Genomic DNA, 56239 nt, shown 5'->3' with positions numbered 1-56239 from the left:
GCCGCGCCGGTTGCGGCCCGGAAGCCTTCAGCACATTTAGCCCTTACGGGTGAACAGATCGGCGATCCGCTGACGCGGCCCCTGACGCGACGGCCGGCGGCGGGCACCGACGGGGGCACTCGGCACGGCGGGGAGGGCGGGGAGGGGGACGGCGGGGAGGGGGGACGGCGGGGACGTCGGGCGGCAGCGCGCCCGGCGCCCGGTCCGGCACCCGGCCCGGCGCCCGCCGGGCACCCGGCCGAACTCCCGCCGCGCATCCCCGTCCGGCACCGCGGGGCGGCACCGCGGGCCGGGCTGTCAGTGGGGGCGGCTACCGTGAGCGGCATGGCTGCCCGCACCGCTCGTTCATCCGCCAAGGACCGGCCGTCCTACCGCTGTACCGAGTGCGGCTGGACCACCGCGAAGTGGCTCGGGCGGTGTCCCGAGTGCCAGGCGTGGGGCACCGTCGAGGAGATGGGCGCGCCCGCCGTGCGGACCACCGCGGCCGGCCGGGTCTCGACCGCCGCCGTGCCCATCGCGCAGGTCGACGGCCGGACGGCGACCGCGCGCAGCACCGGCGTGGACGAACTGGACCGCGTCCTCGGCGGCGGGCTCGTGCCCGGCGCCGTGGTGCTGCTCGCCGGTGAGCCCGGCGTCGGCAAGTCGACGCTGCTCCTGGACGTCGCGGCGAAGGCGGCCAGCGACGAGCACCGCACCCTGTACGTGACGGGTGAGGAGTCGGCGAGCCAGGTACGGCTGCGCGCCGACCGGATCCACGCGCTCAGCGACCACCTCTACCTCGCCGCGGAGACCGACTTGTCGGCGGTCCTCGGGCACCTCGACGCGGTGAAGCCCTCCCTGCTCATCCTGGACTCCGTACAGACCATCGCCTCCCCCGAGATCGACGGCGCGCCCGGCGGCATGGCCCAGGTGCGCGAGGTCGCCGGTGCCCTGATCCGCGCCTCCAAGGAGCGCGGCATGTCCACCCTCCTCGTCGGACACGTGACCAAGGACGGCGCCATCGCCGGCCCCCGCCTCCTGGAACACCTCGTCGATGTGGTGCTGAGCTTCGAGGGCGACCGGCACGCCCGGCTGCGGCTCGTGCGCGGGGTGAAGAACCGGTACGGGACCACCGACGAGGTCGGCTGCTTCGAGTTGCACGACGAAGGGATCACCGGGCTCGCCGACCCGAGCGGGCTGTTCCTGACCCGGCGCGCCGAGGCCGTACCGGGGACGTGTCTAACCGTGACCCTGGAGGGCAAGCGCCCGCTGGTCGCGGAGGTGCAGGCGCTCACCGTGGACTCGCAGATCCCCTCTCCCCGGCGCACCACATCGGGCCTGGAAACCTCCCGCGTCTCGATGATGCTGGCGGTGCTGGAGCAGCGCGGCCGGATCACCGCCCTCGGCAAGCGCGACATCTACAGCGCCACCGTCGGCGGGGTGAAGCTGACCGAGCCCGCCGCCGACCTGGCGATCGCGCTCGCGCTGGCCTCCGCCGCCAGCGACGTACCGCTCCCGAAGAACCTCGTGGCCATCGGCGAGGTCGGCCTGGCCGGCGAGGTGCGGCGGGTGACCGGCGTACAGCGGCGGCTCGCCGAGGCGCACCGGCTGGGCTTCACGCACGCCCTGGTGCCTGCCGATCCGGGCAAGGTGCCCGCCGGGATGAAGGTCGTCGAGGTCGCCGACATGGGCGACGCGCTGCGCGTGCTGCCGCGCGGGCGCTCCCGTACGCCGGCCAAGGAGCGGGCCGCGGGCGAGTAGCGGGCGGCGGGCGCGTACCGGGACCGATGGCTGGTCGGGTGCCCCCCGACCGGCCACAGCGGGGCGTACCTGGCCAAGCCACGGCGGGGCCGCGGCGCGCGCCGGTAGACTTCTGGCTGGTCCGCCCGGCCGTACGCGCGTCTTCGTGCCCGCAGCGCCGGACGGCGCAACCCGCGACCGGAGGAGTGCAGTGGCAGCCAAGGACGGGGCAGCAGCATCCGGCAAGTCGGGCGCGAGCGCCAGGCAGGAGGCCATGGTGCGCGCTTCGCTGAGCGCGGTCGCGCCTGGTCAGCCCCTGCGTGACGGTCTGGAACGGATCGTCCGGGGCAACACCGGCGGGCTCATCGTCCTCGGCATGGACAAGAGCGTCGAAGCGATGTGCACCGGCGGCTTCGTCCTGAACGTGGAGTTCACCGCGACCCGCCTGCGCGAGCTGTGCAAGCTCGACGGCGCGCTCATCCTCGACAAGGACCTGACCAAGATCCTGCGGGCCGGCGTGCAGCTGGTCCCGGACGCGTCGATCCCGACGGAGGAGACCGGCACCCGCCACCGTACGGCCGACCGCGTCTCCAAGCAGTGCGGCTTCCCCGTCGTCTCGGTGTCGCAGTCGATGCGGCTGATCGCGCTGTACGTGGACGGTGAGCGGCGGGTCCTGGAGGAGTCCGGGGCGATCCTCTCGCGGGCGAACCAGGCGCTGGCCACGCTGGAGCGCTACAAACTGCGCCTGGACGAGGTCGCGGGCACTCTTTCGGCGCTGGAGATCGAGGACCTGGTCACGGTCCGCGACGTCACGGCGGTCGCGCAGCGGCTGGAAATGGTCCGCCGGATCGCGACGGAGATCGCCGAGTACGTCGTCGAACTCGGCACGGACGGGCGACTCCTGTCGCTCCAGCTGGACGAGCTGACGGTCGGGATCGAGCAGGAGCGGGAGCTGGTGATCCGGGACTACGTACCGGAGCCGACGGCGAAGCGTTCCCGCACGGTGGACGAGGCCCTTTCCGAGCTGGACGCGCTCACGCATCCGGAGCTGCTGGAACTGGCGATCGTGGCGAAGGCGCTGGGGTACACCGGCTCGCCCGAAACCCTGGATTCCGCGGTGTCGCCGCGGGGCTACCGGCTGCTGGCGAAGGTGCCGAGGCTGCCGGGCGCGATCATCGAGCGGCTCGTGGAGCACTTCGGCGGCCTGCAGAAGCTGCTCGCCGCCAGCGTCGACGACCTCCAGACGGTGGACGGCGTGGGCGAGGCCCGCGCCCGCAGCGTCCGCGAGGGCCTGTCGCGCCTGGCGGAGTCCTCGATCCTGGAACGCTACGTCTGACACCGAGGGCTGCCCCCGCCGCCGGGCCCGGGCCCCGCGGCGGGGCTGGTCCTGTCCTGCTTCTGGTTCTGCTTCTAGTCCTGCTTCAGGACGAACGAGGTGCGGGCCACCGGCATGCCCGGGGACTTGACCTCGACCACGTACGTGTCGGGCCCCGCGGAGCCGGCCGGAGGCGCCTGGCACTGGTCGGCCGCGCTGAACTTGCGGTCCCATTCGAGCGACTGCTTCGTCTCGCTCTGCGCGGGGAGCCGGAAGAACGCGTTGCCCGCGCCCGTCGGGCAGTCCGCCGAGGACCATACCGGCTTGCCACTCGTCGCCTGAAGGATGGTCAGGACCGCCTGCCGGGGGCCGAGGTCGACCTTGCAGGTGGTGCCGGCGATGTTGCGGGCGACGAGTTCGAGGCGGGGCTTCTCGTTCGCCTCGTACTCGTTCTTCACGCTCTTGACCTCCCACTGCAACGCGGTCGGCGCGCACGTGGGCAGCTCCGAGTCCGCGGGGACCGGGACCGGGGCGCCGCCCCTGCCGCTGCCGCCGGCGCCGCCCGCGCCCGAGGAGCCGCTGCCGCTGCCCGGTTCACCGTTCTTGCCGGCGCCCGCCGAGCCCGCGCCCTCGGACCCGGTGCCGCCGCCGCCCGACCCCGTGCGCCCGCCCGGGGCCTGACTGATCGCCGGCCCCGTGCCGCCGGGCCCGGGGGTGATCGAGGTGACGGGATGCGGGTGGCCCTGGCCCTTCCCGTTCGTACTCGACTTCCCCCCGCCGGAACTGACGGTCCATACGGCGAGGAGCGCGAGGAGCGCGACGACGGACGCCAGCACAGCCCTCCGTCGCCAGTAGATGGAGGAGGGGAGCGGCCCGACCGGATTGCGCAGAGATCCCACGGAGGGAACTTTACGAGAGTCGGGGGCCCGATCAGCGCCCCACATGCCGCGATGCGCGCTCGATTTGCCGATGATCATCCTGCGGGCGCAATCCGGGGCACCCGGAACCAGCCACGCGCCGGGCGCGGGACCGCCCGCCCATTGAGTACCGTCGGTGACCATGGACAGCTCCGGCCTCTACCGCGACATCACCGGCTTCGCCCACGCCACGCCCGTCTGGGTGCAGTCGGCGTTCGAGGTGTGGACGCAGTACGGGCTCCTGGTCTTCGGCGTGCTCTTCGCGGCCGTGTGGTGGCGCGCGCGCACCCGGCCCGGCTCGCGGGCGGTCGCACTGGCCGTCGCGGCTCCTGTGGCCACCGCCCTCGCGTACGTCCTCTCCGAGGCCGTGAAGTCCGCCGTGGACGAGGAACGGCCGTGCCGCGCCGTCGCCGAGGCCGCGGCCCCCCTGGTCCCGTGCCCGGTGCCCGGGGACTGGTCATTCCCCAGCAACCACTCGGTCATCGCGGGCGCCGCCGCCGTCGGACTGGCCCTGGCCGTGGGCCGGCTCGCGCTGCTGACCGTCCCGCTGGCGCTGCTGATGGCCTTCTCCCGCGTCTTCGTCGGCGTCCACTACCCGCACGACGTGGCCATCGGCCTGCTGCTCGGCGGCTTGCCGGCCGCCTTCGTCGTGCCGTTGCTCGCCGGCCCCCTCGGCACGGTCGTCGCCGCCATGCGGGCGAGCGGAGTCCGCGCCGTCGTCTGGTTCACCGGTCCGGGCCGGGCGCGGTAGGCGCCAAACGTGCCAGGATGCCGTCTGTCATGACTGCATCCCCCCTTTCCTCCCCCGACGTCTCCCGCGCGCTGCACTCCCCCGTCATCGCGTGGTTCGACGAGCACGCCCGCGACCTGCCCTGGCGCCGCCCCGAAGCCGGCCCCTGGGGGGTCATGGTCAGTGAGTTCATGCTCCAGCAGACACCCGTCAGCCGGGTCCTGCCGGTGTACGGGCAGTGGCTCGCCCGATGGCCCCGGCCCGCCGCCCTGGCCGCCGAGGCCCCGGGCGAGGCCGTACGCGCCTGGGGGCGGCTCGGCTACCCCCGGCGGGCGCTGCGGCTGCACGGCGCCGCCGTCGCGATAACGGAACGCCACGGGGGCGACGTCCCGCGGGACCACGCCCAGCTGCTCGCGCTGCCCGGCATCGGCGAGTACACCGCGGCCGCCGTGGCCTCCTTCGCCTACGGCCAGCGGCACGCCGTGCTGGACACCAACGTCCGGCGGGTCTTCGCGCGCACCGCCACCGGGGTCGAGTACCCGCCGAACGCCACCACGGCCGCCGAGCGGCGCCTGGCCCGGGCCCTGCTGCCCGAGGACGAGGCGACCGCCTCCCGCTGGGCGGCGGCCTCCATGGAGCTGGGCGCACTGGTGTGCACCGCCAGGAACCCGGACTGCGCCCGCTGTCCCGTGGCCGGGCTGTGCGCGTGGCGCCTGGCCGGGAAGCCGCCGCACGACGGGCCGCCGCGGCGCGGGCAGACGTACGCCGGTACCGACCGGCAGGTGCGCGGCAGGCTGCTGGCCGTGCTCCGGGAGGCGGTGGGCCCGGTTCCCGGAGCCCTGCTCGACACCGTCTGGGAAGAGCCGGTGCAGCGCGCCCGAGCGCTCGACGGGCTGGTCTCCGACGGACTGGTCGAACCGCTGGCGGGAGGGCTCTACCGGCTTCCGCAGACGTGAGCGGCGCGGGACCGGAGGCCGTCCCGCACCGCCGGCGAAGTTGACTCCCCGATTCCGTTTCCATCCGGGAAACCGCAGCTCACGGGGGTTGTTACACAACCTATGGGTGTCCGTGCGCCCACCGAAGGCTGGCCCGCACAGGCCCGTGACAACCCCTCCGTACCTTCGGATCCGTAAGCCGGTGGTTCAGCGGTGGGACGGAACGGAGGCGGTCTGAGATGGCGCACGGCGAGGTACTCGAATTCGAGGAGTACGTACGCACCCGGCAGGACGCGCTGCTGCGCAGCGCCCGGCGCCTCGTCCCCGACCCCACCGACGCCCAGGACCTGCTGCAGACCGCGCTCGTGCGCACCTACGGCCGCTGGGACGGCATCGCCGACAAGTCACTCGCCGACGCCTACCTGCGCCGGGTCATGATCAACACGCGGACCGAGTGGTGGCGCGCCCGCAAGCTCGAAGAGGTCCCCACCGAGCAGCTCCCGGACGCCTCCGTCGAGGACGGCTCCGACCAGCGCGCCGACCGCGCCCTGCTCATGGACATCCTCAAAGTGCTCGCCCCCAAGCAGCGCAGCGTGGTCGTGCTGCGACACTGGGAGCAGATGAGCACGGAGGAGACCGCCGAGGCCCTCGGGATGTCGGCGGGTACGGTGAAGAGCACGCTGCACCGCGCGCTGGCCCGGCTCCGGCAGGAGCTGGAGAGCCGGGACCTGGACATGCGGGCGCTGGAACGCGGTGACCACACCATGCGGTACGAGGGGCGTGAGCGGTGCGCGGCCTGAACGGCCCAGGACTGACCGGCAGGAGTTCGCTGGTCCTTGTGTCGGCGGGGACGGTCGTCCTCGTCGGCACAGCCGTGTTCGCGGTCGGTTGCGCCACGGGCGGCACCGGCCTGCGCGACGGCGGCCCCGCCCGTTCCGAATCCGTGGCCAAGGCCGCCCCGTCCTCGCCCTCGCCCGACGCCTCCTCGGCCTCCGCCGCAGCGCCCGTGAAAAAGGTCGACCCGGTGGCGCTGCTCAAGGCGGACCCCAAGGTCAGCCCCGACATCAAGCGGGACCTCAAGCCCTGCACGGGCAAGGAATACCCGGTCGACGTGAGCTACGGCAAGGTCACCGGCGGCTCCGTCGTCGACATCGTCGTCAACGTCCTGTCCTGCGCCGACGCCCTCGGCCGCGGCTCGTACGTGTACCGGGCCGAAGGAGCGACGTACGAGAATGTGTTCTCGGACGAGCAGCCGCCCGTCTACGCCGAGATCGAACGCGGCGACCTGGTGATCACGAAGCAGATCTACGGAAAGAGCGACGTGCTCGCCTATCCGTCGGGCGAGGACGTGATCACCTACCGCTGGAGCGGGGAGAAGTTCACCGAGCAGGACCGCGTGCACTCCGACTACAGCAACGTGGTCGACGGCGGAGCCCAGCCCGCCCCGTCCACGACCCGGAAGAACTGAGCACCGAAGAACCGAGGCGAGGCGTGCGCATGGCCGAGACCCATGTCCTGTTCGTGGAGGACGACGACGTCATCCGTGAAGCGACGACCCTGGCGCTGGAACGCGACGGGTTCGTGGTCACCGCCATGCCCGACGGCCTTTCCGGTCTGGAGTCCTTCCGCGCGGACCGGCCCGACATCGCCCTGCTCGACGTGATGGTCCCCGGCATGGACGGCGTGAGCCTGTGCCGCCGCATCCGCGACGAGTCGACCGTTCCCGTGATCATGCTGTCGGCGCGCGCCGATTCCATCGACGTGGTGCTGGGCCTGGAGGCCGGGGCCGACGACTACGTCACCAAGCCTTTCGACGGATCGGTCCTCGTGGCCCGGATCCGCGCGGTGCTGCGCCGCTTCGGCCACGCCGGAGGCCCGCAGAACGGCGGCCCGGGCGCCGCCGGCGACGACCAGGACGGCGAACGCGGGGTGCTGTCCTTCGGCGACCTGGAGGTCGACACCGAGGGCATGGAGGTGCGCCGGGCGGGCGCGGCCGTGGCGCTGACGCCGACCGAGATGCGGCTGCTCCTGGAGTTCTCCTCAGCGCCCGGCACCGTCCTGTCGCGCGACCGGCTGCTGGAGCGGGTCTGGGACTACGACTGGGGCGGCGACACCCGCGTCGTCGACGTCCACGTGCAGCGGCTGCGGACCAAGATCGGACAGGACCGGATCGAGACGGTCCGGGGCTTCGGATACAAGCTCAAGGCATGACCGGCTTCACCTTCCGCACCGGGATCCGCTGGAAGATCACGCTCGCCATCGCGGCCGTCGGCGCCCTCACCGCCGTGGCCCTGAGCCTGGTGGTGCACAGCGCTGCCCGGGTGTCGATGCTGGAGAGCGCCCGCGACTCGGAGCTGGAGCGCGTGCAGTACATCGCCCGCAACGCCGATGCCGGGCGCAAGCCCTTCATGGGTGCCAAGCTCAACGACCCGGAGCTCCCCGCCGAGCTGCGGGAGAAGGCCCGTTCGGGACGGCGGGGGACGTACGTGCAGGAGAACCCGAGGGGGCTCCCGGAGGTGTGGGCCGCCGTTCCCCTCGGCAACGGGCAGGTGCTCTCGCTGCACCACCAGTTCCGGGAGAGCGCCAACATGGTGCGCGACCTGGACCGGGCGCTGGTGGTCGGCTCCCTCGCGGTGGTCGTCGGCGGTTCGGCGCTGGGCGTGCTCATCGGCGGCCAGATCTCGCGCCGGCTGCGCAAGGCGGCGGCGGCCGCGCAGCGGGTCGCGCACGGGGATCCCGAGGTGCGGGTCCGTGACGAGGTCGGGGGCGTCGTGCGCGACGAGACGGACGACCTGGCGCGGGCCGTGGACGCCATGGCCGACGCCCTCCAGCAGCGGCTGGAGGCCGAGCGGCGGGTGACCGCGGACATCGCCCACGAGCTGCGGACCCCGGTGACGGGCCTGCTGACGGCGGCGGAGCTGCTGCCCCCGGGCCGGCCGACCGAGCTGGTCCGCGACCGGGCTCAGGCACTGCGGGCGCTGGTCGAGGACGTGCTGGAGGTGGCCCGGTTGGACAGTGCGTCCGAGCGGGCGGAGCTCCAGGACGTGGCGCTGGGCGAGTTCGTGAGCCGGCGGGTGACGGCCCTGATGCCGGAGGCTTCCGTACGGGTCGTGGCGGACGAGATCGTCAGCACCGACCCGCGACGGCTGGAGCGGATCCTGGGCAACCTGCTGGCCAATGCCGCGCGGTACGGGCGGCCGCCGGTCCAGGTCGACGTCGAGGGCCGGGTCGTGCGGATCCGGGACCACGGGGCGGGCTTCCCGGAGGCACTGCTGCGCGAGGGGCCGAGCCGCTTCCGCACGGGGTCGACGGACCGCGCCGGCGTGGGACACGGGCTGGGGCTGACCATCGCCGAGGGCCAGGCGCGGGTTCTGGGCGCCCGGCTGACCTTCCGCAACGTGGCGGCGCCGGGCGGCTCGGAGCGCGAGGGGGCGGCAGCGGGTGCGGTGGCGGTGCTGTGGCTGCCCGAACACGCGCCGACGGCGACGGGAAGCTTCCCGGTCGTCAAGCTGCCGCAGGGCTAAGGCCCGTCCTGTCGATCAGGCCGGACCCGTCTAGTCGATCAGGCCGGGCCCGTCCGCGCGGAGCCGGATCGGTACCGGCCGTACGGCCGGCGGGTCCGTGACCTAGCATCCGTGCATGACCGACGGCACGAATCCCCAGAGCACCCCGCAGCCCGAGCCCGCCCCGGGGAGCGGTGGCTACGGGTTCCCGCCGGGCCCGCCCGCCCAGGGCGGCTACGGCTTCCCGCCCGGAACGCCGGCGCAGGGCGGCTACGGCTTCCCGCCCGGGCCGGCCCCGCAGGACGGTTACGGCTTCCCGCACGGAACGCCCCCGCAGGACGCCGGCGGCTACGGCTATCCGCAGCCGGGGCAGCAGCCGAACCCGTACCAGGTGGATCCGGGGGCGCAGCAGGCCCCCTGGTCCCCCGCCCAGCCCGGCACACCCGGTGGCGACCAGCCGGACTGGGAGGCCATGGCCGACCGCTCCGCCGCCGAGCGGCGCCGCAAGCGGCTGTGGATGCTCGGCGGCGGGGTGAGCGTACTGGCGCTGCTGGCCGCGGGTGGAACGTTCTTCCTGCTGGGCGGCAACGGCGACGGCACGGACGACCAGGCCGACGGCAATCCCCCGGCCTCCGCCTCGCCCGGCCCCTCCGGATCGAAGTCCCCGGCGCCGTACTCCCCCACGGTCGAGGGCGATGCGACGCTGCTGCGCGACAGCAACGGCAGGATCGGCATCCGGCTGGGCCCCGACACCCAGGTCGGCCCGGTGGGCAAGCGGTTCCAGATCGTCTCGAAGGGAACCGCGAACTCCTACGGACAGGCCGCGGAACCGGCCGTGGACGTGTCCAAGAGCTTCACCGTGACGGCCCGCGTCTACAGCTCCAACGCCAAGGGCTCGCGGATCGCGGTGAGCCAGGGCGACGGGGAGTCGTTCTCGTTCGAACTCGGCATAGACATGGTCAACGGCAAGCAGGCCTGGATCTTCCGCGTGCAGACCGGGGACAAGGGCGCCGCCGCGACGACCCAGACCGTCGTCGCCGAGGGGCTCAACATGGTCAAGACCGCCACGGTGCTGATGGCCACCTACGACGCCGAGAAGAAGACGATCGCCCTCTACGTGGAGGGCAAGAAGGCCGGCGAGGCCGCGGTGCCGGGCATCTGGCAGGCCCCGGGCCCGCTCCAGCTGGGGCGCTCGCGGCACCACAACATCTGGAGCGGCGCCTGGCAGGGCGCCATGCACAACATCCGGGTCTACGAATCGGCGTTCTCCCAGGAGCAGGCCACCGCGTACAAGGAGGGCAAGCTCGGCGCGGCGCCGAAGCCGTCCCATTCCTGGCTGCTCACCTGACACGGCGAAGGCCCGATCTCGCTGATCCGTGATCGCTGATCGGGCCTTGCGGCGGCACAGGGGCGGGGCCGGGTCAGACGGTGACGCCGGCCTTGCGCAGGAAGGCCACCGGGTTGACGGCGGAGCCGTAGTTCGGGGTGGTGCGGATCTCGAAGTGCAGGTGCGGGCCGCTGGAGTTGCCGGTGTTGCCGGACAGCGCGATCCGCTGGTTGACGGAGACCTTCTGGCCGATCCGGACCTGGATCTTCGAGAGGTGCGCGTACTGCGAGTACGTGTTGTTCGCGTGGCGGATCACTATGGCGTTGCCGTAGGCCGGGCCGTCGCCGCCGCCGTTCGGGCCCGCCTTGACCACGGTGCCGCCGGCCGCGGCCTTGACCGGGGTGCCGACCGGGACGGCGAAGTCCTGGCCGGAGTGCTTGTGCGACCACATGTTGCCGCCCTTGCCGAAGGTGGCGGACAGCGTGTACTTCGAGACCGGCTTGGTCCAGCCGGGGCGCTTCGCGGACGCGGCGCCGGCGGCCTGGGCGGTCGCCTGGCGGGCCACGAGCTCCGCGGTGCCGGTGAGGGCGCTCTGCGTCGTGTCGGCGAAGGCGGCGGTCGTCCCGGCCCCGAGAGCAAGGACGGCACCGAATGCGGTTACGCCGACGGCAAGACGGGTACGACGGGTGTTGACGCGCTTCGCGGACATGAAGCAGACCTCCGGGGCCGGGGACAGGGCGGTTCACGCCCGCCTCGGGCATGAAGTGACCCGGCACGATCGAGCACGTGCCGGGCTGGCTCATCTTTGGTAACCCGAGTCCCCGCCGTTTCTCAAACCTCTCCTTTACTACGTCGGCTCGTAGCCGAGGTGGGGAGAAATGTCCTGTTGACGGCTCTCTCCCGGGGTGGAAGTGGTACGCAGGGCCCCTCTTCGCCTACGAAACCACCTAGTACGTCCGTTTTGTCCTGTGCGGCTTGTCACCGGCCGCGGCCATCGGCAACCCGTCGGAGGACCTTCGGCGGACACCCGAAACCGCGCTCCGGCACCCCGGCGGGGGCGCCCGCGCCCGCCCCGCCGGCACGACGGAGACGGAGCGGAACAGGGGCAGGCAAAAGGGGCGGCCCCGGGACTTCTCAGTCCCGGGGCCGCCCCTTCGTACTGCTGCCTACCGCCTCGCGGCGGTCACGCGCCCTTCGACAGGTCCGGGCCGGAGCCCGTGGCCTCGATCGGGGGGAGGTCCGGCAGCGCCGACTTCTCCTCGCCGCGGAAGGTGAACTTGGCGTCCTCGCCCTCACCCTCCTTGCCGACGACCACGATCTGACCGGGGCGCAGCTCGCCGAAGAGGATCTTCTCCGAGAGCAGGTCCTCGATCTCGCGCTGGATGGTCCGGCGCAGCGGGCGGGCGCCCATGATCGGGTCGTAGCCGCGCTTGGCGAGCAGGAGCTTCGCGTCGCCGCTCAGCTCGATGCCCATGTCGCGGTCCTTCAGGCGCTCGTCGACCTTGGCGATCATGAGGTCGACGATCTGGATGATGTCTTCCTCGGTCAGCTGGTGGAAGACGACCGTGTCGTCGACACGGTTGAGGAACTCGGGCCGGAAGTGCTGCTTGAGCTCTTCGTTGACCTTCGCCTTCATCCGGTCGTATCCGGTCTTCGTGTCGCCCTGGGCCGCGAAGCCCAGGTTGAAGCCCTTCGAGATGTCCCGGGTGCCCAGGTTGGTCGTCATGATGATGACCGTGTTCTTGAAGTCCACGACCCGGCCCTGGGAGTCGGTCAGGCGACCGTCCTCCAGGATCTGGAGAAGGGAATTGAAGATATCCGGGTGGGCCTTCTCGACCTCGTCGAAGAGAACGACGGAGAACGGCTTGCGGCGCACCTTCTCGGTGAGCTGGCCGCCCTCTTCGTAGCCCACGTAGCCGGGGGGCGAACCGAAGAGACGCGAAACCGTGTGCTTCTCGCTGAACTCCGACATGTCGAGGGAGATCAGCGCGTCCTCGTCGCCGAAGAGGAATTCGGCGAGCGTCTTGGACAGCTCGGTCTTACCGACACCGGACGGGCCGGCGAAGATGAACGAGCCACCCGGGCGCTTCGGGTCCTTCAGACCCGCACGGGTACGGCGGATCGCCTGGGAGAGCGCCTTGATGGCGTCCTTCTGGCCGATGACCCGGCGGTGGAGCTCGTCTTCCATGCGGAGCAGCCGCGAGGACTCCTCCTCGGTGAGCTTGAAGACGGGAATGCCGGTCGCGGTCGCGAGGACCTCGGCGATGAGCTCGCCGTCGACCTCGGCGACGACGTCCATGTCGCCGGCCTTCCATTCCTTCTCGCGCTTGGCCTTCGCCGCCAGCAGCTGCTTCTCCTTGTCGCGGAGAGAGGCCGCCTTCTCGAAGTCCTGGGAGTCGATGGCCGACTCCTTGTCGCGGCGCACGCCCGCGATCTTCTCGTCGAACTCGCGGAGGTCCGGCGGCGCGGTCATCCGGCGGATGCGCATCCGGGAACCGGCCTCGTCGATCAGGTCGATCGCCTTGTCCGGCAGGAAGCGGTCCGAGATGTACCGGTCCGCCAGCGTCGCCGCCTGGACGAGGGCCTCGTCCGTGATGGAGACGCGGTGGTGGGCCTCGTAGCGGTCGCGCAGGCCCTTGAGGATCTCGATCGTGTGGGGGAGGGAAGGCTCCGCCACCTGGATCGGCTGGAAACGGCGCTCGAGGGCCGCGTCCTTCTCGAGGTGCTTGCGGTACTCGTCCAGCGTCGTGGCACCGATGGTCTGGAGCTCACCACGGGCCAGCATGGGCTTCAGGATGCTGGCGGCGTCGATCGCGCCCTCGGCGGCGCCCGCACCCACGAGGGTGTGGAGCTCGTCGATGAACAGGATGATGTCGCCGCGGGTGCGGATCTCCTTGAGCACCTTCTTCAGGCGCTCCTCGAAGTCACCGCGGTAGCGGGAACCGGCGACCAGGGCACCCAGGTCCAGGGTGTAGAGGTGCTTGTCCTTGAGGGTCTCGGGCACCTCGCCCTTGACGATCGCCTGGGCCAGGCCCTCGACGACGGCGGTCTTGCCGACGCCGGGCTCGCCGATGAGGACGGGGTTGTTCTTGGTACGGCGGGACAGCACCTGCATGACCCGCTCGATCTCCTTCTCGCGCCCGATGACCGGGTCGAGCTTGGATTCGCGAGCGGCCTGGGTGAGGTTGCGGCCGAACTGGTCCAGGACGAGCGAGGTCGAGGGCGTGCCCTCGGCCGGGCCGCCGGCCGTGGCCGACTCCTTGCCGCCGCCGGTGTAGCCGGAGAGCAGCTGGATGACCTGCTGCCGGACTCGGTTGAGATCGGCGCCCAGCTTCACGAGGACCTGGGCGGCGACGCCCTCGCCCTCGCGGATCAGGCCGAGCAGGATGTGCTCGGTGCCGATGTAGTTGTGGCCGAGCTGGAGGGCCTCTCGGAGCGAAAGCTCCAGGACCTTCTTCGCCCGCGGGGTGAAGGGGATGTGGCCGGACGGGGCCTGCTGCCCCTGACCGATGATCTCCTCAACCTGCTGGCGAACAGCCTCGAGCGAAATCCCGAGGCTCTCCAGGGCCTTAGCGGCGACACCCTCACCCTCGTGGATCAAGCCCAGGAGGATGTGCTCGGTGCCGATGTAGTTGTGGTTGAGCATCCGGGCTTCTTCCTGAGCCAGGACGACAACCCGCCGCGCGCGGTCGGTGAACCTCTCGAACATCGTTTATCGCTCCTCAGAGCGGTCGGGCAGTTCGGGGTCGGTCCCCGCCCTGTCCTACCGCATGCTAGTCCCGCGGGGCGGGACAGCTGATTCCAACTGCCGACATCCGTCCGCGGCTCACCCCCACGTCGGTGAGGAAAAACCGGCTTGTAGAGCCGACACCTGCTCCAACTCGATGGTGCGAGACGATGTTCCCGCAGGCCAGGCAGATACCCGTCATGCGTGTACGCCGATGGCGAACGGAAGCCGCTCAAATCAGCGTGTCGCCCCGATCCACTAGGAATGTCTTACCCGTGGGGACTGACACTCCATGCCGACGGGACCGGTCCCCTCAGCTGAGGGCGAACACGTTTCCGTCCCGAATGCAGGGTGGAGCCCCCGCGGATGTTTACGTTCCGTATTCGTTCACGTGCAGTGTGTGACGCAGGCCGTAACCCCGATGCCGTTTCCGCAGTTGCTCCGGGCATGGCCCTCACCACCGCAGGCGTCCCGTCACCCCGCGTCCCGGTCGAGGGCCCGGACGCCTCCTGGTACGAGCGGGTGCTCGGCTGGAGCGTCGTGGCCGGATCGCCCGCCCGGCTGGTGACGGGGTCCCGGTTCGACGTACTGGAGCTGCCGTCCGATGCGGGGGCGGAGCTCCTGCGCAGGCCGGTCGCCACGGGCCCGGTGGCGCTCGCGGGGCGGCGGATGCGCTTCCTGGTGGCCGCGGGCGGCGCGGAGGAGCTGGAGGGGCTCCTCGACTGGCTGGAATGGGGCGGGGTGGCCCTGGATCTCACCGCCCTGGGTGAAGGCGGCCGGATCACCGCCCCGGTTCCCCCGGGGCAGCCCCCTGGCCCTCGGGGAGCCGCCGTGTGGCTGCGACCCCCCGAGCAGGGGTGTGAGGCTCTGCTGCCGGCCCTGCCGGGTCACGGACAGGGTGCCGGGCCCGCCCGCGGACCCGATCTCGTACGGCTGGTGGCCGCCGCGGCGACGGAATGCCACCGCGCGCGCCTGCGGCGCCGTACGAGCCGCTCCCGTCAGCCCTTGGTCTTCTCGTAGGCCTCGCGGATCTCGGCCGGCACACGACCGCGGTCGTTCACGTTGTAGCCGTTCTCCTTGGCCCACGCGCGGATCTCGGCGGTGTCCGGGTTGCCGGTCGCGGCGGAGGCGCGGCCGCCCTTGGTGCGGGCACCGGTGGCACGGCCACCGGTGCGGCGGCCGCCCTTGGTGTACGGGTCGAGCAGACCGCGGAGCTTTTCAGCGTTGGCGGTGGTGAGGTCGATCTCGTAGGTCTTGCCGTCCAGAGCGAACGTCACCGTCTCGTCCGCCTCGCCACCGTCGAGGTCGTCGACAAGAAGGACCTGAACCTTCTGTGCCACCGGGATTTCCTTTCATCGAAAAGCAGTACGCGGAAAGGAAACCGCTTTTGCCTGGAAAACACAAACCCCCGGGGAGAGGTTCGAGACCGCAACAGGGCGGGAAACGTGCGCGATTCGGACATAGGCCACAGGCGCGCGGAGACCCGAAAAGCCACGGTGATCGATCAGAGGTGCAGAAGCATCCGACTGTTACCCAAGGTGTTCGGCTTCACTCGTTCGAGACCGAGGAACTCCGCGACGCCCTCGTCATAGGAACGCAGGAGCTCGATGTAGACATCGGTCTCCACCGGCGTCTCGCCGATCTCGACGAAGCCGTGCTTCGCGAAGAAGTCCACTTCGAAGGTCAGGCAGAAAACCCGGCTGACCCCGAGCGTGCGGGCGGTGCGCAACAACTGCTCCAACACCAGGTGGCCCACTCCGGCGCCCTTCAAGGTGCGGTCGACGGCAAGAGTGCGGACTTCGGCGAGGTCTTCCCACATCACGTGGAGAGCGCCACAGCCGACCACCGAGCCGTCCGAGTCGCGTTCCGCGACCCAGAACTCCTGGATGTCCTCGTAAAGGACGACGGGGGCTTTGTCGAGCAGGATCCGCTGCTGCACGTACTGGTCGAGCAGGCGGCGCAGCGCGGGAACATCAGCGGTGCGGGCACGGCGGATCGTCACTGTTTCTGCATGTGCAGCGGAAAACTCTCCCATGCCCCGGACGCTATCGCCCCCTCCCCTACGGACGCTCGGCGGAGTCCTCTTCGGCTCCGGGTGGCGCGGGGGTTCGCGGCGCGGCCGCTCCGGGCGGCCCGGCGGCCGGGCCGGGGGCGGTTCCGGGGGCTGTTCCGGGGGTGGTTCCGGGGTCGTTCGCGGGGGCGTTCGCGGGGGCCGGCTCCGGGGCGGACTCGTCGTCGTGCTGGACGATCCGTACGGCGTCCCTGAGTGCTTCCCGCTGTTCCGCCGACATCATGCCGAAGAACGCGACGAGGGCGGCCGCGGGGTTGTCGCTCGTCGACCAGGCTTCGTTCATCAGTGCGGCCGAGTAGGCGGCGCGGGTGGAGACCGCCGTATATCGATAGGCGCGGCCTTCGGCTTCCCGGCGGACCCAGCCCTTCTGATGGAGATTGTCCATGACGGTCATGACCGTGGTGTACGCGATGGACCGTTCCTGCTGGAGGTCTTCCAGCACTTCCCGGACGGTGACCGGGCGGTTCCACTGCCACACCCGTGTCATGACGGCGTCTTCGAGTTCTCCCAAGGGGCGAGGCACAACAGCACGATAGTGCGGATTGTGGGTAATTGCCCGACTATTCGCTCGGCAACGCGCAACAAAATCGGGCGCCCGGCCCGATTCCGAAGGGCCCCGCGCCCGGTGTGCCCGCGGACGCTACTTCTGCGGCTGCCGGGCGGCTTCGGCCCGGGCGATCACGGCATCGACCGCCGCGTCCTCCTTGGCCTTGTTGGCGCCGCCCTGGGACTTCACGATCGTCACGACGAGGGCGATGAAGAACGCGGCCATCACGATGGGGGGCACGAGCGCGGAGACGTAGTCCATGCCCTCAGCGTAGCTACCCGGCGGCCCGCCCGGCCGCGGGGGGCGGACCGGGCTTGCGGCGCGGCGGGAAGACCTCGCCGGGGGTCGGGACCGGCCTGGCCGGCTGCCCGGGCTTGGCCGGCTGCCCGGGCTCCGGCGTGGGCGCCGGGGCGGGCTCGGGGGCCGGTGAGGGCTCCGGCCGCTCCTCACGGCCGCCGGCCAGGGCCAGCAGCCGGGTCCGGGGGGCGGGGGTGGTGGACAGCCGCCGGCGTACGGAGCGCTCCGCGAGTGCCTGGGCGCGGTCCAGCAGGGCGGCTGCGACCGGGCCGGCCCGCAGGGCGCGCAGGGCCGCGAGGTCGTCGGGCGTCGGCTCGTACCCGGCGGCCAGGGCGTCCTGGAGCAGTTCCAGGTACCCGGTGAGGCTGCCGGGCAGGGCGCCGCGGTAGCGGGCCAGGTCCTCCAGGAGGAAGGCTCTGAGCCGGGCCGCCTCCCGGACCGCCTCGTCCACCGACTGCGCGAGGCGCAGGCAGCCTTGGACCTCCGCGGCCGTGAGGGGCGCCGGGGAGGACTGGAGGGCGTGGGCGAGCGAACGCCTGAGCACGTGCAGCTCGGCGGCGCTGAACGCCATGCCGCCGCGGGATCCGTAGGGCGTGGGCATGCGCCGAAGATACGCGCTAATCGGACAAAAACCCCCGAGGTCGACCGGTCTCGGCGTGCCGGGCCGGGAGCGGGCATGGGCCGCTGCGGCGTGGGGCGGTGCGGGGTGGGGCGGTGCGGCGCGGGGCGGCGCGGGGCGGCGCGGGGCGGCGCGGGGCGGGGCGGCGCGACGCGGGGCGGCGCGACGCGGGGCGGGGCGGTGCGGGGCGGTGCGGGTAGCTGAGACCGGTGCGGCCCCCCGAAGCGACCCCGCCCGGGGCTGTTTGGCCCGGGACGGTCCGACCGGGGCAGCTCAGCCCGGTGCGGCCCGGCGCAGGGCAGCACGGCCCAGGGTGGCTCAACCCTCTGCGGCCCGGCGCGGGGCTGACCGGCCCCGTGCGGCCCCGGGCATGCCGGCCCGGGGTGGCTCGCCCCGGTACGGCCCCGGGCGGGCCGGCCCAGGGCGACTCAGAGCCCGGGGCTGCCCATCCCAGGGCGACTCAGAGCCCGGGGCTGCCCATCCCAGGGCGACTCAACCCGGTGCGGCCCGGCGCGGGGCGGTCCGGCACGAGTAGCTCAGCCTGGTGTGGCCCAGCCCGGGGCGGCCCGGCGCGAGGCCGGCCAGCCCGGGGCGGGGGCTCAGCCGGTTTCTTTGATCGCGCGCAGGAAATCGGACCAGGCGGCCTGGGTGGTCGCCAGGACGAGGTGCGCCGGGTCGGCGCGGTCGGCGACCCGGACGAGGGACCCGGGGGCGGTGGCGACGTAGACGCAGGCGTCTCCCTCGCTGCAGAACGAGGACTTCTGCCACACGGGCTGAGCGGTCATGGTGTCTCTCCTCCGGCTGATTCCCGTGGAGGGACCGTATCGCCGGGACGGGCCGCAACCGGCCGGTTCGGCCGAATTCGGCGTTTCGCCGTGTCTCCCGGCCGGTTTGCGGGGGCCCCGGGCGGGGGTGCGGGGCGCCTACAGGCGGGCGGCGAAGGCGGCGGCCGCCGCCCGGACGTCCTCCGGGGTCCAGGACAGGCCCGGTTCGGTGACCTCCACCTCCGTCATCGCCAGATCCGGCGGCCCGGCCGGGGCCCAGCGGCGGAAGAGGACCGTGCCCGTCTCCTCCGCCTGCCGCAGACCCGCGTCCGTCAGACGGTCCGCGTCGTACGGGAGCCACGCCTGGAACTGGTGGGTGTGCGGCTCCCGCGGATGGATCCGGAACCAGGGCAGTCCCGCCTGCGCGAACCCCTCCCGCAGCGCCGAGGCCACCTCCCGCGCCTGCGCCACGTACGCCGGGAGTTTCGGCAGCTCCCGTTCCAGCCCGGTCAGCGCCGCGAGGGCCTGGGGGAACTGCCGGAAGATCTGGCCCCCGTAGCGGTGGCGCCACACCCTGGTCTCCTCCACGAAGTCCTGCGGCCCCGCCAGGGCCGCCCCGCTCAGGCCGCCGAGCGATTTGTAGAAGGAGACGTACACGGAGTCGGCCAGGGCCGCGATGTCCGCGAGGGCCCGCCCGAAGTGGACGGTGGACTCCCACAGCCGGGCCCCGTCGAAGTGGACCACCGCCTCGCGCGCGCGGGCCGCCTCGACGAGCGCCCCGAGCTCCTCCCAGGTGGGCAGGAGGAAGCCCGCGTCGCGCAGCGGGAGCTCCAGCATCAGCGTCCCGAAGGGCTCCCGGACGCCGGCGACCTCGGCCGGCGACGGCTGGCGGGGCTCGGTGGTCGGGTGGACCGCGCGGAGCCCGGAGACGGCCGAGAGCGCGTCCCCCTCCCAGCGCTCGGGGTGGCTCATCGGGTGGAGCGCCACGGCCCGGTTCCCGGTCCGGCCGGCCCAGCAGCGCAGCGCCACCTGCTGCGCCATCGTCCCGCTCGGGAAGAACGCCGCGTCCTCGGTGCCGAGCAGCTGCGCGACCCGGCGCTCCAGGGCGGCGACGACGCCGTCCCCGTAGACGTCGGCCGGCTCGTCCAGGTCGTACGGGGCATCGGCGAGCGGCGCGAGCAGCTCTCCCACCGTGGCTTCCTGCAGGCAGGGGGACAGCTTGCGGCGCGCCCCGCGCCAGGCCGCGACCAGGCGCTTCGTGCGCGCGGCGTCCTCGTCGCCCGTGTCGTCGCAGCTGCCGCAGGCCGGCGCGTGGGCCGCCCCGTCCCCCGTCTCGTGGGCCGTGCCGCCGGCGCCGTGGTCGTCGTCCTGACCGCCCCCGTGCCCGCCGCTGTCGTCGCTCATGGTTCCGATCCTCGCCCCATCGCCGCCGGACCGGCCATCGGCCCCAGGAGCTAGCATGGCGGCGTATCGTCCGGTACCCCCCGCGGACTGGAACGGAAGGCCCTCCCCGCGTGAATCCTTCACAGCAGCCACGCCCTGCGCGGCTCGCGATCGGCGTCGTCGGAGCCGGCCGGGTCGGCCCCGCGCTGGCCCGCGCGCTCCAGCAGGCCGGGCACCGGCCCGTCGCCGTCTCCGGAGTGTCCGACGCCTCCGTGCGCCGGGCCGCGCGGATGTTGCCCGACGTCCCCCTCGTCCCGCCGGAGCAGGTCTTCGAGAACGCCGACCTGGTCCTGCTCACCGTGCCGGACGACGCGCTGCCCTCCTTGGTCGAGGGTCTTGCCGAGACCGGCGCGATCCGGCCCGGCCAGCTCCTCGTGCACACCTCCGGCCGCTACGGGACCGCCGTGCTCGACCCGGCGCGCCGCGCGGGCGCCCTGCCGCTGGCCCTGCACCCCGCGATGACCTTCACCGGCACCGAGGTCGACGTGCAGCGGCTCGCCGGCTGCTCCTTCGGCGTCACCGCCCCCGAGGAACTGCGCCTCGCCGCCGAGGCCCTGGTCATCGAGATGGGCGGGGAGCCGGAGTGGATCGCGGAGGAGAACCGTCCGCTCTACCACGCGGCCCTGGCCCTGGGCGCGAACCACCTGGTCACCCTGGTCGCCCAGTCCATGGAGCTGCTGGGCAGGGCCGGGGTCGAGCACCCCGACCGGATGCTCGGCCCGCTGCTCGGCGCCGCCCTCGACAACGCCCTGCGCTCCGGGGACGCCGCGCTGACCGGCCCGGTCGCCCGCGGGGACGCCGGAACCGTCGCCGCGCACGTCTCGGAGCTGCGCCGGCACGCGCCGGGCGCGGTCGCCGGATACCTGGCGATGGCCCGCACCACCGCCGACCGGGCCCTGGCCCACGGCCTGCTCAAGCCGGAACTCGCCGAGGACCTGCTCGGCGTGCTCGCCGACGGCGCCCCCGGCGCCGCGGGGGCGCCGGGCGCCACCGGCTCCGAGGACGGTGCTCCGTGACCGGACTGCTGCTGCACACCGCCGCGGAGCTGCACGCGCTCGCGCGCACCGGCCGCCGGGCCGTGGTCATGACCATGGGCGCCCTGCACGAGGGCCACGCCACGTTGATCCGTACCGCCCGCGAACTGGCCGGCCCCGGGGGCCAGGTCGTCGTCACCGTTTTCGTCAATCCGCTCCAGTTCGGGGCGAACGAGGACCTCGACCGCTACCCGCGCACCCTGGACGCCGACGTACGGATCGCCGCGCGAGCGGGCGCCGATGCGGTGTTCGCCCCCGCGGTCGAGGAGGTCTACCCCGGCGGCGACCCGCAGGTGCGGATCAGCGCCGGCCCGATGGGCGGGCGCTACGAAGGGGCCACGCGGCCCGGGCACTTCGACGGGATGCTGACCGTCGTCGCCAAGCTGCTCCACCTCACCCGCCCTGACCTGGCCCTCTTCGGCCAGAAGGACGCCCAGCAACTGGCCCTGATCCGGCGGATGGTGACCGACCTCAACTTCCCCGTCGAGGTGGTCGGCGTACCGACCGTCCGCGAGGAGGACGGACTCGCGCTGTCCTCCCGCAACCGCTACCTCTCCGCCGCCGAGCGGCGCACCGCACTGGCCCTGTCCCGTGCCCTGTTCGCCGGGCGCGACCGGCTCGCCGCCCAGGCGGCGCTGCGCGCCCGCGCCGAAGCCGCCCCGGCCAGCGACGAGCGGGCCAGTGCGCTGGCGAAGCTCGGGGAGGTCCGCGCCTCCGCGGACGCGCACGCCGTCTCGGCGGCGGGCGCCGGGCTGCCGGACGCCGTACGGGCCGCGGCCCGCCACGTCCTGGAGGAGGCGGGCCGCCACGATCCGCCGCTGGCCCTGGACTACCTGGCGCTGGTGGATCCGGAAGACTTCACCGAGGCGGCCGCCGGGTTCACCGGCCGGGCCGTGCTGGCCGTCGCCGCCAAGGTGGGCACGACGCGGCTGATCGACAACATCCCACTGGAATTCGGAGCACACGCGTGAGCACCCCAGGCAGAGGCATCCAGCCGGGCGGCACCGGCATACGGCTGCACGCGCCGGCCCCCGGCTGGTCCCTCGACGCCGACGTCGTGGTCGTCGGCTCCGGCGTCGCGGGCCTGACCGCCGCCCTGCGCTGCGCGGCCGCCGGACGGCGCACGGTCGTGGTCACCAAGGCGCGGCTCGACGACGGCTCCACCCGCTGGGCCCAGGGCGGCATCGCCGCGGCCCTCGGCGAGGGTGACACCCCCGAGCAGCACCTCGACGACACCCTGGTCGCGGGCGCGGGCCTGTGCGACGAGGAGGCCGTACGACTGCTGGTGACCGAAGGGCCCGGCGCGGTACGGCGTTTGATGGAGACCGGCGCCGTCTTCGACACCTCCTCGGAGACCGGTGAGATAGAGCTGACGCGCGAGGGCGGCCATCACCGGCGCCGGATCGCCCACGCGGGCGGCGACGCCACCGGCGCCGAGATCTCGCGGGCGCTGGTCGAGGCCGTGCAGGCCGCCGGCATCGAGACCGTGGAGAACGCGCTCGTGCTGGACCTGCTCCAGGACGCGCGGGGCCGTACGGCCGGCGTCACGCTGCACGTCATGGGCGAGGGCCAGCACGACGGCGTCGGCGCGGTCCACGCGCCCGCCGTGATCCTCGCGACCGGCGGCATGGGGCAGGTCTTCTCCGCCACCACCAACCCGTCGGTGTCGACGGGTGACGGCGTGGCGCTCGCGCTGCGCGCCGGGGCCGAGGTCTCGGACCTGGAGTTCGTGCAGTTCCACCCGACGGTGCTGTTCCTCGGGGCGGACGCCGAGGGGCAGCAGCCGCTGGTGTCCGAGGCGGTGCGCGGCGAGGGCGCGTACCTCGTCGACGCGGACGGCGTCCGTTTCATGACGGGGCAGCACGAGCTCGCCGAGCTGGCGCCGCGCGACATCGTCGCCAAGGGCATCATGCGGCGCATGCAGGAGCAGGGTGCGCAGCACATGTTCCTCGACGCCCGGCACTTCGGCGCGCAGATGTGGGAGCAGCGCTTCCCCACCATCCTCGCCGCCTGCCGAAGCCACGGCATCGACCCGGTGACCGAGCCGATCCCCGTCGCGCCCGCCGCGCACTACGCCTCCGGCGGCGTCCGGACCGACCTGCACGGGCGCACCACCGTGCCGGGCCTGTACGCCTGCGGCGAGGTCGCCTGCACCGGGGTGCACGGGGCGAACCGGCTGGCCTCCAACTCCCTGCTGGAGGGTCTGGTCTTCGCCGAGCGCATCGCCGACGACATCACCGCGCAGGCCCGCTCCGGCAACGGCCCCGGCGTCCCCGTCCCGGCGACCGGGCCGCTGCAGCCCGCCGCAGCGCGGTACGAGGTCCAGCGGATCATGACGGACGGCGCGGGCGTGCTGCGCTCCGCCGCGTCGCTGCGCACGGCGGCCGAGGCCCTCGAAGGGCTGTACGCGACCGCTCTGAACGACCTCGAAGCGCACGGCAAGACCGCCGAGCCGGGTGTGGACACCTGGGAGGCCACGAACCTGCTGTGCGTGGCCCGGGTGCTGGTCGCCGCCGCGTTGCGGCGCGAGGAGACCCGCGGCTGCCACTGGCGCGAGGACCACCCGGACCGGGACGACGCCGCCTGGCGCCGTCACCTGGTCGTGCGGCTCTCGGCCACCGAGAAGCGGGCCCTGGTCGTCCTCCCCACCGATTCCGCGGACTTCCCGTCCGTGCGCCTACCCCTCAGTACCCCCCAGAGCCTGGAGCAGTGACCGTGAGCACCCCCGAACTTCCCCTGATCGACCAGAACGACGGCGGCTGCGGCGACGACTGCGCCTGCGGTGACGGCGAGGAGACCGGCCTGGACCCGGCGCTGGCCCAGCTGCTCGCGGACGCGGGCCTGGACCCCGTCGAGGTCGAGGACATCGCCCACATGGCGCTCTCGGAGGACCTCGACGGCGGGGTCGACGTCACCACCGTCGCCACCGTCCCCGAGGACGCCGAGGCCGTCGCCGATTTCGTCGCCCGCGAGGACGGCGTCGTGTCCGGGCTGCGCATCGCCGAAGCCGTGTTCTCCATGGTCTGCACCGAAGCCTTCGAGGTGGAGCGGCACGCGGAGGACGGCGACGGCGTCCGGGCCGGGCAGGTGCTGCTGTCGGTGCGCTCGCGCACCCGCGACCTGCTGACGGCGGAGCGCAGCGCGCTGAACATCCTGTGCCGGCTGTCGGGCATCGCGACCGCCACCCGCCGCTGGGCGGACGTCCTGGAGGGCACCGGGGCGAAGGTCCGCGACACCCGCAAGACCACGCCGGGCCTGCGCGCGCTGGAGAAGTACGCGGTGCGCTGCGGCGGCGGCGTCAACCACCGCATGTCGCTGTCGGACGCGGCGCTGGTCAAGGACAACCACGTGGTGGCGGCGGGCGGTGTCGCGCAGGCGTTCAAGGCCGTACGGGAGTCCTTCCCCGACGTGCCCGTGGAGGTCGAGGTCGACACCCTGGAGCAGGTCGCCGAGGTCGTGGAGGCGGGAGCCGACCTGATCCTGCTGGACAACTTCACGGTCGCGCAGACCGCCGAGGCCGTGGCCCTGGTGGCCGGCCGCGCGGTGCTGGAGTCCTCGGGCCGCCTGACCCTGGACACCGCCCGGGCGTACGCGGAGACCGGGGTGGACTTCCTGGCCGTCGGCGCCCTGACCCACTCCTCGCCCATCCTGGACATCGGTCTCGATCTGCGCGAGGCGGTGTAACCGGTGCTCCTCACCATCGACGTGGGCAACACCCAAACGGTCCTTGGCCTCTTCGACGGTGACGAGATCGTCGAGCACTGGCGCATCTCGACCGACCCGCGGCGCACGGCCGACGAGATGGCCGTGCTGATGCAGGGGCTGATGGGCATGCACCCGATGCTCGGCAACGAGCTGGGCGACGGCATCCACGGCATCGCGATCTGCTCGACGGTGCCGTCGGTGCTGCACGAGCTGCGCGAGGTGACGCGGCGCTACTACGGCGACGTGCCGGCGGTGCTGGTGGAGCCCGGCATCAAGACGGGCGTGCCGATCCTCATGGACAACCCGAAGGAGGTCGGCGCGGACCGCATCATCAACGCGGTCGCGGCGGTCGAGCTCTACGGCGGTCCGGCGATCGTGGTCGACTTCGGCACGGCGACCACCTTCGACGCGGTGTCCGCGAAGGGCGAGTACGTGGGCGGGGTGATCTCCCCGGGCATCGAGATCTCGATGGAGGCCCTCGGTGTACGGGGCGCCCAGCTGCGGAAGATCGAGCTGGCCCGCCCGCGCAACGTGATCGGGAAGTCCACGGTCGAGGCGATGCAGTCGGGCGTGGTCTACGGCTTCGCGGGCCAGGTCGACGGGGTCGTGGCCCGGATGGCCAAGGAGCTGGCCGGCCCGAACGGCGACCCGGACGATGTCCGGGTCATCGCCACCGGTGGCCTCGCGCCGATGGTCCTCGGGGAGTCCTCGGTGATCGACGAGCACGAGCCGTGGCTGACGCTGATCGGCCTGCGCCTGGTCTACGAACGCAACGCGCCGAACTTCGAGTGACGGGCTCCCCGCGGCGCGCGCCCGTGGGTCATCCGCGGCCCGTGTGCCGCGGGGCGGCCGGGGCGGGCAGGCGCCGAAGGGCGGCGCGCCACGGGTGCCGGGCGGTGCGGCCCTGCACGACCGCCCGGAACTGCTCGTAGGACCGGGCCGCGCGCAGCACGGCGAGGTCGTCCCGGCCCGGCGGCGGAGGCATCGGGGCGCCCTGCTGTGAGGCCCGGTAGGTGTCGATGAGGTACTGCTCGATCGCGGTCATGTATCCACCCTCGCTCCGTCGGTAGCGCGACGCGCGTCGATTGACGCCCGCCGTCAATCGATGCCGTCGCGGCCCTCCGTACAGGGCGTTCGCCGGACCGCTGCCGGGCCCCCGTCCGGCCCCGCCGGTGCGCCCGCCCCGAGGGCCCGCACGGCGGGCACACCGGCAGAATGGGGCGATGAGCGTCACCATCGACATCGCCGGGCTCCCTGCCGAGCGGATCTCCTTCGCGCCCTCGCCGCTGGCCGAGCTCTGCATGGCCCTGCACGCGCTCTCCCAGCCCGCCCACCACCCCGGGCTGGCCTCCTGGACGACCGCCACCTCCGCGGCGCTCGACCCCTCCCTCGCCGACCGGCTGCTGGAGGGCGACTTCATGTGGCGGAGTTCGTTCTCCGACGTGTTCATGCCCTTCGCCGGGATCCCCGGCGGAGCCGGGCTGCCCGCCGCGACCCTGGCCGAGGAACTCGACGTACTGGACCGGCTGGACGACGAGCTGTTCGTGACGGCGGCCCTGGAGCACTGCTGGCTCGCCCAGTACAACGAGGGCGGCATCCCCTCGCCGTTGAAGGATCCGGCGGCGAAGGCCAAGGCTCTGGAGACGGCTGCCGCCCGCGGTCCGCGCCAGCTGGCCTTCTCCGTCCGGCTGCTGGAGGACCCGGCCGGTGTCCGCGCCTGGATGCGCCGGCTCCTGGAGGACTGCGACGAGGCCTTCTTCGCCGAGGCCTGGAAGCGCTTGGAGCCCGCACAGAGCGCCGACGCCCGGCACAAGACCGAGGTGCTGCGGCGCAAGGGTCTCCCGGCCGCGCTGCAGGAGGTCTCCCCGGCGCTCAGCGTCGACGAGGGGCTGACGACGGTCACGGTGGACAAGATGGTCCACGGGTCGGCCACCGCCACCGATCCCCGGCTGGGCCCCGGCCTGGTCTTCGTCCCGACCCACTTCGGCCGGCCGCACCTGCTCGTCCTGCACGCCCCGAGCTGGCGACCGGTGGTCCACTACCCGCTCGGCTCCCCCCAACTGACCGTCGCTGCGGGATCGGTGGAGCTGATCCAGCGGCGGATGGAGGCGCTGGCGCACCCGATGCGGATGCTGCTGTGCCGCAGCCTCGCCCGCGCCCCGTACACGACGAGCGAACTGGCGACCGTACACGGCATCACCGCTCCGGAGGTGTCCCGGCACCTGGCCGCACTGAAGAAGGCCGGCCTGACACACACCCGGCGTCAAGGCCGGTACGTCCAGCACCAGTTGGACCTGTCCGTGGTGGCGCGCCTGGGCTCCGACCTCATAGAGGGACTGCTCCGCTAGTGCCGTGGGGCTCGCCCCCCGGGGTGAATGGCCGGTTCTCGACGGCGCGGAAGCTCCGATATACGGAATTCACAAACCGGAATCAGCGAAAACTCTGGCCAGGACCGCCGCTTGCTGTTTAACGTGCGTCCACCGCTCCCCCCACGTACCGCGCACCGCTTCCTGCTCGCCCTTGTCGTGGAAGGACCTTCATGCCCTCACGCCGTATAGCTGCCGCGACCGCGGCCCTGGCCGCAGCAGCCCTCGTCTCCCCCCTGCTGCTCGCCGGGCCGGCCGGAGCCACCGGGAGCCCCCAGAGCGATGCCGCACGAGGTGACGCCCTGGCCGGGAAACTGGTCAAGGAGGCGACCGGCAAGGGCGCCTACAACCACCTGAAGGTCTTCCAGGCCATCGCGGACTACAACAAGGGCACCCGCGTGGCGGGTTCGAAGGGCCACGTGCAGTCCGCCCAGTACGTCGAGGCCGTCATGCGGGCGGCCGGCTACAAGGTCACCAAGAACGAGTTCGACTTCGTGTACGTCGAGACCGTCGCCGAGAAGCTGACGGTGAACGGCGCGAACGGGCACGACGTCCCGATCCACCTGATGACCTACACCGCGAGCTCCCCGGCGGCGGGCGTGACCGCCCAGATCGCCGTCGCACCGGTCGACGCGGACGGCACCAACGGCTGCGAGCCGGGCGACTTCGCCGCGGGCGCCTTCACCGGGAAGATCGCCCTGGTCAAGCGCGGCGGCTGCACCTTCGCCGTCAAGCAGGCCAACGCGGCCGCCGCCGGCGCGGTCGGCGCGATCATCTACAACAACACCGAGGGCGCCCTGAACGGCACCCTGGGCGACCCGAACGCGGGCAAGGTCCCCACCGGCGGCATCAGCCAGGCCGACGGCGAGAAGCTCGCCGCCGACGCGGCGGGCGGCCCGGTCGCGGTCACCCTCGACCTCCGCGAGCTGCGGGAGAACCGCAAGACGTACAACGTCGTCGCGGAGACCCGGGGCGGCGACGCGGACAACACCGTCTTCCTCGGCGCGCACCTCGACTCGGTCGCGGCGGGCCCGGGCATCAACGACAACGGCTCCGGCTCGGCCGGCATACTGCAGGTCGCGCAGCGCCTCGCGAGCAGCCAGACCAAGGTCAAGAACAAGGTCCGGTTCGCCTGGTGGTCGGCGGAGGAGTACGGTCTGCTCGGCTCCGAGGCGTACGTCGCGGGGCTGACGGAGGCGCAGAAGAAGCAGATCAAGCTCTATCTGAACTTCGACATGATCGCCTCGCCGAACGCCGCCTACTTCGTCTACGACGGCGACGACTCGGACGGCGTGGGCTCGGGCCCCGGCCCGGCCGGTTCCGCCCAGCTGGAGAAGGGGATCAACGACTTCCTCGACTCCAGGAAGATCCCGCACGCGGGCACGGACTTCTCCGGCCGCTCGGACTACGGCCCGTTCATCGAGGTCGGCATCCCCTCCGGCGGTACGTTCACCGGCGCCGAGGGGGTCAAGACGCCGGAGGAGGCCGCGAAGTTCGGCGGTCAGGCGGGTGTCGCCTACGACGTGAACTACCACGCCGCGGGTGACGACATCACGAACATCGACCAGAAGGCGCTCGACATCAACGTCGACGTCATCGCGAACGCGGTCGGCCACTACGCCCACGACCTGGCCCCGCTCTCGAAGCCGGTCGTCTCCCAGCCGACGCCGGGCGGCGGCAGCGGGGGCGGCGGTCTGCACGAGGGCCACGACGAGGTCCGCCAGTAGGCACGCGCTCCGGCGTAAGGGGCCGCCGTCCCGCGGGGGACGGCGGCCCCTGCGGGACGGCGGCCCGGTCGGGGCCGGGGCGCCGCTCGGCCACTGCCCCTCACCCCGGCCGGAGCGGCCACCCGGACAGCCCCGTCACGCCGGGGCCGGGGCGTCCGCCGGCCGCCAGGCCCTGATGCCGACCGGCTGGACCAGCCAGCCGAAGTCACCGAGACCGCCGCGGGCGGTCAGTTCCGCCGCCTCCCCCGCCGAGGAGAGGGCCCGGACGTAGGCCGCCGGATCCGTCGACGCCAGGGCCAGCGGGGGCCGGGACCCCGAGACGCCCAGCGCGCTCAGGGCCTCGCGCTGGGTCAGCAGCACCGACCCCGGCCCGGCGCAGGCGTCCAGCGCCACGTGAGCGGTGACATCGCAGCTGCCGTCCGGGACCGGCCGGACCTCCCGGCCCGCGCGGAAGCCCGTCAGCGTGCCCCACGGGGGCCGCGCCCCGCGGGTGTGGGCGTAGTCGACCGCCACCGCCAGCCCCCGCTCCAGGCCCGCCACGGCCGCCGCCCACGCCTCGTCCCGCGGCCGGCCGATCTCCGCACGGTCGCCGCCGGGCCACCACCGCTCCAGCCAGGCCAGGTCCGCGCCTTCCACCGGGTCGCCGGGGCTCTCCGTACCGTCCGCCGCGACCAGGACGTAGCGCCCGTCCTGCGCGACATCCAGCGGTACGTTGTCCAGCCATTCGTTCGCGAAGAGCAGCCCCGTCACCCCGCCGGGCGGTTCGGCCGCCCACTGGATCCGCGGGTCGAGCCCCTCGGGCCGCTCCGCGCGCTCCACGGCGTACGGCCGCACCCGCGCGGCCACCTCCGGCTCCAGCGCGGCGAGCACCCCGGCCAGCAGCTCCCCCCGCCCGGCCCCCACGTCGACGAGGTCCAGCCGCCGCGGGTGCCCGAGCTCCCCGTCCACCCACCGCAGCAGCCGGGCCACGGCCCCCGCGTACAGCCCCGAGGCGTGCACCGAGGTGCGGAAGTGCCCGGCGGGACCGGGGCCGCCCGGCCGCACGTAGAAGCCGCCGGGCCCGTACAGCGCCGACCGCATCGCGCGGCGCCATCGAACCGGAGTCACGGACACACCCTGAGCGCTCATCACCCAAAGGCTAAGCTCCCCCTCCACCTTGGGGAGTACGCCTGCGGTGCGAGGTTCGCACCTGTGGTTGACTCCAGCACCTATCACCTTTCCCTACTCTGGGTTACGTGCAGCGCCTCTACGACTTCCTCCGCAGACACCCGACGGGCGTCGACGGCTTCTGGGCTGTCCTCCTGTTCGGTACCGCCATGCTGGAAGTCGCCGACAACGGCCCGAGCACCACCGCCGCCCGGCTGGTCGCGGTGCCGTCGGTGATCGCCATGGGCGCCGTCGTGGCCCTGCGCCGCAGGTGGACGAAGCAGATGTTCTGGCTGGCCGTCGCCACCGGCGTCTACCAGCTGCTGACCCACACCGACGTCCACATCGGCGACTTCGGGATGCTGATCGCCCTCTACACGGTCGCGGCCTCGGCCGAGGTCTCCCGGCGGCTCTCCCGCACGGCCTTCGCCCTCGGAGTGGCCGCCGCCCCCCTGTACGCCCTGCGCTTCCACGTGGACAAGGGCCGCACCGTCGACAACGTCCTGTTCACCCTCTTCGTGGTCGTCCCCTTCGTCCTGGCCTGGGTGCTCGGCGACTCCCTGCGCACCCGGCGGGCCTACTACGCCCAGCTCATCGAACGGAACCAGCGCCTGGAGAAGGAGCGCGAGGCACAGTCCAAGGTCGCCGTCGCCGCCGAACGGGCCCGGATCGCCCGCGAGCTGCACGACGTCGTCGCGCACAACGTCTCGGTGATGGTGGTCCAGGCCGACGGCGCGGCCTACGTCATGGACGTGGCCCCCGAGCAGGCCAAGGAAGCCCTCCAGACCATCTCCGGCACCGGCCGCCAGGCCCTCGCCGAGATGCGCCGGCTGCTGGGCGTGCTGCGCACCGGCGAGCCGCAGGAGTCCGAGGACTACGTGCCCCAGCCGGACGTGGAGCAGATCGAGGTCCTGGTCGAGCAGGTACGGGCGGCCGGGCTCGCGGTGGACTTCGAGGTCGAGGGCGCGCCGAGGCGGCTGCCCAGCGGTGTCGAGCTGACCGCGTACCGGATCGTGCAGGAGGCGCTGACCAATACGCGCAAGCACGGGGGCCCCGACGCGACGGCGAGCGTGCGGCTGGTCTACTTCGACGACGGGCTCGGTCTGCTCGTCGAGGACGACGGGCGGGGCGCGGCACACGAGCTGTACGAGGACGGCGGCGCCGACGGCGCCGGGCACGGGCTGATCGGCATGCGCGAGCGGATCGGTATGGTCGGCGGAACCCTGGACACCGGGCCGCGGCCGGGCGGCGGTTTCCGGATCAGCGCGCTGCTTCCCCTGAAGAAGAGTTGAAGTCGAAGAGGACGAGGTAACCGATGTCCATCCGAGTGATGCTGGTCGACGACCAGGTGCTGCTGCGCACCGGCTTCCGGATGGTGCTCGCCGCCCAGCCGGACATGGAGGTCGTGGCCGAGGCGGGCAACGGCCTGGAGGCGCTGGAGGTGCTGCGGGCCACGAAGGTGGACGTGGTGCTGATGGACGTGCGCATGCCGAAGCTCGACGGCGTCGAGGCCACCCGCCGGATCTGCGAGCCGGAGGAACACCCGAAGGTGATCATCCTGACCACCTTCGACCTGGACGAGTACGCCTTCTCGGGGCTGAAGGCGGGGGCGAGCGGCTTCATGCTGAAGGACGTCCCGCCCGCCGAGCTGCTGGCGGCCATCCGGTCGGTGCACAGCGGCGACGCGGTGGTCGCACCGTCCACGACCCGCCGGCTGCTGGACCGTTTCGCCCCGATGCTTCCCTCAACCACGCAGGAGCCGCAGAACAAGGAGATCGAGCGGCTGACGGACCGCGAGCGGGAAGTCATGCTGCTGGTGGCCCAGGGCCTGTCGAACGGCGAGATCGCGGCCCGGCTGGTCCTCTCGGAGGCGACGGTCAAGACCCATGTGGGCCGCATCCTGACGAAGCTGAGCCTGCGCGACCGGGTCCAGGTGGTCGTCCTGGCGTACGAGACGGGCCTGGTCAGAGCGGGCGGCGGAGCGGCTTAGGCCCTGTCGTCGAAGGGGCGCCGGCAAGGCCCGCGGCGGCCGGCGCCCGTGCGCCGGGGAGCCGGGGCCTGCGGGAGAGCCCTCAGGTCATCCAGCGGTCCGGGCGGGCCGCTGCCCGGGAGGTGTGGGCCCGGGCGGCCTGCGCGGCCAGGAGGGCGGCGGCTTCGGCCGTCGCCCTCAGCCGGGCGGTGACCGTGCCGTCGGCGCCCGTGTCGACATGGAGGTCGGCCAGGCCGCGGGCCCGTTCCCAGGGGCCCTGCGTGAGGCGGACGCTCTGCACCTTGGCGTGCGGGACCACCTCCGTGCGGCGGCACAGGCGGCCGTGCCGGGCGGCGAACACGTCCGGGGAGACCGCCAGGGCGTAGCCCTTCCACCACACCGGGACCACCCAGCGCGCACCGCGCGCCGGGGAGCCGCTGAAGGACAGCGCCGCCAGGTCCACCCCCGGCAGCACCCGGGCGATCACGGCATGGGCGGCGGCCCGCGACGCCACCGGGACCAGGACCCCGTTCTTCGAGCCCGCGACGGCCAGTTCCACCCGGACCCAGTCGCGCCGCCGCCACAGCAGCGGCTCCACGATCCGTACGCTCTGCACGCGCCCCGGCGGCACGGTCTCGTGGGCCCGGTCCAGCAGCCCGTGGTCCAGGCGCAGCCCGTCCGGGGACTCGGCGACGGTCCAGTCGTACTCGGTGAGGAAGCGGCCCGCGGTGCCCGCCCAGACCGCACCGAGCATCGGGAGCAGCGTGAAGACGGCCACCCACGGGTTGGAGCTGAACCACCACACGAGCACCGGCATGGCGATCCCCCCGGCCAGCGCCGCCCAGACGCCGAGGCTCAGCAGCAGGGAGACGACGACGTCGCGGGGGCGCACGCGCAGCAGCTCCCGTTCGGGTGCCTCACCCAGGCGCACCGCCTCGGCGGGGGCGAAGCCGGCCGCGCGGGCGAGGAGCTCGGCGCGCAGCGCCACGGCCTGCGGCTCGCCGAGGAAGGCCAGCTCGTCCTTGGCCTCGGCGCCGATGACGTCGAGCCGCAGGCTGGCGACCCCGGTCAGCCGGGCCAGCAGGGGCCGGGTGACGTCGATGGCCTGGATCCGGTCGAGGCGGATGTGCGCGGCGCGCCGGAAGATCAGGCCGCTGCGGATGCGCAGCTCGGTATCGGTGACGGCGTAGTGGGTGAACCACCAGCTCAGGAACCCGTAGACACCGAACACCAGGACCAGGCCGGCCACGGCGGCCAGCCGGAGCAGGGTGGACAGGTCCGCGATCCACTGGCCGGCGCGGTCGCCCTGCTGGGCGATGACGCCGACGGTCGCGGCGATCGGCACCCAGGCGCGGCGCAGCGGCGTGAAGGGGTGCAACCGCCGCTCGCCGGCCCCGCCGCCCGCGGCCGCCGGGGCTGCCGCTCCTGCTGTGGCCTCCGGGCCGGGGCCCCCGGGGACCGGGACCCCGGGGGCGCCGTCCCCGGGCGCACGGCCCCCGGGGACAGCGGCCTCCGGGAGCGGCAGTCGGGGGTCCTCGTCCGGCGGGCCGGGGGTCACAGGCCCGCCGATCTTGCCTCGCCGAGCTCGGTGAGGCGGTCGCGCAGCCGCTCCGCCTCCGCCGGCACCAGCCCGGGGATCCTGGCGTCCGTCGCGGCGGCCGCCGTGTGCAGCTGTACGGAAGCCAGCCCGAAGCGGCGCTCCAGCGGGCCGGAGGTCACCTCGACCAGCTGCATCCGCCCGTACGGCACCACCGTCTGCTCCCGCCACAGCACGCCCCGGCTGATCAGCAGGTCGTCCACGCGCTCGGCGTACCGCCAGGACCGCCAGTTGCGGCCGAGCATCACCCATCCCCAGGCCGGGACCACGAGCCAGCACCCGGCGAGCGCCGCCCACCCCGGGCCCGCCGCCAGGCCCAGCACGACCGCGCTCACCCCCACGAGAGCGGCCGTCCAGAGCACCAGCAGCAGCCGGCGCAGCGTGAGCAGCCCGCCCGGCAGCCCCACCCACACGGGCTCCCCCGACCCACCCGTCGTCCCGGTTTCCATGCGTCCACCCTAGGGGGTGTCCGGCCGCCCGGACCGGGCCCTCGGCACCCCGTCCGCGATCCGGCCCGATCGACGCGACGGCCCCCGCGGCTGAGACAATGCCCGCATGACGGAGACCACGGTCGGCATCGGCGGCGCGGCGGAGAGCACCGACATGGTGCTCAACATCGGCCCCCAGCACCCTTCCACGCACGGCGTCCTGCGTCTGCGCCTCGTCCTGGACGGCGAGCGGATCGTCAGCGCCGAACCGGTGGTCGGCTACATGCACCGCGGCGCCGAGAAGCTCTTCGAGGCGCGCGACTACCGGCAGATCGTGATGCTCGCGAACCGCCACGACTGGCTGTCCGCCTTCTCCAACGAGCTCGGCGTGGTCATGGCCGTCGAGCGGATGCTGGGCATGGAGGTCCCCGAGCGTGCCGTGTGGATGCGGACGCTGCTGGCCGAGCTGAACCGGGTGCTGAACCACCTGATGTTCCTCGGCTCCTACCCCCTCGAACTGGGCGGGATCACCCCGATCTTCCACGCGTTCCGCGAGCGCGAGGAGTTGCAGGCCGTCATGGAGGAGATCTCCGGCGGCCGCATGCACTACATGTTCAACCGGGTCGGCGGCCTCAAGGAGGACCTCCCGGCCGGCTGGCTCGGCCGGGCCCGCGAGGCCGTCGCCGACGTCCGCACCCGCATGGACGTCTACGACAAGCTGGTCCACGGGAACGAGATCTTCCGGGGCCGCACGCGCGGCGTCGGGGTCCTGTCCGCGGAGGCGGTCCACGCCTACGGGGTCTCCGGCCCCGTCGCCCGCGCCTCCGGCGTCGACTTCGACCTGCGCCGCGACGAGCCGTACCTCGCGTACGACGAGCTCCAGGACGTCCTCAAGGTGGTCACCCGCACCGAGGGCGACTGCCTGGCCCGCTTCGAGGTCCTGCTGGAGCAGACCCACAACGCGCTCGACCTCGCCGTCGCCTGCCTGGACCGGATGGCCGTCCTTGCGCCGGGCCCCGTCAACCAGCGCCTGCCCAAGGTCCTGAAGGCCCCCGAGGGCCACACCTACGCCTGGACCGAGAACCCCCTCGGCATCAACGGCTACTACCTCGTCTCGAAGGGCGAGAAGACCCCGTACCGGCTGAAGCTGCGCAGCGCCTCGTACAACAACATCCAGGCGCTGGCGGTGCTGCTGCCGGGACAGCTGGTCGCGGACATGGTGTCGATCCTCGGCTCGCTGTTCTTCGTCGTGGGCGACATCGACAAGTAGCCCGCGCGAGGGCGCCGCGCTCGACCAGGCACATCCCGGGCTCGACGAGGCACCCCCCGCGCTCGACGAGGCACCCCCTAGGGTGGGGTGATGGACTCAGCCATACGCGCCGGCTACCTGGAGCGCCTCGGCACCACCGATCCCGGCTCCCCCTGCGCCGAGGGGCTGTTCGCCCTCCACCGGGCACACCTGGAACGCGTCCCGTACGAGAACATCGACATCCAGCTCGGCCGGCCGCCCGGCATCGACCCCGCGCTGTCGGCCCGGCGCTTCGCCGCCGGACGGGGCGGGTACTGCTACCACCTCAACGGGGCCTTCGCGCTGCTCCTGGAAAGCCTGGGCTACGAGGTGACGCGGCACACCGGCGGCGTGAACGCCGATCCCGCGGAGCGCGGCGTGAACGGCGGACACCTCACCCTGACCGTTCGCGTCGACGGCGCGGCGTACTTCGTCGACGCCGGCCTCGGCGACGGTCCGCACGAGCCGCTGCCGCTGCGCGAGGGCGTGTACGCGCGGGGCGGCGGCGCCCGGTACGTCCTGGAACGGCTCGAACCGCTGGACGGGGAGGGGCCGGGCTGGACGTACCGCAATCCCGGCGGTCCCATGCCCCGGATGAACTTCCGGGACGCCGTGGCGACGATGTCCGGTTTCGAGGGCATGCACCGGTGGCTCTCCACCGGCGCGGACTCCCCCTTCGTACGGACCCTGGCCCTTCTGCGGCGGGACGCGCGGGGCATCGACGTCCTGCGCGGCCGGGTGCTGAGCCGCATCGAGCCCGCCAAGGGGACGAGCGAACGCGAACTGGCGGACCGGGACGAGCTCTTCGAGGTCATCGCCACGGTCTTCGGGCGGCGGCTGGACGATCTCACCCCGGTGGACCGGGCGGCGCTGTGGGCGCGGGTGTGCGCGACGCACGAGGACTGGCTGGCCTCCCGGGCGGTCTGACCGCTCCCCGCGGGGCGCACCCGTCGTCCGTGCCCCGTCGTCCGTGCCCCGGTGTCCGTCCGCGGTGTCCGTCCGCGGTGTCCCAGTGCCGGCGTCCGTACGCCCGCGTCCCCACACCGCTGTCGGAGCCGCAGGGCAGACTGGGGGCATGTCCCACTCCCCCCGCCGCGCCTGCCCCGTCTGTGGCCGCGACTGCGCCGTCACCGCCGGACGGATCGCCCGCCACGACCCTCCCGCCGGCCGGGACCGCGGCGATCTGGTGTCCTGTCCCGGCTCGCGGGCCCGGGTGGTGCTCGGTGCCTCGGCGCCGATGCTGGACGGCTTCACCCTGGGGCCGCACCCGGGTCAGCTCCCGCTGTTCTGACTTCCGAGGACACGCGAACCGCGCCCGGGGCGGACGGCGGCGGGGCCCGCTCGGCCCGTCCCGGACGCCGTGGTCAGGAAATCGCGGTGTGCAGGCGGACCACGTCGATCGGCTCCGTCTCGTCGTGCGCCGTGAGGTCGATGACCTGGCCGGGCGTGCGCGTCCCGGGGGTGTCCTCCTCGGCCGGACCCTGGCCCGAGCCCGGCCCGGCCGGGGTCCGGCCGGGCTGCGCGGACGCCACGGGCTCCGGGGACTCCGCGGACTGCGCCTCGTGGACCGCGAGGGCCTCGGCGCCGACCACGTCGGCCAGGTCCTCGTTCTGAACGGCCTCGATCGCCGCGATGGCCTGGGCGGCGTTCTTGGTACCGAAGAAGTCGAAGCCGCCCTCCACGCGGGAGGCCCGTCGCTGCGCCGCATACGGGGCCACCGCCGCCGCCCGGCGGTTGGCCGGGACGCCGGCCGGCCGGCCGTGGCTCTCGGCGGCGGCCGCGGGAGCCGAACCGGAGGCGGGAGCCCCGCCCGGAGCAGGAGCAGCGGCCCCGCCCGGAGCGGGAGCAGTGCCCGGAGCGGGAGCGGCGCCCGGAGCAGGAACAGTGGCCGCGGGGGCCCTCTTCGGCCCCCGCGGCGGCACGGGCAGCTCCCGGGTCCGGGCCTTGTGGGCCAGCGCGTTCAGCGCGGCGTGGGCGCGGGCGTAGCCGACGGAGGTCGGCGCGCCCGCCGAGGTGCGCTCCTCGGAGACGGCCGGGAGTTCCTTCGGCGCGGCGGCGGCCGGAGCCGCGGAGGCTTCGATGGCCAGCAGCCGGCGGCCCTCCAGCGCGCTCGCGCGCTCGGTCTCGGCGGTCGCGTACCGCCGCAGCAGCGCCGCGTGCTCACCCCGCAGCCCCGCCAGTTCGACCCGCTTGGCGCGCAGCTTCGTCTCCAGCCTGGCGCGCAGCACCCGGGCCTCTTCGAGGTCGGATTCGAGCTCGGCGATCCGCTCGTCCGTCTTCCACTCGTCCTTGACCCGCTCGCGCGCGAGTTCCGCGACGCGGCGGCCCGCAGCGCGGTCCCAGGCCCGCATCACGATCGCGCCACCCACGCCCGTGGCCGCCGCGAGGGCCACGAGGAGCCTCAGCGGGACGGGTTCCGCGAGCAGCCAGGCGGCGCCTGCGCTGGTGAGGGCCACACCGGCGACAGTCGTCGGCGTGAGCAGCCGGTGCAAGGGCTCGGGATTGCGGTGGCGTCCACGGGGCATGGCCTGAAATTTACAGGGCGTAGGGCCCCGTGGGGTACCCGCCGGGCAATCTCTGCCGGGCAGTTACCCCACTTTTCTCCGCCGGCCCGGTAACCGCACCGCTACTTCTTCGAAAGGCCCTTGGACTCCAGGTACGCCTTCGCGACATCCGCCGGCTTGGCGCGCTCCGCGTCCACCTTGCGGTTGAGGTCGACCAGGTCGGCCGTCGTGAGCGTCTGGGTCAGCCGGGCCAGGGCGGCCGCGACCTCAGGGGCGCCGGCGTCCTTGGCGTGGACCACGGGAAGCACGTTGTCGGCGTTCTGCAGCTTCTGGTCGTCGTCCAGCAGGACCAGGCCGTAGGTGTCGAGCGTGGCGTCGGTGGTCGTGGTGAGGACCAGCTGGTCGGCGCCGTCCTTGACCGCCTGCTTCGCCTGCGGGGTGCCGACGCCCTTGGGGTCGATCCCGGACACCTGGATCCCGTAGGTCTTCGTCAGTCCGGGTGCGCAGAAGGGGCGGACGGCGCATTCGTCCCCAGCGGCGATCTTCACCTTCAGCCCGGACTTTCCAAGATCGGAAAGGGACTTCAGGTTGTTCTTCTGTGCGAATTCCTTCGTCACGGCGAAGGCGTTCTGGTCGACGGCCGCGCCGGCGGGCAGCGCCTTCAGGCCGAGGGGCGCCGCGAGCTTCTCCAGGGCCGCCACCGTCGCCGCGGCGTCGCTCGACGCGACCGGCTTCTCCTCGGGCGCCTTCGCACCGTTCACCTTGGCGTTGAGGAACTCCGCGAGGGTCGCCGCGTACTCCGGGACGACGTCGATCTCGCCCTTCTCCAGGGAGGGTTCGTACAGCTCGCGGTTGTTGACCGTCTTGACCGAAGTGCTGTAGCCGGCGTCCTTCAGGACCTGCGCGTACAGCTCGGCCAGCACGTTGGACTCGGTGAACCCGGCGGCGCCGATCACCAGCGACCCCTTGCCACCCTGTGAGGAGGGCGCTGAGGCCGTGTCGGATCCGCCGTCCTTGCTCTTCTCCAGGCTGTCGCCGCCGCATGCGGCCAGCGACACCGTCAGGGCCAGGGTGCCCAGGGACGCGCCGAGGGCGCGGGTGGTCTTGGTCATGGGGGTACTCCGTTCGAGGCGGGGGAAAGGGATCAGCGGGACGCCGCGGCCGTCCGGGGCAGCAGCCGGTCCGCGGCCACCAGCACGCCCTCCACCAGCAGGGCCAGTGCCGCCACCAGCAGGGCGCCGGCGACGACCTGCGCGGTGTTGTAGGTGTTGAATCCGGCGGTGATGATCCGGCCGAGACCGCCCTGGCCGACCATCGCCGCGATCGTGGCGGTGGCGATGACCTGCACGGCGCCCGAGCGCACGCCGGTCATGACGAGGCCGCGCGCGAGCGGCAGCTCGACCCGGAAGAAGAGCTGGCGACCGGACATGCCCATGCCCCGGGCGGCCTCCACCACCGAGCGGTCCACCTCCCGCATGCCGACGTACGCGTTCGTCAGGAGCGGCGGGACGGCGAACAGCACCAGGGCGACGATGGTGGGCAGATAGCCCGCGTTGCGCAGCGGGGAGACCATGAACAGCGCCAGCACCGCGAAGACGGGCACGGCGCGGCCGGCGTTGGAGACGTTGACCGCGAGGGCCCCGCCCTTGCCGAGGTGGCCGAGGAACAGGCCGACGGGCAGCGCCACCGCGCAGGCGATCGCGAGGGCCATCCCGCTGACGTAGACGTGTTCGCCGAGCCGGTTCCAGACGCCGTTCTCCCCCGACCAGTTGGCGCCGTCGGCCAGCCAGTCCCAGGCTCCTGTCAGGACGTCCACGGGATCAGGCCCCCTTGCCGGAGGCCGCCGGCCGGGAACCGGCGCGGGTCCACGGCGTGAGCAGCCGCTGCACGGCGAGCAGCAGCAGGTCGGCCACGAGGGCGAGCAGCACGCACAGCACCGAGGCGGTGAGCACCTGGGCCTTGAAGGAGCTGTTCACGGCCGGGGCGATGAGGTTCCCGAGGCCGCCCTTGCCGACGATGGAGCCGACCGTCGTCAGCGCGACCGTGGAGACGGTGGCGATGCGCACGCCGGCCAGCAGCGCGGGCAGCGCCAGCGGCAGCTCGACCTGCCACATCAGCCGCCCGGGGCCGTACCCCATGCCGCGCGCCGCCTCCCGTACCTCCTCGGGGACGGCTTCCAATCCGGCCAGTACGTTGCGGACGAGGATGGTCAGCGAGTACAGCACCAGGCCGGTCACCACCAGCGCCGCGGAGAGCCCGAAGAGCGGCAGCAGCAGGGAGAACATGGCGAGCGAGGGGATCGTGTAGAGCAGGGTGGTGAAGGCGAGCACCGGCGCCGCCCAGCGCCGGCCACGGCGGGCCAGCAGGGCGAGCGGGACGGACACGGCTATGCCGATGAGCACCGACGCACCGGTGATCCATATGTGTTCGATGGTGGCGTCGGTGAGCTCCTGGGAGCGGGAGGAGACGTACTCCCAGCAGACCCAGTCGTTCGCCACCAGGCAGCTCTGCCCGGCCACTTCCTCACCCCACCCTCACCGAACCTGCGTCCCCGCACGGCACGGCCCTTCACGACACGGCCAGAGGCGACCTTAACCCCCGGCGCCGACGACGGCCGGAAATCTTCGCACGCACGCAACACTCGTCTGACGAACTCTTCGCCCATACGGCCGCGCCGGTGGGGGAGGATGGCGGTGTGATCCGATTCGAGCACGTGACCAAGCGCTACCCCGACGGGACGACGGCCGTGGAGGACTTGTCCTTCGAGGTGGCCGAGGGTGAGCTGGTCACGCTCGTCGGGCCGTCCGGCTGCGGCAAGACCACCACCATGAAGATGGTCAACCGACTGATCGAGCCGACCTCCGGCCGGATCCTGCTCGGCGGCGAGGACATCGCCGCCGCAGATCCGGTCGAACTGCGCCGCCGGATCGGGTACGTGATCCAGCAGGTCGGGCTCTTCCCGCACAAGACGGTGCTGGAGAACACGGCGACCGTGCCGCAGCTCACCGGCACCCCGAAGGCCAAGGCCAGGGCGCGGGCCGCCGAGCTGCTCGAACTGGTGGGGCTGGACCCGGCGGTGTACGGCGGCCGCTACCCCGAGCAGCTGTCGGGCGGGCAGCGCCAGCGCGTCGGAGTGGCCCGCGCGCTCGCCGCCGATCCGCCGGTGCTGCTGATGGACGAGCCGTTCGGGGCGGTGGACCCGGTGGTGCGCGAGCGGCTCCAGAACGAGTTCCTGACCCTGCAGAAGACGGTGCGCAAGACGATCCTGCTGGTCACGCACGACCTGGAGGAGGCGATCCGGCTCGGCGACCGCATCGCGGTCTACGGCGCGGGCACCATCGAGCAGTTCGCGCGCCCCGCCACCGTGCTCGGCGCCCCCGCCACTGACTACGTGGCCTCCTTCGTCGGCGCCGACCGGGGGCTCAAGCGGCTTGCGGTCACCCCCGTCGGGGCGGCCGACCTGGTGGCGGTGGACGGCACCTCCCCGGTCCCGGCCGCCGCGGTGGCTCTGGGGGCGACGCTGCGCGAGGCGCTCGCCGCCCTGCTCCAGGAGGACTCGGGGCGGATCGCCGTCACGGACCCGCGATCGGGCGCCCTGGTCGGCGTACTGACCCCGGAGGGCGTCCACCGGGCCCTGCGCCGCGCAGAACTGCAAGAGGCGTAGCGCGGGGTGCGAAGCCGAAGGGCCCGACCGTGGCCGGGCCCTTGGCGTCGTCGCGCGGCGGCCGGGGAAGGCCCGGGCAGGGCTGCTGCGAGGCGCCCGGGCCGGCCCCGGCCGCCGCTCAGGCCTGGAGGCGGCCGCTCATCCATGCCAGCATCGGCGCGATCTCGCGGCGCCAGGTGTTGAAGTTGTGGCCGCCGCTGTCGAGGATGATCGAGGAGACCCGGTCCGGGCCCTTGACCAGCTTGATGAACTTCCTGGTGTCGCCGAGGTTCGGCTCGCCCTTCTCGCTGCTGGTGACGAGGAAGGACGTGCCGGACGGCTTCTTGGCGCCCATGCTGTGCAGCACGTCCGCGTGCTTCCGCAGCTTGTCGTCGCCGTGGAACAGGTCACCGGTCGTCGGGTCGTCGGGGGCCTCGTAGTAGGCGGACAGACCCGCGGCGGCGCCGAAGGTCTGCGGGTAGTGCGCGGCGATCTTCAGGGCGCAGTAGCCGCCCGTCGAGTTGCCGATGAAGCCCATGTTCTGCGGCTTCTTGCCGACCCGGAAGGTCTCCGTGATGGCCTGCGGGAGGTCCTGCGCGAAGAAGGTCTCGGTCTGCGGGCCACCGGGTATGTCCACGCACTCGGTGTCACGCGGCGGCGCGACGGTCGGGCGCAGCATGACCAGGATCATCGGCTTCATCTTGCCCGCCTTGGCCTGCTTGAAGGCCGTCATCGGGTAGTTCAGCCCTTTGATGAGGTTCTCCGCGGTACCCGGGTAACCCGTCAGGACGATGGACGCCGGGAAGTTCTGGTCCTTGTGCTGCGGCTGGAAGTACTCCGGCGGGAGCCACACGTAGCCGGGGCTCGTTATCTTCGACTTCTGCCCGGTTATGGCAACCTTCAGGATCTGACCACCCACCTGGGGCTTGCCGCCGCCGGGCACGTCCAGCTTCTGCTTGTCGACGACCTTGATGACCTGACTGCTCATCGAGTGGTCGACGACCTTGCCGATGGACGTCTCCTGGCCGAACAGGTCCGCCCACGAACCGTAGAAGAGGAAGGACTTGTTGGCAGCGAGCCCCACCGCCGAGAACAGCGCCAGCTGGGTCGCCAGCAGGAGGCCGATCCGGCCGGTGAACGCGCGCCAGGTGCGGCCCGAAAGCTTCGGCCAGAACCAGACCGTGGCCGCGAAGAGCAGCACACCGGCGATGATGGCCAGCGCCAGAACCGTATTACTGGTGAGACCCATGAGCAGTCAGTCGACTTTCTGATGGCAGGACTGGATTTTTCCGACGGAAGAGTGAACCCGCTCCTCGTCGATGTCGTCCTAATGGACGCACCACACACCGGAGGCTGTCGCAGTCTTCGGCCACATGATCTCTCGCGGAGCAACGGGAAGCGATGTCTAGCAGGATAGATGGCGATAAGTCGGGACAGGTTCCGAGCGGGGTCCGCCGGATCTTCCGCGGACCGAGGCCGGAGTCGGTGCCCGGCCTGGTAGGTACGGCCGTCATGATCGTCGGCCTTCTGGACATCGCGGCCGGTGTCTTCCCGCGCTTCCGGCACAGCCGGTTCCACGCGGTCACCGAAGTGCTGCCCGGTTCCCTGGGCCCCTTCGCGGCGGCCCTGTCCATCAGCGCGGGCGTGCTGCTGCTGCTGCTCGCCCACGGGCTCAAGCGGCACAAGCGGCGCGCCTGGCGGGCGGCCGTGGTCCTGCTGCCCGCGGGCGCCGTGGCGCAGTTCACCTACCGCCACTCGGTCATCGGCGTGGTCATCGCGGCGGTGCTGCTGGCGCTGCTGCTGCGCCATCAGAGTGAATTCAAGGCGCTGCCCGACCCCCGCAGCCGCTGGAAGGCACTGGCGAACTTCGTCCTGATGAGCGCCGGTTCCATCGGACTGGGCCTGGTCATCGTCAACGTCCACCCGGGCAAGGTCGTCGGCAAGCCGGGCCTCTACGAGCAGATCACCCACGTCGTCTACGGCCTCTTCGGCTTCGAGGGCCCCGTCGACTACGCCGGCCGGGTGTCCTGGACCGTCGGGTACTCCCTCGGCGCCCTCGGCATGGTGACCGCGCTCACCACCATCTACCTGGCCTTCCGCCCCGAGCACCCCGCCGCGCGGCTCACCGCCGACGACGAGACCAAACTGCGCGAGCTGCTCTCCCGGCACGGTGGCCGCGACTCGCTCGGCCACTTCGCGCTCCGGCGCGACAAGGCCGTCGTCTTCTCCCCCAGCGGCAAGGCCGCCGTCACCTACCGCGTCGTCTCCGGCGTGATGCTCGCCTCCGGCGACCCCATCGGCGACGTCGAAGCCTGGCCCGGCGCCATCGAGCGGTTCATGGAGGAGGCCAAGGCCCACTCCTGGACCCCGGCCGTCATGGGCTGCAGCGAGACCGGCGGCGAGGTCTGGACCCGCGAGACGGGCCTGGACGCCCTGGAACTGGGTGACGAGGCGATCGTCGACGTCAAGGACTTCTCCCTGTCGGGCCGCGCCATGCGTAACGTCCGCCAGATGGTGAAGCGCATCGAGCGCAACGGCTACACCACGAAGGTCCGCCGGGTCAGCGAACTCACCGAGGCCGAGCTGGAGCAGGTCCGCGGCGCCGCCGCGGCCTGGCGGGGCACCGACACCGAGCGCGGCTTCTCCATGGCGCTGGGCCGGGTCGGCGACCCGGGCGACGGCGACTGCTTCATCGCCACCGCCCACCGGGTCGAGGAGGGTGACACCAGCCCCTTCGGCGACCTCAAGGCCGTCCTGCACTTCGTCCCCTGGGGCTCCGACGGCATGTCGCTGGAGCTGATGCGCCGCGACCGCGCCGCCGACCCCGGCATGAACGAGCTGCTGATCGTGGCCTCGCTGGAGGCCGCCCCCGCGCTGAAGATCGAAAAGGTCTCGTTGAACTTCGCGATGTTCCGCTCGGCACTGGCCCGCGGCGAGAAGATCGGCGCCGGCCCGGTCCTGCGGATGTGGCGCGGCCTGCTGGTCTTCCTCTCCCGCTGGTTCCAGATCGAGTCCCTGTACAAGTTCAACGCGAAGTTCCGCCCCCGCTGGGAGCCCCGCTTCGTCGTCTTCCGCACCACCCGCGACCTGCCCCGCATCGGCTTCGCCGCGATGCAGGCCGAGGGCTTCGTGACCCTGGCGCTCCCGCGGCTGTTCGCCGGCCGCCGGCGCCCCAAGCCCGTCCGCACCTGCGCCCACGACCACGCGGCGCGGGTCCCCGGCCAGGCCGAGCGCAAGGTCCAGGCCGCGTAGGCGGCGGGGCGGCCCCCGCGCCGTCGCACGCACCCGGGGCCCCGGCGGCCGGAAGGCGCCGGGGCCCTGCCGTATCCAGGTCAGCCCTACCCTTGGACCTATGAACACCAAGAGCGGAGCCACCGGCAGGGGCCGGGTCGCAGGTCTGCCGGAGTGGGACCGCTGCGGGGTCATGGGCGTCGTCAACGTCACCCCCGACTCCTTCTCCGACGGTGGCCGCTGGTTCGACACCACCGCCGCCGTCAAGCGCGGGCTCGACCTCGCCGCCCAGGGCGCCGATCTCGTCGACGTCGGCGGCGAGTCCACCCGGCCCGGCGCCTCCCGCGTCGACGAGGACGAGGAGCTGCGCCGCGTCGTACCCGTCGTGCGCGGCCTGGCCTCCGAGGGCGTCGCCGTCTCCGTCGACACCATGCGCGCCACCGTCGCCGCCCGGGCCGTGGCCGCCGGCGCCGTCCTGGTCAACGACGTCAGCGGCGGACTCGCCGACCCCGGGATGATCCCGGCCGTCGCGGCCGCCGAGGTGCCCTTCGTGGTCATGCACTGGCGCGGCTTCAGCGACGGCATGAACAGCCTCGCCGTCTACCGGGACGTGCTCGCCGAGGTCACCGCCGAACTCCGGACGCGGATCGAGGCCGTCGTGGCCGGCGGCATCGCCCCCGAGCGCCTCCTCGTCGACCCGGGCCTGGGCTTCGCCAAGAACGCCGAGCACGACCTGGCCCTCGTCGCCCACCTGCCCGAGCTGCGCGCCCTCGGCTTCCCGCTGCTGGTCGCCGCCTCGCGGAAGCGTTTCCTCGGCCGGGTCCTGGCCGGCGCGGCCGACGCCGCCCCGCCGCCCGCCCGCGAACGCGACGCCGCCACCGCCGCTGTCTCCGCCATCGCCGCCCACCAGGGCGCTTGGGCCGTACGGGTCCACGAGGTACGGGCCACCGCGGACGCGGTTCGCGTGGCCCGCGCCGTGGAAGGAGCGCTGTGACCACCGACCGAGAAGGAGCCCTGTGAGCACAACCGACATCGAAGCGGTCGAAGAGGTCAACACGGCCTTCTACGAGGCCATGGAGCGGGGGGACTTCGACGCGCTGTCGGCGCTCTGGCTCGATGACGAGATCTCCTGCGTGCACCCCGGCTGGCCGGTGCTCTCCGGCCGCGGCGAGGTACTGCGCTCCTACGCGCTGATCATGTCCCACACCGACTACATCCAGTTCTTCCTCACCGACACCAAGGTCGCCGTCATAGCCGACACCGCGCTGGTGACCTGCACCGAGAACATCCTCAGTGGCGGCCCCGCCGAGGACGGCGGGGAACTGGGCCCCCTGGTGGGCCAGCTGGTCGTCGCCACGAATGTGTTCCGACGCACATCGCAGGGGTGGCGTCTGTGGTCCCACCACGGTTCTCCCGTGCTGACGGAGTCCGACGACGACGAGGAGGAGGACGCCGCCTGACCCCTCCGGCGGGGCCGGAGGTGTTTCGCGGGTAAATTCGAGGACGGACGACGCCGACCGCACTCGGCGTAGGCCCATGGCCCCGGGGAGCCCCGGGACCGGAAGCACCTACGAAAGCAGGAGTGATTCGCGTGGATCGTGTCGCGCTGCGCGGCCTCAAGGCTCGCGGGCACCACGGCGTCTTCCCCCGGGAACGCGAAGAGGGCCAGACCTTCATCGTCGACCTCGTGCTGCACCTCGACACCCGCCCGGCGGCGGCCGGCGACGACCTGGCGAAGACCGTGCACTACGGGGTCGTCGCCGAGGAGGTCGTCGACGTGGTCCAGGGAGAGCCCGTCGACCTGATCGAAACCCTGGCTGAGCGGATCGCCCAGCAGTGCCTGAAGCACGAAGCGGTGGCACAGGTGGAGGTCGTCGTCCACAAGCCGGACGCGCCCATCACCGTCCCCTTCGACGACGTGACCATCACGATCACCCGGAGCCGCGCATGAACAACGGACTGAACACCCAGAGCGACCCCACGGTCCAGCCGGTACCCGCCTCCGTCGTCGAGACGGTGGACGCGGCGGACGTCACCCTGTCCAACCCGAAATGGGCCGTCATCGCGCTCGGCGCGAACCTCGGCAACCGGCTGGAGACCCTCCAGGGCGCCATCGACGCCCTCGGCGACACCCCCGGCCTGCGGGTCAAGGCCGTCTCCCCCGTGTACGAGACCGAGCCGTGGGGCGTGGAGCCCGGCTCGCAGCCCGCGTACTTCAACGCCGTCATCTCGGTGAAGACCACGCTGCCCCCGTCCTCGCTGCTGGAGCGCGGTCACGCCATCGAGGAGGCCTTCGACCGCGTCCGCGAGGAGCGCTGGGGCCCGCGCACCATCGACGTCGACATCGTCTCGTACGCCGACGTGGTCTCCGAGGACCCCCTCCTGACCCTCCCGCACCCGCGCGCCCACCAGCGGGCCTTCGTCCTGGCCCCGTGGCACGACATCGACCCCGAGGCCCGGATCCCCGGACACGGCGACGTCACCGGCCTCCTGGCCGAAATCGGCCTCACCGGAGTCACGCCGCGCCCCGACCTGGAACTCCGCCTCCCCGAGTAGTCGTTAGCCTGTGGACTGCTGAAGGATCGGTGCGGGAAGCGGGGAACGCGCAAGTGAAGCAACTGAGGCCGGCCGTGCTGGCGGGGATCTTCGTCGTCGCCGGGGTGCTGTCCTGGGCGGGCGCCCGGCTGTGGAACGCCTACGGCACCCTGCCGGGCGTCCCTCTGGCCGCGCCGATCGTCCTGGGCGTCATCGCCGCGGTGCTGCTGGCGACAGCCCTGTCGCTGCGTGCCCGCCTCAAGGCGCAGCGCGAGCGGCGGCCGGGCGCCAAGGGCGTGGAGCCGCTGATGGCGGCCCGCGCCGTGGTGTTCGGACAGGCCAGCGCGCTGGTGGCGGCCCTTGTGGCAGGCGCGTACGGCGGTGTGGGCGTCTTCCTGGTGACCGAGTCCCTCGACGTCCCCGCCCGCCAGGACCAGGCCTGGTACGCCGGCGCCTCCGTCCTGGCGGGCGCGGCGGTCGTCGCCGCCGCCCTCTTCCTGGAGCACGTCCTGAAGCTCCCGGAGGACGACGACGAGTCCCCCGAGGCCCCGGCCCCGGCCTAGGAAAGCCCGCGGGCCCTCTCGTCGGTCAGAGCGCCCGGTACGCCTGGTGCATCCGGTACGCCGGGTGCGCCCGGTGCGCCGGGTGCGCCCGGTGCGCCGGGTGCGCCCGACCGACGAGACACCATCTGGCTAGCGGGCGATGATCAGGCTCATGGCCTCGTTGCGCGTCGCCGGGTCGCGGAGCTGGCCGCGGACCGCCGAGGTGATGGTCTTCGCGCCGGGCTTGCGCACCCCGCGCATGGTCATGCACATGTGCTCGCACTCGATGACCACGATGACCCCGCGCGGGTCCAGGATCTCCATCACGGAATCGGCGATCTGCGTGGTCAGCCGCTCCTGGACCTGGGGCCGGCGGGCGAAGACGTCCACCAGGCGGGCCAGCTTCGACAGCCCGGTGATCTTGCCGTTGGTGGACGGGATGTAGCCGACGTGCGCGACCCCGTGGAACGGCACGAGGTGGTGCTCGCAGGAGCTCATGACCTCGATGTCCTTGACCAGGACCATCTCGTCGTGGCCGATGTCGAAGGTCGTGGTCAGCACCTCCTCGGGCTTCTGCCACAGACCCGCGAATATCTCGCGGTACGCCCGCGCCACCCGCGCGGGGGTCTCCCGCAGACCTTCGCGGTCCGGGTCCTCGCCGACCGCGATGAGGAGCTCTCGGACGGCCGCCTCGGCGCGCTTCTCGTCGAACTCGCCGATCGTGCCCTCGCCACCGGTCAGGGTCACTGGGTCGGTCATCTCTTCCTCGTTCCTGTCTGCAACACACTCGCGGACCTGTGAAAACGCCGCGCCCCCCAGGCTAGAACCTGGGGGGCGCGGCTTCCATTCCGGACGGATCAGGCCTCGGGGCGGTCCTCAGGGGCCACCTCGGCGCCCTTCTCCGTGGAGACCGGCGCGGCGGCGGCCGATGTGCCGTTCGCCGAATTCGTCAGCTGGAGCTCCTTGGGAGAGAGCACCGGCGGACGGGTGGAGGGGGTGCGGCGGGAGGAGCCGGTCCACGCGGGGCGGGCCGGACGCTTCACGATCGTGGAGAAGATCTCGGCGATCTGCTCCTTGTTCAGCGTTTCCTTCTCCAGCAGCGCGAGGACCAGGTTGTCGAGGACGTCCCGGTTCTCGACGAGGATCTCCCACGCCTCGTTGTGCGCGGTCTCGATGAGCTTCTTGACCTCTTCGTCGACCAGCGCCGCGACCTCTTCCGAGTAGTCCCTCGGGTGCGCCATCTCACGCCCCAGGAACGGCTCGGTGTTGTCGCCGCCGAACTTGATCGCACCGAGACGCTCGGTCATGCCGTACTGCGTGACCATGGCCCGCGCCGTGGCGGTGGCCTTCTCGATGTCGTTCGCCGCGCCCGTCGTCGGGTCGTGGAAGACCAGCTCCTCGGCCGCGCGCCCGCCCAGCATGTAGGCCAGCTGGTCGAGCATCTCGTTGCGCGTGGTCGAGTACTTGTCCTCGTCGGGCAGGACCATGGTGTAGCCCAGTGCCCGGCCGCGGGACAAGATCGTGATCTTGTGGACCGGGTCGGAGTTCGGGGAGGCCGCCGCGACCAGGGCGTGACCGCCCTCGTGGTACGCGGTGATCTTCTTTTCCCGGTCCGACATGATCCGGGTCCGCTTCTGCGGGCCCGCCACGACGCGGTCGATCGCCTCGTCCAGCATGTGGTTGTCGATCAGCTTCATGTCCGAGCGGGCGGTCAGCAGGGCCGCCTCGTTCAGGACGTTGGAGAGATCGGCACCGGTGAAGCCGGGGGTGCGGCGGGCGACGGCCGAGAGGTCGACGTCCGGAGCGACCGGCTTGCCCTTCTGGTGGACCTTGAGGATCTCCAGACGGCCCTGCATGTCCGGACGGTCGACCGCGATCTGCCGGTCGAAGCGGCCGGGGCGCAGGAGCGCCGGGTCGAGGATGTCGGGACGGTTCGTGGCGGCGATCAGGATGACCCCGCCCTTCACGTCGAAGCCGTCCATCTCGACGAGCAGCTGGTTCAGGGTCTGCTCGCGCTCGTCGTGACCGCCGCCGAGACCCGCACCGCGGTGCCGGCCGACGGCGTCGATCTCGTCGACGAAGACGATCGCCGGGGCGTTGGCCTTGGCCTGCTCGAACAGGTCACGGACACGCGAGGCACCGACACCGACGAACATCTCGACGAAGTCGGATCCGGAGATCGAGTAGAAGGGCACACCGGCTTCGCCCGCGACGGCGCGCGCCAGCAGGGTCTTGCCGGTGCCGGGCGGGCCGTACAGCAGCACGCCCTTGGGGATCTTGGCGCCGACGGCCTGGAACTTCGCCGGCTCCTGGAGGAACTCCTTGATCTCGTGGAGTTCCTCGACGGCCTCGTCCGCACCCGCGACATCGGCGAACGTGGTCTTCGGGGTGTCCTTGGTGATGAGCTTGGCCTTGGACTTCCCGAAGTTCATGACCCGGGAGCCGCCGCCCTGCATCTGGTTCATCAGGAACAGGAAGACAACGACGATGAGGACGAAGGGCAGGAGCGAGAGCAGCACGCTCAGGAACGGGCTGGTCTTGTCCGGCGTGACGGAGTATCCGTCCGGGATCTGACCGGCTTCGTACTTGGTCTGGAGGTTCTGGGCGAGCTGGACGCCCTGATCCCCGATGTAGTTGGCCTGGAACTTGGTGCCGTCATGCTTGCCGAGCTTCTGGTCCTTCTTGAGCTCGATCTTGATCATCTGGCTGTCGCCGGTGGTCAGCTTGGCTGTCTCCACCTGGCCACTGTTGATCGCCTTGATGACCTCGCTGGTGTCCACCGACTTGTAGCCGCCGCCGGAGCCGACGACATTCATCAACACGACCACGGCGAGGACGGCCAGCACGATCCACATGACCGGCCCACGGAAGTATCGCTTCACGTCCATCCATACGGGGCGCCAGGCACCCCGTCCCTCCTGCCCGTAGGTAAATGCTGCTGTGAGTAAAGACTGTTCTTCGGAATGTACCCCTGTATTGTCACCCGCGGCCTCGTGGGACGGCTGACAGACCCGCTTCCCCTGCTCCAACGGCGGGGATCGTCCACAGGTTCCCCGGCTCGCCGGGGCGCCCCTGGGGCGGGGGCGGATCAGCCGCCGTAGACGTGCGGGGCGAGCGTGCCCACGAAGGGCAGGTTGCGGTACTTCTCCGCGTAGTCCAGGCCGTAGCCCACGACGAACTCGTTGGGGATGTCGAAGCCGACCCACTTCACGTCGATCGCGACCTTGGCCGCGTCGGGCTTGCGCAGCAGCGTCACGACCTCCAGGGAGGACGGCTCGCGCGAGCCCAGGTTCGACAGCAGCCAGGACAGCGTCAGGCCGGAGTCGATGATGTCCTCGACGATCAGGACGTGCTTGCCCTTGATGTCGGTGTCCAGGTCCTTGAGGATCCGCACCACGCCGGAGGACTGGGTCCCGGCGCCGTAGGAGGACACCGCCATCCAGTCCATGGTGAGCGGGGTGGACAAGGCGCGCGCCAGGTCCGCCATCACCATCACCGCGCCCTTGAGGACGCCGACGATGAGCAGGTCCTTGCCCGCGTACTCCGCGTCGATCTTCGCGGCCAGCTCGGCCAGCTTCGCGTCGATCTCTTCCTTGGTGATGAGCACCGACTGGAGGTCGTCGCCCATGTCCTTCTCGTCCACCCGCATCACTTTCGTTGTCGGCCGGGGCTCCGGGGGGTGCCCCCCGGAGGACTCAGCCGTGTTTCAGCACCAATCAGCCCTGCCGGATGACAAGTCTGCCACCCTGCCGCTGGGCCTCGACCCGTCCGGGCAGGTTGATGGCGCCCTGACCGCGCCATCCGGTGATGAGACGGTCGACTTCCTCGATGTGGCGGGCGAAGAGGGAGCCGGCGGGGGAGCCCGCGGCGACCACGGCCCTGCGCAGCACCCGGCGGCGGACGGCCGGGGGCAGGGCGTACAGCTTCGCGCACTCCAGGCGGCCGTCCTCGTCCCGTACGCCGCTCTCCGCCTCGGCTGCCCAGGCGTCCAGGGCGTCGGCGTCGTCGCGCGAGAGCTGGGCGGTGCGGGCGAGCGCCTCGACGACCCCCTTGCCCAGCGCCTTCTCCAGGGCGGGCAGTCCCTCGTGGCGCAGGCGGGAGCGGGTGTAGGCGGGGTCGATGTTGTGCGGGTCGTCCCAGACGGGGAGGGACTGGGCCATGCAGGCCTTGCGGGCGGTCTGCCGGTCGACCTGGAGGAAGGGCCGGCGGTAGCGGTGGCTGCGGCCGGTGGCGCCGGACACTTCGGCCATGCCGGACAGCGAGCGGATGCCGGATCCGCGGGCGAGTCCCAGCAGGACGGTTTCGGCTTGATCGTCCCGGGTGTGGCCGAGCAGCACGGCGGCGGCCCCGAGGCGGTCGGCGGCCTCGTCCAGGGCGCCGTAGCGGGCATCGCGGGCGGCGGCTTCGGGCCCGCCGTCACGGCCGACGCGCACGGCGGCGGATTCCACCGGGTCCAGGCCGAGGGCGGTCATGCGGGAGACGACCTCGGCGGCGCGCAGGTCGGAGCCGGGCTGGAGTCCGTGGTCGACGGTGATGCCGCCCGCGCGGATGCCGAGTTTGGGGGCCTCGAAGGCGAGGGCGGAGGCGAGCGCCATGGAGTCGGCCCCGCCGGAGCAGGCGACGAGGACGAGTGGCGGGGTGCTGCCGGCCGTGCGAGGGTCGGCGCGGAGGATCCCCCCGGCCGGAGTCCTGGTGAGGTCGGTGAGATCGGTGAGGACGTCGTGGAGTACGCGGCGGACCGCCAGGCGTATCGCCGCGACCGCAGGATGGGGACCCATGTCCGGTGCCCTTCGATGGTGTTCGGATGCCTCGGAGGCGTTGGGGAAGGTGGTGCTGCCCGGCGCCCCCGCAGGACGGGGGTTGTCACTCAGAGTGCGTCGATGGTGACAGAACCGAGCCGTTCCCTGAGCATCGCACGCCCTTCCGCGGCCCACGGTCCCTCGGACGGGTGACGCTGCTTCCCCCAGTGAGACATGTTTACACCCCCCGAGTCACACCTATTCGCTCTCTTCGCTCCCCTTGCGGTGGACGCGCGCCACCCAGTCCGCGGGCCGGGCGATCTCCGCCTTGGTCGGCAGTGTGTTCGGAGAGGTCCACACGCGGTTGAAGCCGTCCATGCCGACCTGGCCGACGACGGCGCGCACGAAACGCTCGCCGTCGCGGTACTGGCGCATCTTGGCGTCGAGTCCGAGCAGCTTGCGCAGGGCGGTGTCGAGCCGGCCCGCCCCGCTGGCCCGGCGCTGCTGGAACTTCTCGCGGATCTCGGCGACGGAGGGCACGACCTGCGGTCCGACCCCGTCCATGACGAAGTCCGCGTGGCCCTCCAGGAGGGACATGACGGCGGTGAGCCGGGCCAGGACCTCCCGCTGCTCGGGGGTCTGCACGAGTTCGACGAAGGAGCGGCCCTCGTCGCCCCGCTCGGCGTCGGGGCCGGCGCCGGCGAAGGACTGGGCGGCTTCCCGGATGCGCTCCAGGATGGTCATCGGGTCCATTTCGGTGGCGCCGAGGAACGTCTGGATTTCGCCTTCGAGGTGGGCGCGCAGCCACGGGACGGCCGTGAACTGGGTACGGTGCGTCTCCTCGTGCAGGCACACCCACAGCCGGAAGTCGTGCGGGTCCACCTCCAGTTCCCGCTCGACGTGCACGATGTTGGGGGCGACGAGCAGCAGCCGGCCGCCGCCGGCGGAGCCGGGCAGGTCGCGGGAGACCGGCGCGAAGGTCTCGTACTGGCCCAGGACCCGCGAGGCGAGGAAGCTGAGCAGCATGCCCAGCTCGACGCCGGTGACCTTGCCGCCGACCGCCCCGAGCACGGCTCCGCCGGGGGTGCCGGCGCGGCGGTCCTGCATCTTGCCCAGGAGGGGCTGGAGCAGTTCGCGGAAGCCCGCCACATTCGCCCTGACCCAGCCGGCCCGGTCCACCACCAGGACGGGGGTGTCGTTCACGGCGGTCCCCTCGGGGATCATCCCGGTGAACGCGCGCACGTGCCGTTCCGAGGTCCTGGCGTGCTCGCGCAGCTCCGCGACGACGGCCCGGGCCTCGTCCCGGCTGACCTCCGGGCCGGGCCGCACCAGCCGGGTCGCGGTCGCCACCGCGAGGTTCCAGTCGACCATCTCCGCACCACTGATGCTCGTCATGCGTCAACCGTACGTGGACCGGCCTCCGGGCGGACCCCCTTGGAGCCCGCCGCCGCGGCCGGCTGCGGCGCGGGCGGCCCCGGGCGCCCGGGGCCCGGCATGAGCGGCGCGGCACTGCGGAGGCTAGCTGGTGGCCGCCACCGCGGCGGCCAGCTTGTCGAGGCCCTTCTCGGCGGCCGGGCCGTCGGGGCTGTTGGCCGTCAGGAAGGCGAAGGCGACGAGTCGCCCGGACGGGTCGACGACGGTGCCCGCGAGGGAGTTCACGCCGGTCAGCGTGCCCGTCTTGGCACGGAGCAGGCCGGCCGCCGGCGAGGTGCCGGCGTTGCGGGAGCGCAGGGTGCCGGTGAAGCCGGCGACGGGCAGTCCGGTCAGGACGGGCCGCAGCTGCGGGTGCGCGGGGTCGGTGGCCTTGGCGAGCAGTCCGGTCAGGAGGCCGGCGCTGACCTTGTCGGTGCGGCCCAGGCCGCTGCCGTCGGAGAAGCGGCAGCCGGAGGTGTCCAGGCCGAGGGAGTCGAGGCGGGAGGCGACGGCCTTCTCCCCTCCCTCGAAGCTGGCGGGCTGCCCGGAGGCGAGGGCGGTCTGCCGGGCGAGGGCCTCGGCGATGTCGTTGTCGCTGTTGGTCAGCATCCGCTCGACAAGGCCGGCCAGCGGTGTGGAGAAGGTGGCGGCCAGCGGCTGGGCTCCCTGGGCGGCCCCGGCACGGACGGGTGCGCCGGTGACCTTGACCCCGCGCTCGGCCAGCAGGGCGGCGAAGGCCCGGGCCGCGTCCCCGGAAGGGTCGTCGGTGCGGTCCGCGGGGCCGGAGGCGGATTCGTCGGGGCGGCCCTCGTCGGCGGTCAGGGCGGTGACGGGCGCGATGTTGGGGTTCTCGCCGATCGGGTGGCGGGCGGGGCCGGTGTAGAGGCCGTCGTCGTAGCCCACGGACACGCTGTCGGTGCCGGCGGCCTTCAGGGCCCGGGCGGTGTCGGCGGCGAGGGCGACGAGGCTGCCGCCGGATCCGGCGGGCTTCTTCTTCCTGGCGGTCAGGGAGGGGTCGCCGCCGCCGACGAGGACGATCTGTCCGGGTCCGGCGCCGGGGACGACGGTGGTCCTGATCCGGTGCTCGGGCCCGAGGGCGGCCAGCGCGGCCGCCGCGGTGGCGATCTTGATCGTGGAGGCGGGGGTCATCGCGTCCCGTGCTCCGGACTCGAACAAAACCTCCCCGGTGGCGGTGTCGACGACGGAGGCGGTGCGCACCGTGCCGAGCGCGGGGTCCGCGAGCAGCGGCCGCAGCGCGGCGGCGAGGCCCTCGGAGGCGGTCGCCGCCTCCGTGCGCGGGACGGCGGGGCCGATGGCTCCGAGGACGCCGGGCGCGCTCGGAGCGGGCACCGGAAGGCCGCCGGGACCGTGATCTGCGCCACCCGTGGGGCCCCAGGAGGCGACCCTGTCCCGCTCGGCCTTACGCTGGCCGGAGTCCCAGGGACCGGCGGCGCTCACCACGGCCACCGACAGGGCGAGGCCGGCGACGGCCGAGCCCGCGATGAGCTGCCACGTCTTGTCCAATGGCACCTCGGACCAGCCCCTTTCGCGATCACACATATGCGTGAGGGACACTTAACCACTGCGTCTTGCCGCGAGCATGGCACCCCACCCGGCAGGGCTGGGCCGGACGGCGCACGCAAGTGGATCAATGCAGTCTCGAAGCAATGAAGCTGATCATGGAGGAGCAGGACGTGGAGTTCGACGTCACCATCGAGATCCCCAAGGGTTCGCGGAACAAGTACGAGGTGGACCACGAGACCGGCCGGATCCGTCTGGACCGTCGCCTCTTCACCTCGACCAGCTACCCGGCCGACTACGGCTTCGTCGAGAACACCCTCGGCGAGGACGGCGACCCGCTGGACGCGCTGGTCATCCTGGACGAGCCGACGTTCCCCGGCTGCCTGATCAAGTGCCGCGCGATCGGCATGTTCCGCATGACGGACGAGGCGGGCGGCGACGACAAGCTGCTGTGCGTGCCGGCCTCCGACCCGCGTGTCGAGCACCTGCGCGACATCCACCACGTGTCCGAGTTCGACCGCCTGGAGATCCAGCACTTCTTCGAGGTCTACAAGGACCTGGAGCCGGGCAAGTCCGTCGAGGGCGCGAACTGGGTCGGCCGCACCGAGGCCGAGGCCGAGATCGAGGCCTCGTACAAGCGCCTGGAGGCGCAGGGCGGCCACCACTGACCTCGCGGTCGGCGGTGACGGGCCGGGGGGCTGCCCCGCGCCCGGTGTGACATGGCGGGCGGTACCCCCTGGAGGGGTGCCGCCCGCCGTCGTGTCCCGGGGGCCGTGCTCCCGGAGGCGGTCCCCCTTCGCCGCGGATGATTCAGTTCCGCATACTGATAGCGCAGGTGATCACTGACTGGAGGACGCGTGGCGGAGGCCGACGGGGCACAGGACAAGAAGCCCCAGTCAGACGAGGCGCACAGCGCCTTCACGCCTCCCCCCGGAAT

56 protein-coding genes (1 of these 56 cut by a window edge) are annotated in these 56239 nt (G+C 72.5%); 31 read left to right on the top strand and 25 right to left on the bottom strand.

Annotated features, from left to right (window positions below; genetic code table 11):
• Positions 1–324: 324 nt before the first annotated feature.
• Together radA and disA are read left to right on the top strand one after the other, a co-directional pair.
• Entirely contained in the window at positions 325–1740 is a 1416-nt protein-coding gene (gene radA / locus AMK16_RS20155; protein WP_073917642.1) for a DNA repair protein RadA, read from the top strand.
• 190 nt (positions 1741–1930) lie between these two features.
• Positions 1931–3055 carry a DNA integrity scanning diadenylate cyclase DisA gene (disA, locus tag AMK16_RS20150; RefSeq protein WP_073917640.1) on the top strand — a complete coding sequence of 375 codons (1125 nt, stop codon included), beginning with the start codon at positions 1931–1933 and terminating at the stop codon, positions 3053–3055.
• Positions 3056–3129: 74 nt separating this feature from the next.
• Here the strand turns inward: disA and AMK16_RS20145 are convergent, their stop codons facing one another.
• Complete coding sequence (locus AMK16_RS20145; protein ID WP_073917638.1) at positions 3130–3933, bottom strand: hypothetical protein; 804 nt, start codon at positions 3931–3933, stop codon at positions 3130–3132.
• Positions 3934–4093: 160 nt separating this feature from the next.
• Here AMK16_RS20145 and AMK16_RS20140 point away from each other — a divergent pair, with 160 nt between their 5' ends.
• From AMK16_RS20140 to AMK16_RS20110, 7 genes are all read left to right on the top strand, one after another.
• Complete coding sequence (locus AMK16_RS20140; protein WP_073917831.1) at positions 4094–4702, top strand: phosphatase PAP2 family protein; 609 nt, start codon at positions 4094–4096, stop codon at positions 4700–4702.
• Positions 4703–4731: 29 nt separating this feature from the next.
• On the top strand, positions 4732–5637 hold the full coding sequence (locus AMK16_RS20135) for an A/G-specific adenine glycosylase (protein WP_199885486.1): 906 nt from the start codon (positions 4732–4734) through the stop codon (positions 5635–5637).
• A gap of 218 nt (positions 5638–5855) precedes the next feature.
• On the top strand, positions 5856–6416 hold the full coding sequence (locus tag AMK16_RS20130; protein ID WP_073917633.1) for a SigE family RNA polymerase sigma factor: 561 nt from the start codon (positions 5856–5858) through the stop codon (positions 6414–6416).
• Entirely contained in the window at positions 6404–7084 is a 681-nt protein-coding gene (locus tag AMK16_RS20125; RefSeq protein ID WP_443333582.1) for a hypothetical protein, read from the top strand. The genes AMK16_RS20130 and AMK16_RS20125 overlap by 13 nt, the downstream gene beginning before the upstream one ends.
• Positions 7085–7113: 29 nt before the next feature.
• Positions 7114–7827 (top strand): two-component system response regulator CseB, encoded by a 714-nt coding sequence (cseB, locus tag AMK16_RS20120; protein WP_073917629.1) that lies wholly within the window; start codon positions 7114–7116, stop codon positions 7825–7827.
• The gene (cseC, locus tag AMK16_RS20115) at positions 7824–9140 is read left to right on the top strand and encodes a two-component system sensor histidine kinase CseC (protein WP_073917627.1); all 1317 of its coding nucleotides are present in this window, start codon (positions 7824–7826) and stop codon (positions 9138–9140) included. The genes cseB and cseC overlap by 4 nt, the downstream gene beginning before the upstream one ends.
• 115 nt (positions 9141–9255) lie before the next feature.
• On the top strand, positions 9256–10467 hold the full coding sequence (locus tag AMK16_RS20110; protein ID WP_073917625.1) for a LamG-like jellyroll fold domain-containing protein: 1212 nt from the start codon (positions 9256–9258) through the stop codon (positions 10465–10467).
• 73 nt (positions 10468–10540) lie between these two features.
• Here AMK16_RS20110 and AMK16_RS20105 read toward each other — a convergent pair whose 3' ends face one another.
• Together AMK16_RS20105 and AMK16_RS20100 are read right to left on the bottom strand one after the other, a co-directional pair.
• On the bottom strand, positions 10541–11155 hold the full coding sequence (locus AMK16_RS20105; protein WP_073917623.1) for a M23 family metallopeptidase: 615 nt from the start codon (positions 11153–11155) through the stop codon (positions 10541–10543).
• A gap of 474 nt (positions 11156–11629) precedes the next feature.
• Entirely contained in the window at positions 11630–14155 is a 2526-nt protein-coding gene (locus AMK16_RS20100; RefSeq protein ID WP_073917621.1) for an ATP-dependent Clp protease ATP-binding subunit, read from the bottom strand.
• A gap of 465 nt (positions 14156–14620) precedes the next feature.
• On the opposite strand from AMK16_RS20100, the gene AMK16_RS20095 reads away from it, so the two are divergent.
• Positions 14621–15193 (top strand): SCO3374 family protein, encoded by a 573-nt coding sequence (locus tag AMK16_RS20095; protein ID WP_073917619.1) that lies wholly within the window; start codon positions 14621–14623, stop codon positions 15191–15193.
• Here the strand turns inward: AMK16_RS20095 and AMK16_RS20090 are convergent.
• From AMK16_RS20090 to AMK16_RS20065, 7 genes are all read right to left on the bottom strand, one after another.
• Positions 15172–15513 carry a histone-like nucleoid-structuring protein Lsr2 gene (locus AMK16_RS20090; RefSeq protein WP_073917617.1) on the bottom strand — a complete coding sequence of 114 codons (342 nt, stop codon included), beginning with the start codon at positions 15511–15513 and terminating at the stop codon, positions 15172–15174. The genes AMK16_RS20095 and AMK16_RS20090 overlap by 22 nt on opposite strands.
• 164 nt (positions 15514–15677) lie before the next feature.
• On the bottom strand, positions 15678–16208 hold the full coding sequence (locus AMK16_RS20085; RefSeq protein WP_073917615.1) for an amino-acid N-acetyltransferase: 531 nt from the start codon (positions 16206–16208) through the stop codon (positions 15678–15680).
• A gap of 25 nt (positions 16209–16233) precedes the next feature.
• On the bottom strand, positions 16234–16767 hold the full coding sequence (locus AMK16_RS20080; RefSeq protein WP_073917613.1) for a BlaI/MecI/CopY family transcriptional regulator: 534 nt from the start codon (positions 16765–16767) through the stop codon (positions 16234–16236).
• Between the two features lie 117 nt (positions 16768–16884).
• Positions 16885–17052, bottom strand: a complete 168-nt coding sequence (locus AMK16_RS36680; protein WP_199885485.1) for a hypothetical protein — start codon at positions 17050–17052, stop codon at positions 16885–16887.
• 13 nt (positions 17053–17065) lie between these two features.
• Complete coding sequence (locus tag AMK16_RS20075; RefSeq protein ID WP_073917611.1) at positions 17066–17659, bottom strand: hypothetical protein; 594 nt, start codon at positions 17657–17659, stop codon at positions 17066–17068.
• 647 nt (positions 17660–18306) lie between these two features.
• Positions 18307–18492, bottom strand: coding sequence for a DUF397 domain-containing protein (locus AMK16_RS20070; RefSeq protein ID WP_073917609.1), 186 nt, complete (start codon positions 18490–18492; stop codon positions 18307–18309).
• A gap of 138 nt (positions 18493–18630) precedes the next feature.
• Entirely contained in the window at positions 18631–19875 is a 1245-nt protein-coding gene (locus AMK16_RS20065) for a threonine aldolase family protein (RefSeq protein WP_073917607.1), read from the bottom strand.
• Positions 19876–19985: 110 nt separating this feature from the next.
• On the opposite strand from AMK16_RS20065, the gene AMK16_RS20060 reads away from it, so the two are divergent.
• Genes AMK16_RS20060 through AMK16_RS20040 form a run of 5 tightly spaced genes read left to right on the top strand, consistent with a single transcriptional unit; the run spans position 19986 to position 25445 of the window.
• Complete coding sequence (locus AMK16_RS20060; protein ID WP_073917605.1) at positions 19986–20930, top strand: Rossmann-like and DUF2520 domain-containing protein; 945 nt, start codon at positions 19986–19988, stop codon at positions 20928–20930.
• Positions 20927–21919 (top strand): pantoate--beta-alanine ligase, encoded by a 993-nt coding sequence (gene panC, locus AMK16_RS20055; protein ID WP_073917603.1) that lies wholly within the window; start codon positions 20927–20929, stop codon positions 21917–21919. The genes AMK16_RS20060 and panC overlap by 4 nt, the downstream gene beginning before the upstream one ends.
• On the top strand, positions 21916–23661 hold the full coding sequence (locus AMK16_RS20050) for an L-aspartate oxidase (protein ID WP_242438807.1): 1746 nt from the start codon (positions 21916–21918) through the stop codon (positions 23659–23661). The genes panC and AMK16_RS20050 overlap by 4 nt, the downstream gene beginning before the upstream one ends.
• 2 nt (positions 23662–23663) lie before the next feature.
• Positions 23664–24632, top strand: a complete 969-nt coding sequence (nadC, locus tag AMK16_RS20045) for a carboxylating nicotinate-nucleotide diphosphorylase (protein ID WP_073917602.1) — start codon at positions 23664–23666, stop codon at positions 24630–24632.
• 3 nt (positions 24633–24635) lie between these two features.
• Positions 24636–25445 (top strand): type III pantothenate kinase, encoded by an 810-nt coding sequence (locus tag AMK16_RS20040; RefSeq protein ID WP_073917600.1) that lies wholly within the window; start codon positions 24636–24638, stop codon positions 25443–25445.
• Positions 25446–25473: 28 nt separating this feature from the next.
• Here AMK16_RS20040 and AMK16_RS20035 read toward each other — a convergent pair whose 3' ends face one another.
• The gene (locus tag AMK16_RS20035; RefSeq protein WP_073917598.1) at positions 25474–25698 is read right to left on the bottom strand and encodes a hypothetical protein; all 225 of its coding nucleotides are present in this window, start codon (positions 25696–25698) and stop codon (positions 25474–25476) included.
• A gap of 178 nt (positions 25699–25876) precedes the next feature.
• Between AMK16_RS20035 and AMK16_RS20030 the strand changes: the two genes are divergently transcribed.
• On the top strand, positions 25877–27001 hold the full coding sequence (locus AMK16_RS20030; RefSeq protein WP_073917596.1) for a DUF5937 family protein: 1125 nt from the start codon (positions 25877–25879) through the stop codon (positions 26999–27001).
• Between the two features lie 191 nt (positions 27002–27192).
• Positions 27193–28746, top strand: a complete 1554-nt coding sequence (locus AMK16_RS20025) for a M28 family metallopeptidase (protein WP_073917594.1) — start codon at positions 27193–27195, stop codon at positions 28744–28746.
• A 135-nt stretch (positions 28747–28881) separates the two neighbouring features.
• Here the strand turns inward: AMK16_RS20025 and AMK16_RS20020 are convergent, their stop codons facing one another.
• Positions 28882–29874 (bottom strand): SAM-dependent methyltransferase, encoded by a 993-nt coding sequence (locus AMK16_RS20020; protein ID WP_073917592.1) that lies wholly within the window; start codon positions 29872–29874, stop codon positions 28882–28884.
• A gap of 107 nt (positions 29875–29981) precedes the next feature.
• Here AMK16_RS20020 and AMK16_RS20015 point away from each other — a divergent pair, with 107 nt between their 5' ends.
• Together AMK16_RS20015 and AMK16_RS20010 are read left to right on the top strand one after the other, a co-directional pair.
• Positions 29982–31184, top strand: a complete 1203-nt coding sequence (locus AMK16_RS20015; RefSeq protein WP_073917590.1) for a sensor histidine kinase — start codon at positions 29982–29984, stop codon at positions 31182–31184.
• 23 nt (positions 31185–31207) lie between these two features.
• Positions 31208–31882, top strand: a complete 675-nt coding sequence (locus tag AMK16_RS20010) for a response regulator transcription factor (RefSeq protein ID WP_073917588.1) — start codon at positions 31208–31210, stop codon at positions 31880–31882.
• An 82-nt stretch (positions 31883–31964) separates the two neighbouring features.
• Here AMK16_RS20010 and AMK16_RS20005 read toward each other — a convergent pair whose 3' ends face one another.
• Both AMK16_RS20005 and AMK16_RS20000 read right to left on the bottom strand, forming a co-directional pair.
• Positions 31965–33419 (bottom strand): PH domain-containing protein, encoded by a 1455-nt coding sequence (locus AMK16_RS20005; protein WP_242438806.1) that lies wholly within the window; start codon positions 33417–33419, stop codon positions 31965–31967.
• Positions 33416–33907, bottom strand: a complete 492-nt coding sequence (locus AMK16_RS20000; protein WP_073917586.1) for a PH domain-containing protein — start codon at positions 33905–33907, stop codon at positions 33416–33418. Before AMK16_RS20000 ends, AMK16_RS20005 begins: the two co-directional genes overlap by 4 nt.
• A 106-nt stretch (positions 33908–34013) precedes the next feature.
• On the opposite strand from AMK16_RS20000, the gene AMK16_RS19995 reads away from it, so the two are divergent.
• From AMK16_RS19995 to AMK16_RS19985, 3 genes are all read left to right on the top strand, one after another.
• On the top strand, positions 34014–35156 hold the full coding sequence (locus AMK16_RS19995; protein WP_073917584.1) for an NADH-quinone oxidoreductase subunit D: 1143 nt from the start codon (positions 34014–34016) through the stop codon (positions 35154–35156).
• A 90-nt stretch (positions 35157–35246) separates the two neighbouring features.
• A complete protein-coding gene (locus tag AMK16_RS19990) occupies positions 35247–36101 on the top strand; it encodes an arylamine N-acetyltransferase family protein (protein ID WP_073917582.1) in 855 nt (284 codons plus the stop codon).
• 148 nt (positions 36102–36249) lie between these two features.
• Positions 36250–36465, top strand: a complete 216-nt coding sequence (locus AMK16_RS19985; RefSeq protein ID WP_073917580.1) for a hypothetical protein — start codon at positions 36250–36252, stop codon at positions 36463–36465.
• Between the two features lie 73 nt (positions 36466–36538).
• Here AMK16_RS19985 and AMK16_RS19980 read toward each other — a convergent pair whose 3' ends face one another.
• From AMK16_RS19980 to AMK16_RS19965, 4 genes are all read right to left on the bottom strand, one after another.
• A complete protein-coding gene (locus AMK16_RS19980; protein WP_073917577.1) occupies positions 36539–37699 on the bottom strand; it encodes a hypothetical protein in 1161 nt (386 codons plus the stop codon).
• A gap of 101 nt (positions 37700–37800) precedes the next feature.
• A complete protein-coding gene (locus AMK16_RS19975; RefSeq protein WP_073917575.1) occupies positions 37801–38790 on the bottom strand; it encodes an ABC transporter substrate-binding protein in 990 nt (329 codons plus the stop codon).
• Between the two features lie 32 nt (positions 38791–38822).
• The gene (locus AMK16_RS19970; protein WP_073917572.1) at positions 38823–39494 is read right to left on the bottom strand and encodes an ABC transporter permease; all 672 of its coding nucleotides are present in this window, start codon (positions 39492–39494) and stop codon (positions 38823–38825) included.
• Positions 39495–39498: 4 nt separating this feature from the next.
• Positions 39499–40197 carry an ABC transporter permease gene (locus tag AMK16_RS19965; protein WP_073917569.1) on the bottom strand — a complete coding sequence of 233 codons (699 nt, stop codon included), beginning with the start codon at positions 40195–40197 and terminating at the stop codon, positions 39499–39501.
• A 176-nt stretch (positions 40198–40373) separates the two neighbouring features.
• On the opposite strand from AMK16_RS19965, the gene AMK16_RS19960 reads away from it, so the two are divergent.
• Positions 40374–41342, top strand: coding sequence for an ABC transporter ATP-binding protein (locus tag AMK16_RS19960; RefSeq protein ID WP_073917567.1), 969 nt, complete (start codon positions 40374–40376; stop codon positions 41340–41342).
• Positions 41343–41460: 118 nt separating this feature from the next.
• On the opposite strand, the gene AMK16_RS19955 is transcribed toward AMK16_RS19960, so the two are convergent.
• Positions 41461–42570 carry an alpha/beta hydrolase gene (locus tag AMK16_RS19955; protein WP_073917564.1) on the bottom strand — a complete coding sequence of 370 codons (1110 nt, stop codon included), beginning with the start codon at positions 42568–42570 and terminating at the stop codon, positions 41461–41463.
• A gap of 152 nt (positions 42571–42722) precedes the next feature.
• Between AMK16_RS19955 and AMK16_RS19950 the strand changes: the two genes are divergently transcribed.
• From AMK16_RS19950 to AMK16_RS19925, 6 genes are all read left to right on the top strand, one after another.
• The gene (locus AMK16_RS19950; protein WP_073917561.1) at positions 42723–44573 is read left to right on the top strand and encodes a phosphatidylglycerol lysyltransferase domain-containing protein; all 1851 of its coding nucleotides are present in this window, start codon (positions 42723–42725) and stop codon (positions 44571–44573) included.
• A 100-nt stretch (positions 44574–44673) separates the two neighbouring features.
• The gene (folP, locus tag AMK16_RS19945; RefSeq protein WP_073917559.1) at positions 44674–45546 is read left to right on the top strand and encodes a dihydropteroate synthase; all 873 of its coding nucleotides are present in this window, start codon (positions 44674–44676) and stop codon (positions 45544–45546) included.
• Between the two features lie 22 nt (positions 45547–45568).
• Positions 45569–46012, top strand: coding sequence for a nuclear transport factor 2 family protein (locus tag AMK16_RS19940; protein WP_073917557.1), 444 nt, complete (start codon positions 45569–45571; stop codon positions 46010–46012).
• A gap of 131 nt (positions 46013–46143) precedes the next feature.
• The gene (folB, locus tag AMK16_RS19935; RefSeq protein WP_030010912.1) at positions 46144–46503 is read left to right on the top strand and encodes a dihydroneopterin aldolase; all 360 of its coding nucleotides are present in this window, start codon (positions 46144–46146) and stop codon (positions 46501–46503) included.
• Entirely contained in the window at positions 46500–47108 is a 609-nt protein-coding gene (folK, locus tag AMK16_RS19930) for a 2-amino-4-hydroxy-6-hydroxymethyldihydropteridine diphosphokinase (protein WP_073917554.1), read from the top strand. Before folB ends, folK begins: the two co-directional genes overlap by 4 nt.
• A 53-nt stretch (positions 47109–47161) precedes the next feature.
• The gene (locus AMK16_RS19925) at positions 47162–47650 is read left to right on the top strand and encodes a DUF3180 domain-containing protein (RefSeq protein ID WP_073917552.1); all 489 of its coding nucleotides are present in this window, start codon (positions 47162–47164) and stop codon (positions 47648–47650) included.
• A 129-nt stretch (positions 47651–47779) separates the two neighbouring features.
• Here the strand turns inward: AMK16_RS19925 and folE are convergent, their stop codons facing one another.
• From folE to dacB, 6 genes are all read right to left on the bottom strand, one after another.
• The gene (folE, locus tag AMK16_RS19920) at positions 47780–48388 is read right to left on the bottom strand and encodes a GTP cyclohydrolase I FolE (protein WP_073917550.1); all 609 of its coding nucleotides are present in this window, start codon (positions 48386–48388) and stop codon (positions 47780–47782) included.
• 98 nt (positions 48389–48486) lie between these two features.
• Positions 48487–50517, bottom strand: a complete 2031-nt coding sequence (gene ftsH / locus AMK16_RS19915) for an ATP-dependent zinc metalloprotease FtsH (protein WP_073917548.1) — start codon at positions 50515–50517, stop codon at positions 48487–48489.
• 200 nt (positions 50518–50717) lie between these two features.
• On the bottom strand, positions 50718–51278 hold the full coding sequence (gene hpt / locus AMK16_RS19910) for a hypoxanthine phosphoribosyltransferase (protein ID WP_073917546.1): 561 nt from the start codon (positions 51276–51278) through the stop codon (positions 50718–50720).
• Positions 51279–51345: 67 nt separating this feature from the next.
• Complete coding sequence (gene tilS, locus AMK16_RS19905; RefSeq protein WP_073917543.1) at positions 51346–52407, bottom strand: tRNA lysidine(34) synthetase TilS; 1062 nt, start codon at positions 52405–52407, stop codon at positions 51346–51348.
• A gap of 219 nt (positions 52408–52626) precedes the next feature.
• Positions 52627–53763 (bottom strand): zinc-dependent metalloprotease, encoded by a 1137-nt coding sequence (locus tag AMK16_RS19900; RefSeq protein WP_073917540.1) that lies wholly within the window; start codon positions 53761–53763, stop codon positions 52627–52629.
• 123 nt (positions 53764–53886) lie between these two features.
• On the bottom strand, positions 53887–55341 hold the full coding sequence (gene dacB, locus AMK16_RS19895; protein WP_073917537.1) for a D-alanyl-D-alanine carboxypeptidase/D-alanyl-D-alanine endopeptidase: 1455 nt from the start codon (positions 55339–55341) through the stop codon (positions 53887–53889).
• A 134-nt stretch (positions 55342–55475) separates the two neighbouring features.
• Between dacB and AMK16_RS19890 the strand changes: the two genes are divergently transcribed.
• Both AMK16_RS19890 and AMK16_RS19885 read left to right on the top strand, forming a co-directional pair.
• Positions 55476–55970, top strand: a complete 495-nt coding sequence (locus AMK16_RS19890; protein ID WP_008742522.1) for an inorganic diphosphatase — start codon at positions 55476–55478, stop codon at positions 55968–55970.
• A 189-nt stretch (positions 55971–56159) separates the two neighbouring features.
• A protein-coding gene (locus tag AMK16_RS19885) for a threonine/serine ThrE exporter family protein (RefSeq protein ID WP_073917534.1) crosses the window boundary here: on the top strand, positions 56160–56239 show its 5' end (the start). It continues 1561 nt past the right edge of the window; 80 of the gene's 1641 nt are visible here — the first part of the coding sequence; its start codon is at positions 56160–56162; the stop codon falls past the right edge of the window.

Source organism: Streptomyces sp. CB00455 (assembly GCF_001905445.1).
Lineage (GTDB): Bacteria > Actinomycetota > Actinomycetes > Streptomycetales > Streptomycetaceae > Streptomyces.
Note: the sequence above shows the minus strand (reverse complement) of the source record. Positions and strands in the feature narration are given on the sequence as shown.

Excerpts from the sequence above, each read along its gene's own strand:
- AMK16_RS19950 (WP_073917561.1), top strand. The coding sequence starts at position 42,723 with ATGTCTAGCAGGATAGATGGCGATAAGTCGGGACAGGTTCCGAGCGGG.
- radA (WP_073917642.1), top strand. The coding sequence starts at position 325 with ATGGCTGCCCGCACCGCTCGTTCATCCGCCAAGGACCGGCCGTCCTAC.
- dacB (WP_073917537.1), bottom strand. The coding sequence starts at position 55,341 with ATGTGTGATCGCGAAAGGGGCTGGTCCGAGGTGCCATTGGACAAGACG.
- cseC (WP_073917627.1), top strand. The coding sequence starts at position 7,824 with ATGACCGGCTTCACCTTCCGCACCGGGATCCGCTGGAAGATCACGCTC.
- AMK16_RS20085 (WP_073917615.1), bottom strand. The coding sequence starts at position 16,208 with ATGGGAGAGTTTTCCGCTGCACATGCAGAAACAGTGACGATCCGCCGT.
- AMK16_RS20135 (WP_199885486.1), top strand. The coding sequence starts at position 4,732 with ATGACTGCATCCCCCCTTTCCTCCCCCGACGTCTCCCGCGCGCTGCAC.
- AMK16_RS20000 (WP_073917586.1), bottom strand. The coding sequence starts at position 33,907 with ATGGAAACCGGGACGACGGGTGGGTCGGGGGAGCCCGTGTGGGTGGGG.
- AMK16_RS20130 (WP_073917633.1), top strand. The coding sequence starts at position 5,856 with ATGGCGCACGGCGAGGTACTCGAATTCGAGGAGTACGTACGCACCCGG.
- AMK16_RS20010 (WP_073917588.1), top strand. The coding sequence starts at position 31,208 with ATGTCCATCCGAGTGATGCTGGTCGACGACCAGGTGCTGCTGCGCACC.
- AMK16_RS20110 (WP_073917625.1), top strand. The coding sequence starts at position 9,256 with ATGACCGACGGCACGAATCCCCAGAGCACCCCGCAGCCCGAGCCCGCC.
- AMK16_RS19985 (WP_073917580.1), top strand. The coding sequence starts at position 36,250 with ATGTCCCACTCCCCCCGCCGCGCCTGCCCCGTCTGTGGCCGCGACTGC.
- folP (WP_073917559.1), top strand. The coding sequence starts at position 44,674 with ATGAACACCAAGAGCGGAGCCACCGGCAGGGGCCGGGTCGCAGGTCTG.
- AMK16_RS20075 (WP_073917611.1), bottom strand. The coding sequence starts at position 17,659 with ATGGCGTTCAGCGCCGCCGAGCTGCACGTGCTCAGGCGTTCGCTCGCC.
- AMK16_RS20030 (WP_073917596.1), top strand. The coding sequence starts at position 25,877 with ATGAGCGTCACCATCGACATCGCCGGGCTCCCTGCCGAGCGGATCTCC.
- AMK16_RS20065 (WP_073917607.1), bottom strand. The coding sequence starts at position 19,875 with ATGAGCGACGACAGCGGCGGGCACGGGGGCGGTCAGGACGACGACCAC.
- AMK16_RS20025 (WP_073917594.1), top strand. The coding sequence starts at position 27,193 with ATGCCCTCACGCCGTATAGCTGCCGCGACCGCGGCCCTGGCCGCAGCA.
- ftsH (WP_073917548.1), bottom strand. The coding sequence starts at position 50,517 with ATGGACGTGAAGCGATACTTCCGTGGGCCGGTCATGTGGATCGTGCTG.
- AMK16_RS19900 (WP_073917540.1), bottom strand. The coding sequence starts at position 53,763 with ATGACGAGCATCAGTGGTGCGGAGATGGTCGACTGGAACCTCGCGGTG.
- AMK16_RS20070 (WP_073917609.1), bottom strand. The coding sequence starts at position 18,492 with ATGACCGCTCAGCCCGTGTGGCAGAAGTCCTCGTTCTGCAGCGAGGGA.
- cseB (WP_073917629.1), top strand. The coding sequence starts at position 7,114 with ATGGCCGAGACCCATGTCCTGTTCGTGGAGGACGACGACGTCATCCGT.
- AMK16_RS19990 (WP_073917582.1), top strand. The coding sequence starts at position 35,247 with ATGGACTCAGCCATACGCGCCGGCTACCTGGAGCGCCTCGGCACCACC.
- AMK16_RS20035 (WP_073917598.1), bottom strand. The coding sequence starts at position 25,698 with ATGACCGCGATCGAGCAGTACCTCATCGACACCTACCGGGCCTCACAG.
- AMK16_RS20020 (WP_073917592.1), bottom strand. The coding sequence starts at position 29,874 with ATGAGCGCTCAGGGTGTGTCCGTGACTCCGGTTCGATGGCGCCGCGCG.
- AMK16_RS20140 (WP_073917831.1), top strand. The coding sequence starts at position 4,094 with ATGGACAGCTCCGGCCTCTACCGCGACATCACCGGCTTCGCCCACGCC.
- AMK16_RS19975 (WP_073917575.1), bottom strand. The coding sequence starts at position 38,790 with ATGACCAAGACCACCCGCGCCCTCGGCGCGTCCCTGGGCACCCTGGCC.
- AMK16_RS19980 (WP_073917577.1), bottom strand. The coding sequence starts at position 37,699 with ATGCCCCGTGGACGCCACCGCAATCCCGAGCCCTTGCACCGGCTGCTC.
- folE (WP_073917550.1), bottom strand. The coding sequence starts at position 48,388 with ATGACCGACCCAGTGACCCTGACCGGTGGCGAGGGCACGATCGGCGAG.
- tilS (WP_073917543.1), bottom strand. The coding sequence starts at position 52,407 with ATGGGTCCCCATCCTGCGGTCGCGGCGATACGCCTGGCGGTCCGCCGC.
- AMK16_RS36680 (WP_199885485.1), bottom strand. The coding sequence starts at position 17,052 with ATGGACTACGTCTCCGCGCTCGTGCCCCCCATCGTGATGGCCGCGTTC.
- AMK16_RS19955 (WP_073917564.1), bottom strand. The coding sequence starts at position 42,570 with ATGGGTCTCACCAGTAATACGGTTCTGGCGCTGGCCATCATCGCCGGT.
- AMK16_RS20095 (WP_073917619.1), top strand. The coding sequence starts at position 14,621 with ATGGCCCTCACCACCGCAGGCGTCCCGTCACCCCGCGTCCCGGTCGAG.
- hpt (WP_073917546.1), bottom strand. The coding sequence starts at position 51,278 with ATGCGGGTGGACGAGAAGGACATGGGCGACGACCTCCAGTCGGTGCTC.
- AMK16_RS20105 (WP_073917623.1), bottom strand. The coding sequence starts at position 11,155 with ATGTCCGCGAAGCGCGTCAACACCCGTCGTACCCGTCTTGCCGTCGGC.
- AMK16_RS20100 (WP_073917621.1), bottom strand. The coding sequence starts at position 14,155 with ATGTTCGAGAGGTTCACCGACCGCGCGCGGCGGGTTGTCGTCCTGGCT.
- AMK16_RS19995 (WP_073917584.1), top strand. The coding sequence starts at position 34,014 with ATGACGGAGACCACGGTCGGCATCGGCGGCGCGGCGGAGAGCACCGAC.
- folK (WP_073917554.1), top strand. The coding sequence starts at position 46,500 with ATGAACAACGGACTGAACACCCAGAGCGACCCCACGGTCCAGCCGGTA.